The following is a 55810-nucleotide window of genomic DNA, read 5'->3' as shown; positions in this document are numbered from 1 at the left end:
GAACGTCGTCAAGCCGATCCTGGGCAGGATCCTCCGGCACGCGTTCACGGACATGATCGCCGCCGAGCGGATCGTGCGCGCGAGCGACCTCGACTGGACGATCGTGCGTCCGCCGCGTCTGCTGAACGGGCCGCACACCGGCGAGATCGCCGCCCGCACCGACGGCAACGTCCGCGGGAGCTACAGCATCAACCGCGCCGACGTCGCCGATTACCTGCTCCGCGCGGCCGCGGACGACTCTCTCGTCCGCCAGACGGTCTCGATCGCCCACGGCTGACCTCCCGCATTTAGTCCTCTCGATGCGGTTGTTGCGTGCGCAACGATCGCGTTCAGAGGACGAAACGCGGCAGTAAGGTCGCGAGGTGATCAGCCGTGCGGTGGTGCTCGCCCCGATCCTGCTCGCGCAAGCCGTCCGGGTGCGCCGTACGACACCAAGGCTGCCCGGTGCCGCGGGGCCGGTCACCGGCCTGGTGGCCGGCGACGGCGACCCGGTGCGGCTCGCGGTGCTCGGCGAGTCCACTGTGGACGGGGTCGGCGCGGCGACACACGCCGAGGCGCTGACTGGGCGGCTCGCGGAGGAACTCGCGCGGGACGGCCGCGCGGTCGCCTGGCAGGCACTCGGCCGGACCGGCGCCAACGCCCGTGTGGTGCGCGAGGACCTGCTGCCGCTGCTCGAACCCGCCGACCTCGTCGTGATCGCGCTCGGCGTCAACGACACGATCGAACTGCATTCGGCCACGCGCTACCGGCGTGACCTGCTCGACCTGATCGTCGCACTGCGACGTCGCGTGGGACGGGTCCCGGTGGTGCTGGCCGGTGTGCCGCCGATGGGCCGGTTCCCCTCGCTGCCGCGTCCGCTGCGGGACGTCCTCGGCGCGCGGTCGGCCGTCCTCGACGCCGCGGCCGCCCGGCTGGCCTTGCTGCCCGGCGTCGTCCACGTCCCGATGCCCGCCGCGATGCTGGACCCCGCGACCTTCGCCGAGGACCGTTTCCACCCCGGTCCCGAGGGCTATTGGCGCTGGGCCGGGCAACTCGCGGACGTGAGCCGTCGGCTACTCAGCGACACCTTTTCGGGCCAAAAGCGCTGATCAGGTCACTCGCTTGCCACAGATTAAGAAATTTCCATGAAAAAGCTGGCTCTGCGTGTATCTGGTGGCAGCCTCGTTGCGTCCTATGGAGCAGTCGAGGAAATGAGGGACACCCGATGACGACCGAGACCAACACCGCGCCCGTCGACGACGAGGCCACGGCCACCGAAGACCTCGAAGAGACGACCCCGAAGTCGAAGCCGATCACGGCGCCGGTCCCGCCCCGACCCGGCACGAGTCCGGACGGCAACTACGACCCGCACAGCACGAATCCGACGGTGAACTGACTCAACACAGACAGGTGATGTCCGGAGGCCGAGGGGGCCTCCGGGCATTGCCTCCGGGTGCTCCTTCGGGGGAGGGGGACGCCCGGACGCGGGCCCGTTGGGGAGCGGGCCCGGGGGGAGGGAAAAAAGGACCGGCCGGTGCGCAGTCCACACCTACTCGCGCCGGCCGGTGCCTTTGTCCTCCGCCCACGCCGAGGGGGACGACCGAAACTCGACAAAAAAGTTAGTGACTTGATGTATCCCAGAGCCTCTTGCACGCTCCTTCTCCCCGAAGGGCCCGCGATACTGCCAGCGCCGACACGAAGACACGTCCGAAGTGGGGCAGATACGGTGACCGACGTGCAAACGACCGAGGTAGACCCGCCATGGGAAGGACTGACCGGTGCCGACCTGCATGCCGCCTGCATGCGCGCGGCGCGGGCCGGTGACCGCCAGGCGATGGACAGACTTGTGCACGAGCTGACCCCGCTCGTGTGGCATGTCGCGCGCGCGAACGGGCTCGACCGCCTGACCGCCGAGGACGTGGTCCAAACGGTGTGGCTCGCGCTCTTCAGCCAGCTCGAAAAACTTCGTGACCCCAAAGCGCTCGCCGCCTGGTTGATCACCACCACCAGGCGCGAGGCACAGCATCCCTTCGGCCGCCGCGCTCAGCCCGTCCCGCTGACCGACGAGCTGGCCGAAAGCATGGAGAGCACCCATCCGGCCCCCGAAGAGGAAGCCGTCCGCGCCGACCGGGATCGCCGGGTCTGGCGCGCCTTCCTCCGCCTGCCGCACCGCTGTCAGCAGCTCCTTCGGCTGACCGTGCTCGCCGGGCGGGCCGAATACCAACTGGTCGCCGAAGCACTCCGGATGCCGCGCGGAAGTGTCGGCCCGACCAGGGGCCGTTGCCTCGAATCGATGCGCGACCTGCTGGCCCACGAAGGGGGAAGCCGATGAACGACCTCGGGACGCCGGGGGAGATGACCTCCCCGGGCGATGAGGAGTTGCTCGCCGATATCGGGCGCTTCATGGACGAACTGGACCCGCCGCCGGGAGACCTGGTGCAGCGGGTTCAATTCGCGCTCGCGCTCGAAAACCTCGACGTCGAGGTCGCCCGCTGGGAACGGATGGACGCCACGGCGGGCGTTCGCGGCAGCGACACCGGCACGATCACCTTCACCGTCAGCGATCTGACCGTGATGATCAACCTCACCAAGATCGGCAAGAAACACCGGATCGACGGCTGGCTCGTGCCCGCCGGCGAGTACGGAGTGGAGGTTCGCGTCGCCGAGCACGGGACGAGTTCCACCACCGCCGACGAGGGAGGCCGGTTCGTGCTGGACAACGTGCCCCAAGGGACGACCCAGATCGTGGTCCACCTCGGCGACGTGACCTGTCGCCGGACCGTCGTGACCCCGACAGTGGTGCTCTGACCGGACGGCTGTTCCGTTATGCGGCGTGGGTGTGCTCCCATAGTGCGTGTGCCCGCGTCGCTTCCTGCCGTCGATTCCGTAGCCGAGGAGGCGGCCGATCTGCACCGCCGGGCCCGGGCCGCGGCCTCCGATCACGGTCCCGGTGCGGCCATCCGGTTGTTGCAGCGCGGTCTGTCACGCCTGGGACCGGTGGAACCGGACAGGACCGAGCGGCTGGAGATCCGGGTCCGGATCCTCATCAGCCTCGCCGCCGCGGAAGCGGAGATCACGTCTCAAGAGGACGGCTTGGCCAGGCTGGACGAAGCGGAACGCGTCCGGCTTCTGTTGCCCCAGGGCGATATCCGCCGGGAGCTGAGCTACACGGTCGTGCTGCAGCGTGCCGTCGTGCTGATGCGTGCGGGACGGCTGGAGGAGTCGCTCGCCCTCAACAGCGCGGCATTGCCGGGACTGGCCGCGAGAGCGGACAAGTACAGCCTGGTGCTGACCAGATCGCTGGTGAACCGAGCCTGGCTGCACCTCGAGATGAGCAACCCGGACGCCGCCTACAAGGATTTGATCGACGCGCTGGACCTCGCCGTCGAGCACGGCCACCGGATGCTCGAAGGGAAGATCCGGCACAACCTGGGTGATCACGCCCAGTTGCTCGGCGACATCCCCGAGGCGCTCCGGCACTACGAGCAGGCCGCCTCGATCTTCGTCACCGACGGACCCGGCTCGTTGCCGCTCGTCCGGCTCGACCAGGCGAAGGCCCTGCTCACCGCCGGACTCGCCGAGGAGGCCGCGCGGCATCTCGATGAGGCCCTGCCGGAGTTGCGGCGCAACGGATCGGTCCAGCACGAGGCGGAGGCGGAGGTCGCCAGGGCGGGGGCCGCCATCCTCGAGCACGACTACGCGTTGGCGAAGAAGCTCGCGACGTCCGCGCGGCGGAGCTTCCTGCGGCGTGGCAAAGGACATTGGGCGGAGATCGCCGAACTGACCAGGCTCCGCGCGGACGCGGTGAAGGTCCTGGCGGACCGGGAGAAGAAACCGCCCGCGAAACTGCCGGAGCGGCTGGCCGAACTCGCCATCCGGTTGGCGGGCCTGGGGCTGCGCGACGAAGCGGGCGCGGCCCGGATGTTCGCGGTGCGGCTGCTGATCCGTCGCGGGGAGACGGCCGCCGCACAGACGCTGCTGGCGCAGGTGCCGAAACCGCGGCAGACCACGCCGATCGACCACCGGATGCAGCTGCGGTTGTGCCGGGCCGAACTCGCCGTGGCGTCCCACCGGCCGCGTTCGGCGCTCGCGCAGGCGCGGGCCGGGCTCGCGGAACTCGGGCAGATCCGCGACCGCATGGGCGGGCTCGACCTCGTCTGCGGGACGGCGGCGCACGGCGAAGAGCTGGGCAAACTCGCGCTGACGCTGGTGCTCAAGAAGGCGAGGCGCAGCGGCGCCGGCGCGAAGAGCCTGTTCGCGTGGCTGGAACGCACGCGCGCGCAGGTGTACCGCTACGAGCCGCTCCCGGTCATCGAGGATCCCGCGCTCGCCCGGCACATCAACGAAATGCGGCACGTGCAGGGGACGATCCAGGCGCGGCGGCTGTCCGGTGAACCGGTCGGGCAGCTCGAGGAGCGCTACGACCGTTTGCAGCGGGAGGCGACGCGGCTCGGGTGGTACACCAGCCAATGGGGTCGCCCGAGGCCCGTCTCGGCACCCGAAGAGGTGGTCGAGCGGCTCGGCGATCGCGTGCTGGTCAGCCTGATGGGGTATCGCGACACCTTGTACGCGGTGGTCGTCGACCGCGGCCGGTTCCGGCTCCTGAAGCTGGGGCCGCTCGGGGAGATCGTCGAGACCGCGCGGCAGTTGCACGCGGACCTCGACGCGCTGGCGCCGGACAACCTGCCCGCGCCGCTGGTCGAGGTCGTCACCGGTTCCGCGCGGCGCCGGGCGGACAAATTGGACCGGCTGATCTCCGCGTCGCTGGCGAAGACGCTGGAGAACCGTGAGCTGATCATCGTGCCGATCGGTTCGCTGTACGCGTTGCCTTGGGGTGCTTTGCCTTCACTGCACGGACATCCGGTGTCGATCGCGCCGTCGGCGACCGCCTGGGTGACCGCGTCCGGGCGGCGGAACTCCGGTCCGGTGCTGCTCGCCGGCGGGCCGGGGGTGCCGGGTTCGGTCGGTGAGGTGCGGAACCTCCGGGCCGTGTACCCGCAGGCCCGGCTCGTCGACGGGAAGGACGCGACCAGCGACGCCGTCCTGTCCGCTTTGGACGGTTCCGGCATGGCGCACCTGGTCGCGCACGGCGCGCACGAACCGGCGAACGCGTTGTTCTCGCGGCTGGAACTGGTCGACGGCCCGTTGTACGCGCACGAAACCGCCCGGCTCGCGAAGCCGCCGGAGCGGGTGGTGCTGGCCGCGTGCGAACTCGCGATGAGTCATATCCGGCCCGGCGAGGAGGCGCTCGGTTTCGCCGGGACGTTGCTCGCCAGCGGTTCGCGGACGGTCATCGGCGCGATCGCGCGGGTCGGCGACAAGGCGGCCGCGGCCGCGATGGCCGATCTGCACCGGCGGCTGGCGCTGGGGACCGCGCCCGCCCTGGCGCTCGCGGAAGCGACCGCGGCCGATCCGCTGCGCCGCCCTTTCCTGTGCCTGGGCGCGGGCTGAGGTTCTCTCTCACTTATGGGGCGAAGGCGTCCTTCGCCGCGTCCAATGTGGCTATGGCGTCCTTCGCCTACCCACAGGAGTTGTCCACAACCATCGTCGTCTGTGGACAACTCCGCCGATCGCCCGTTCCCGTCGCCTTCCGCCGGTAGACTGGACTCGGGGTCGCCCCCCTTGGGAAGGGCGGGGGGTGGGGTCAGGGGCGTTCGGCGTGTTTCACCAGGCGGGTGGCCAGGATCGAGATCACGGCGCGCAGGGCCGTGCGGATGCCGGCGCCGGTGCCGGGCAGCGGTTCGGTGAACCGGCCGGTCCATCGCAGATCCGTTCCGCCGGAAGCGTTCGGCGTGAACGACACTTCGGCGCGATAGTCCTTCAGCAGCGCGAGACCCGCGAAGCCGTAGACGTGCTTTCGGTCCTGTTCGTACTCCAGCGTCTCTTCGTGGAGATACACCGGCCACAGGCCGACGGCTCGCACGGCGCCGACGCAGTCCGCGCCCGGTTCCCGCGCCCAGCGCGAGTGGAACACCACCGGCTTCGCCCATTCCGACCACCGGGAACCGTCGGCCTCCAGCGCGAACAGCGAAGCGGGCGGGGCGCTGCTCGTCCGGTTGACCTCGAAGGAGTACGTCTTGCCCATGTGGCGACGATAACCGCTCCGAACGCCACGGATAAGTAAAGATAGGGGCGTGAGCACGCCGCGCCGCGAGATCGCCGCACCACATTGGCTGGTGCAGCTGCTCCGCAGCACACCGGTTCCCATTCCGTGGAACATGGTCGCCCGCGCCGTCCTCGCCCTCGCTGTCCCACTCGCCGTCGGCTACGCCTTGGGCGACATCGGAGTCGGCGCGCTCGTCTCCACCGGCGCCCTGCCGACCGTCCTTTCCGAATCCGCCGGCCCGTACCGCTACCGCGCCCGGCGGCTCGGCGGAGCCACCGCGGCGGCAGGTCTCGGCTACTTCGCCGGGTTGATCACCGGCGGCATCCCCGCCGCGTCCATCCCGGTCGTCGTCGGGGTCGCGGCGATCTCCGCGCTGATCAGCGCGGCGGGCAGCAACGCGTCGGTCGCCGGACTGCAGATGTTCGTCTTCTGCGTGCTCGGCACCGGCCAGCACGTCACCGGCCTGCGCGTCGAAGTCCTCCTCGGCTACTTCTGCGTCGGCGCCGCCTGGAGCCTGCTGATCGCGCTCGCCACCTGGACCTTCCGCGCCACCAGCCCCGAACGCGGCGCCGTCGCGCACGTCTACGTCGAACTCGCCGCGATGCTCTCCGCGACCGACGAGGCCACCTCCCGCGTCGCGCGGCACCAGCTCACCACCGCGATGAACACCGCGTACGACCGGCTGCTCACCGCCCGCTCCTGGCTGTCCGGCCGCGACGCCACCTACCGCCAGCTGCTCAACCTGCTCTCGGCCAGCACCCCCGCCGTCGAGGCGTCGGTCGCGATGGTCAACGCCGGCCGCCACGCCCCGGACGACGTGATCGATCACTTCATCGCGACCTCGGCCGCCGTCCTCGCGAACCAGGAACTGCCCGAGCCACCCGAAGCGCCCGAAGACGCCGACCCGGTCCTCGCCGCCCTCTACGCCGGGCTCGCCCGGATAGGCAAGGGCGACAACCGGAAACGACGCGAGGTCCAGCCGTGGCACAAACGCCTTCGCGGCTGGGCGGCTTCGCTGGTTTCCGGCCCCCTCACCTGGTTCGCCGCGCTCCGCCTCACGCTGTGCGTCGCGATCGCCGAAGTCGTCGCGCTGCTCGTCCCGTTCGAACGGTCCTATTGGATCACGCTCACCGTCGGCATCGTCCTCAAACCGGACTTCGGCTCGGTCTTCGGCCGCGCCGTGCTGCGCGGCATCGGCACGGTGATCGGCGTCGGCATCGGCGCGGCCGTGCTCGCCGCGGGCGGCGAAGGCTGGCTGCTGGTCCTGTTGATCGCCGTCTTCGCGGGCGGCGTCGCGGTCGGCAAGGTGCGCAACTACGGCATCCTCAGCGCCTTCGTGACGCCGCTGATCATCCTGCAGATGGACCTCGCCAGCACCGGAAGCTGGAACATCGTGCTCGCGAGGCTCGTCGACACCGTGCTCGGCTGCGCGATCGTGCTGATCTTCGGTTACCTGCTCTGGCCGGGTAGCCGACGCCCGCAGGTCGGCGGACGGCTCGCCGACAGCCTCGACAGCCTGGTGAAGTACGTCGACAAAGGACTCGTGCTCGCGCCGTCCGGCGAGGCACGCCTGGAACGGTCACGCGCCCGCCGCCGCGCCTACCGCGCGCTGGCGGACCTGCGGACCGCGTTTCAGCAGGTCGTCGTCGAACCCTCCGCCGCCGGACGGCAGGCCGTCGCCTGGTGGCCGGTGATCGCCGGGCTCGAACGCGTCGCCGACGCCGTCACCGAGGTCGGCGTCACCCTCGGGCGCGGCGCCCCCGCCCCCGACGAAGCCGACGTCGCGCTCCTGACGGCGGCCCTCGCCGAACTCGCGGCCGCCGTCCGCGAGGAACGGGACCCGGCGGAGATGCCGATGCCCGACAACGAGCAACTGTCCGGCGTCGTCGACCAGATCGGCGCGGCCTTCGACGCCGTGCGCGGTCCCGACCTCGTCGAACGCGCGCCGTTGCGGCTGGTCCGGCGCTTCCTGCCGTATCACCGCCGCGCCTGACCCACCCCACCCGGACGGGGGATGGGTGAGCATCATCTCGAACTAATGTTCGAGTTTTCACGCATAATCGACGCATGCTCGACACTGGTGACACGCTGCCGCCGGGGCCGCGTCACCTGCACATGGTCCGGCCCAATCAGCCCGTGTGGGTCGATCTCACGCTGGTGTACCCCGTCGGCGCGGTGAAGACCCGCCTGCCCGACGGCCTGGATCTCACCGCCACCGTCCCCGGACTGCTGGGGATGTGGCGGGCGACGACGACGGGGCACTGGGTCGGCTGGGTCACCTTCCAGCTCGGGCCGGTGGGCCGGGGCGGCACGACACATTCGCAGTGGGTGCTGGCCGAGGCACTGCGGCCACGCGAGCACCGGAACACGTGGTCGGGCAGCTTCCCGTCCGAACGGAGACGATGATCGTCCCGGCCCGTGGACGATGTTGACCGCATGCCAGAACGCGCCGACGATGGCCACGTGTCCGCCATCCTGGAGTCCTCGCCGATCCGTTCGGTGGGTGAAGGTGCCGTCGCGCTCTTCCTGCGCTATGGACGTTTGGGCTCTCCGCCCGCGTAGCTCCTCATCTCGCCAAGTCGTCCGACGGTGAATCCAGGGAGCCTCCATGTCCATCGAACTGCCCGACCGTGTCCGCCTCCGCCCCGCGACCGTCCCCGACGGCGGGATCCTCGAAGGGCCGCGCCTGCTGCGGCGCTTGCCGGAAGGCGTCGAGGAGCGTCCGTACGAGCTTTTCTCGCTACGCCCGTTGGGAAGGGTGATCGGTGCCGAGATCGGCGGCGTCGACCTCGCCCGTCCGCTGACACCCGAGCTCCACGCCGAGCTGAACCGCGCGCTGCTGGAGTGGAAGGTGCTGTTCTTCCGCGATCAGGACATCACTTCGGCGCACCAGCGCGCGTTCGCCGCCAACTGGGGTGAACTGGAGAAGAACCCGTTCATCCCGACGGGCGAGACCGAGGACACCACGCGGTTCGCCCGGTCCGCGACCATGCCCGCGTTCGAGAACATCTGGCACGTGGACGTCACGTTCCGGCCCGCGCCGGCGCTCGGTTCGGTCCTGCGGCTGATCGAGGTCCCGCCGGTGGGCGGCGACACGATGTGGGCCGACATGGCCGCCGCCTACGACAACCTGCCCGAAGACGTCCGCGAACGCATCGACGGGTTGACCGCGGTGCACGACTTCATCCCCGGCTTCGACCGCTTCTCCGACCCGGAACTCCTGCTGCGCCACCAAGACGCGTTCCCACCGGTCGAGCATCCGGTCGTCCGCACGCATCCGGAGACCGGACGCCGCACCCTCTTCGTGAACCAGGCCTTCACTACGCACATCGTCGGCATCGACCGAGACGAGAGCGACAGGCTCCTGCGGTACCTGTTCAGCCGGGCGCACATCCCGGAGTTCCAGGTGCGCTTCGCCTGGCGGCCGGGTTCGGTGGCCTTCTGGGACAACCGCGCCACCCAGCATTACGCCGTCAACGACTACCACCCGTACGCGCGGGTGGCCGAACGCGTCGCCATCGCGGGCGACCGGCCGTTCTGAGCGTCCCCATGACGGGTGATCGTCGAGGCGTGTTCACTCGTACCTGTGTGACGATGTGGCCATGGGCATCAACTTCGATGAATTGAAGAACAAGGCCACCGACGCTCTCCGCGAGCACAACGACAAGATCGAGGGCGGCCTGGACAAGGCGGCCGACTTCGCCAAGTCGAAGTTCTCCGGTCACGACTCCCAGATCGACTCGGGGGTCGAGAAGGCGAAGGGGTTCATCAACAAGTTCGACGACACCCCCGACAACCCCCAGCCCCAGAACCCGCCGCAGGGCCAGTAACCCCCCACCTCCCGCATTTCGTCCTCTGAATGCGGTACTTGCACACGCAAGGACCGCATTCAGAGGACGAAACGCGTCAGGAGACCTCGCCGATCGCGATGTCGCCCTCGATGGCCGTGATCCGGCCGCCGCGCTCCCCGAGTGCGATCAGGCCGTCGCGCGCGTCCGGGGCGCTCAGGCTGACCCGCACCCCAGCGCGTTCCGCGTCCTTGCTGGCCGCAAACGCTTGCGCGCCCTCGTGACCCGCGTTGACCGTCACCGCGAGACCACCCGTCGACGCCAGCGATCCCCGCGCGGCACCCAGCCGCCCGAGTGCCTCGTCGACGATCGGCAGCAGCGCGTCCCGGTTGCCCTCGGTCATCGCCCGCACCAGCGCCGGACTCGAACCGGCCACCCGCGTGCCGTCCGTATAGGACCCGGCGGCCAGCGACATCGCCAGCGGCCCGCCCTGCGCGCCGATCGTGGCCAGGATGGCCGCGAAGATATGCGGCAGATGCGAGATCCGCGCGACCGTCTCGTCGTGCGAATCCGCGGGCAGCGGTACGACGTGCGCGCCGACGTCCAGCACGAGCTGGGCGACCTCCGCCCACGCCGTCAGATCGGTGTCGTGTTCGACGCCCAGCACCCAGGCCGCGCCGCCGAACAACGCCGGGTTGCTTGCCTTCCAGCCCGAGTTCGCCGTCCCGGCCATCGGATGCCCGCCGACGAACTTCGCGTACGGCGCGCGGCGTCGCACCGAGTCGAGCACCGGCCCCTTCACGCTGGTCACGTCGGTGAGCACGCAGTGCCCGGCGACCCGCGAAACAGTGCGGAGCACCTCTTCGACCGCGGGCAGCGGCACCGCGAGCACGATCATCGCGTCCCGCTCCGCCGCCTTGCTCAGCGCCGCCTCGACCTGCGTGGTGACGTCGAAACCCGCTCTGCTGGCGGCGTCCGCGTCAGCTTCGGAGGTCGTCGCCCCGAACGTGGTGCGGCCGATCGAATGCGCCGCGCGCAGCAGCGAACCACCGATCAACCCGAGCCCGATCACGCATACGTCCCGCACAAGGGTTCATCCTGCCATCTAGTGCGCCACTCGTCAGAGCTTGTGGGCGGAGCTGGAGCCGCATGGCCAACGCGCACGACGCGTGAACCCGCCCTGGCCGAAGGCCTCGCTATCGCGGCGGCAGGGCGCCCTGTCCACCTTCGTGAGGTTGGTTGATCAGGGAGCGCCCTGTCGACGTCGATCGCGAACGCGGGTTCACCGCCGGAGATTCAGAGAACGGCGGCCAGGCGGGTTCCCTGATCGATGGCCCGTTTGGCGTCCAGTTCGGCCGCGACGTCGGCGCCGCCGATCAGGTGCACCGGCAGTCCGGCCGCCCGCAGGTCGTCGACGAGGTCGCGCACCGGCTCCTGTCCCGCGCAGACGACCACGGTGTCGACGTCGAGCACGCGTGGCTTGTCACCGACGGTGATGTGCAGGCCGTCGTCGTCGATCCGCTCGTAGGTGACCCCGGTGAGCTGCTCGACGCGTTTGGCCTTCAGCGCGGCACGGTGCACCCAGCCGCTGGTCTTGCCCAGTCCCGCGCCGATCCCGGACTTCTTGCGCTGCAGGAGGAACACCTGCCGTGGTGACGGCTCGACCTTCCGTTCGGTCAGCCCGCCCGCGGCCCGCTCGGGATCGGTGACGCCCCATTCGGCCATCCACGCGTCCAGGTCGAGCGCGGGGGAGGTGGTGTGCGTCAGGAACTCGCTGACGTCCACGCCGATCCCGCCGGCGCCGATCACGGCGACCTTGCCGCCCACCGGTTTCCCGTGCCGGACGACGTCCACATAGGACATAACCTTGGGATGGTCGATACCGGGGAGCGACGGCACCCGCGGCGTCACGCCGGTGGCCAGGACGACCTCGTCGAATCCGGCGTCGATCAGATCGGCCGCGGCCACGCGGGTGCCGAGGCGCACCTTGACACCGGTGACCTCCAGCCGCCGCGTGTAGTACCGGATGGTCTCCGCGAACTCCTCCTTGCCCGGGATCTTGCGCGCGATCCCGAACTGGCCGCCGATCTCGTCGTCGGCTTCGAAGAGTTCGACCGCGTGCCCGCGTTCGGCGAGGCCGGTCGCGGCCGCGAGCCCGGCGGGACCCGCGCCGACGACGGCGACGCGTTTGGTCTTCCGCGTCGGGGACAGGGTTAGCGTCGTCTCGTGGCCCGCGCGCGGATTCACCATGCAGGAAACCAGTTTCCGCTTGAAGGCGTGGTCGAGGCAGGCCTGGTTGCAGGCGATGCAGGTGTTGATCTCGTCCTCGCGCCCGGTCTCGGCCTTGCGGATCCACTCCGGGTCGGCGAGGAACGGCCGCGCCATCGAGACCAGGTCGGCGTCGCCGCCGGCCAGCGCCTGCTCGGCGACCTCGGGCATGTTGATCCGGTTCGACGTGACCACCGGGATCCCGACGTGCGGCTTGAGTTTCCCGGTCACCCAGGTGAAGGCCGCGCGCGGCACGGACGTCACGATCGTCGGCACCCGCGCCTCGTGCCAGCCGATGCCGGTGTTGATGATCGTCGCGCCCGCCTCTTCGACTTCCTTGGCCAGCGCGACGACGTCTTCCCAGCTTTGCCCGCCCTCGACGAGGTCCAACATGGACAGCCGGTAGATGATGATGAAGTCCTCGCCGACCGCTTCCCGCGTGCGGCGCACGATCTCGACGGCGATCCGCCGCCGGTTTTCCGCGCTGCCACCCCATTCGTCGGTGCGTTTGTTGGTCCGCTCGGCGAGGAACTGGTTGATGAAGTACCCCTCGGAGCCCATGATCTCGACGCCGTCGTAGCCCGCTTCCTTGGCCAGGAAGGCACAATCGGCGAAAGCGCGGATCTGGCGCAGCACGCCGTATCCGGAAAGGGCCCGCGGTTTGAAGGGGTTGATCGGCGCCTTGATACCCGACGCGGAAACACTCAGCGGGTGATAGGAATACCGGCCGGCGTGCAGGATCTGCAGCGCGATCTTGCCGCCCGCCTCGTGCACCGGATCGGTGAGTTGCTTGTGCGCCTTGGCTTCCGCGCGCGTCGAGAGCTTCGAGGCCAGCGGCAGGAGCCAGCCGGTCCGGTTCGGCGCGAAACCGCCGGTGACGATCAGCCCGACGCCGCCTCGGGCGCGTTCGGCGTAGTACTCGGCCAGTTGCGGGAAATGCGCTTCCTTGTCTTCGAGGCCGGTGTGCATCGAACCCATGATCACCCTGTTGCGCAGGGTGGTGAAGCCGAGATCGAGAGGGGACAGCAGGTTCGGGTACGGGCTCATCGCTGGTCCTTACGCATCGTGGTGGAATGCCCGGAGGACTTCTTCGAGCCACTCGACGTGGCCCTGTTCGGTTCTGATTCCTCCGCGCAGCACGAGGAACTGATGCAACGACTGTCCACTGAGGACGCTGGGGTCGGGGAAGTCGCGCTTCTCGATCAGCAGGTACGCGTCGAGCTGTGCCGCGTGCGCGTCGCGATGCCGGGTGACCTCGGCGGCGACGGCGGCCGGATCGCCGAGCGCCGCGCCGCGGATCTTCACGGCGAGCTCCCTGGCGGTGGCCGACGGATCGGGTTCGGCGAGCCAGCGGGCCAGTTCGGCCCGCCCCGCGTCGCCGACGGTGTACACCTTCTTGTCGGGTTTCCCGGACTGTGCGACCTGGTCGACGGTGATCCAGCCCGCGTCCTCCATCCGTTTGAGGACGCGGTAGATCTGCTGGTGGGTGGCGCTCCACCACAGCCCAATGGACTTCTCGAAGCGGCGCGTCAGCTCGTAGCCCGAGCCGGACCGCTCGGACAGGGAGACCAGGATCGCGTGCTCCAGCGCCATGCACCTAGTTTCATATGCGCCTAGTTGCACTGCAAGGCGACGCACGTCACAAGCGCGTGAAGGCCCCCTTCCCTCGGCTGAGTCGCGGGAAGGGGGCCTTCACGGGAAAAAGCTACGGCTTGCGGGCGATCCCGCCGATGACGCGCGACTCCGACGGCGAAGCGGCGAAGATCGTCTTCTCGTCCGGGTGCCACGCCGGCGCGTAGACCAGACCCGGCTCCAGTAGCGGCCAGCCGCCGAAGAAGCGCCGGAACTCGTCCATGGTGCGCAGGAAACCGGGGTTCGTCGTGGTCTCGTAGTACTCGAGGATGTCCAGCAGCGCCTGCCGTTCCTCCTCGTTGGCCGGGTTCTCGTTCGTCATCTGCGAGAGCACCAGCAGCGAACCCGGCGCGAGCCGGTCGCGGTAGAAGTCCAGCAGCCCGTCCGGGTCCTGCTCGTCCTTGATGAAGTGCATGACCGCGTTGACCACCAGCGCGATCGGTTCGCGGACGTCGATGATGCCGGAGTCCATCACCCGGTTCCAGAGGTCCTCGGGATCGAACAGATCCGCCGCGATCGCGTGGTGGCGGTCCGGGTCGGCGGTGTCGGCGAGCAGCAGCGTCGAATGCGCGAGCGCGATCGGCTCGTTGTCGATGTAGAGGACGTGCGTGTCCTCCTGCGGCCGCGCCTCGTCGGCGACCTCGTGCACGTTGCCCGCGGTCGGCAGCCCGGACCCGATGTCGACGAACTGCTTGATGCCCAGTTCCGCGCAGTGCCGCACGGCCCGGCCGAGGAACTGCCTGCTGGTCTTGCAGTAGTCGCCCATGAGTGGCAGGCGCTCGCGCACCTTCTCGGCGAAGTTGCGGTCGATGGCGTAGTGCGTGTCGCCGCCGATGAAGTAGTCGTAGACGCGGGCCGCGGACGGCCGGTCCAAGCTGTTCTCGACGGCCTTGAGCGCCGCGTCGTGATCGATCATCGTCATCCCTTTGTCCGCGCCGGAAATCCCATGCTAACCGGCCGGGACGTAGGCCTCGCGGTAGGCGTTCACGGATTCGGTCAAGCGATCGAGTTCCGCGCGGGTGCGGGCGAGACCGGCGGCGTCGAGCCCCATCGCGTCGCCGATGATCTTCGGGATCCCGCTCGCGCGTTCCCTGAGCGCGGCGCCGTCCCCGGTCAGGCTGATGCGCACGGACCGCTCGTCGTCGGCTTGCCGGACGCGCTGGACCAGCCCGGACTTCTCCAGTCGTTTGAGCAGCGGGGACAGCGTGCCGGAGTCGAGGTTCAGCACGGTGCCGAGCTCCTTGACCAGCCGCTCGTCCTCCTCCCAGAGCGCGAGCATCACCAGATATTGGGGATAGGTCAGGCCCAGATCGTCGAGCACCACGCGGTAAAGCGCGGTGACGGCCCGCGATGCCGCGTAGAGCCCGAAGCACAGCTGATCGTCCAGGCACAGCGACCCGGTGTTGTCCGTGGGCATCGGTCCTCCTTCTCCCCATGGTGCGCCGATCATGCCGCACCTCGCCATGAGAGTGGGGTAAATCTCCTTGGGTACATTTTAGTTGTGCACAACTGAGTTGAGAGCTACCTTTATCGCATCGACTTCGGAACCCAGGAGGCAGAAATGACCGCCAACCCGCACAACCTGGCCCTCGAACCGGCCGCGCAGGCCTTCGTCGAGGCCACCGCCACGCCGCCGTTCCTCTTCCAGCTGCCGCCGGAGGAAGGACGCAAGGCCGTCGACGAGGTCCAGGGCGGCGACGTCGAGCTGCCCGCCGCGGACGTGGAGACCACGCACGTGGACGGCGTCGAGGTCCGCATCGTGCGGCCGCAGGGCGTGACCGGGCCGCTGCCCGTGATCGTCTACATCCACGGCGCCGGCTGGGTCTTCGGTAACTTCCACACCCACGAGCGTCTGGTTCGCGAACTCGCCGTCGGCGCGGGCGCGGCCGTCGTCTTCCCCGAATACGACCGTTCGCCGGAGGCGCGCTACCCGGTCGCCATCGAGCAGAACTACGCCGTGGCGAAGTGGGTCGCCGAGCACGGCGCCGAAAACGGGCTCGACGGCACGAAGATCGCGATCGCCGGAGACTCCGTCGGCGGGAACATGACCGCGGCGCTCACCTTGCTCGCCAAGCAGCGCGGCGACGTCACCTTCCGTCAGCAGGTGCTCTTCTACCCGGTCACCGACGCGAGCTTCGAGACCGAGTCCTACCGGCGGTTCGCCGAGGGTTACTTCCTCGCGCTCGACGGTATGAAGTGGTTCTGGGACCAGTACACGACCGATCCGGCGCAGCGCGCGGAAATCACCGCGTCGCCGCTGCGGGCGAGCCTCGACGAGCTGGCCGGTCTCCCGCCGGCGCTGGTGATCACGGCCGAGGCCGACGTCCTGCGTGACGAAGGCGAGGCGTACGCCGCGAAGCTGCGTCAGGCCGGAGTACCGGTGACGGCCGTGCGCTACCAGGGCATCGTCCACGACTTCGTCATGCTCAACACGTTGCGCGAAACGCACGCCGCGGAGGCCGCGATAAAGCAGGCGATCGGCGTGCTGCGTGCCGCTCTCGCAGGCTGAGTAGTCCGGAACCCGGTTTGTCCAGGGTGACACGCGTCACCCTGGACAACACTTCCCGGTGGTCGCACGTCTCTTGATCCAGATGTGGGAAGTGCGGTGCGGGGGCGTGCCGCGGCCGGAGAGGGACACGATCGCCATGGGACTGGGACTGAGTGCCATCCGGCTCGATTCGACAGTGAACCTCGTCATCGTCCTGGTGCTGACGCTGCTCGCGATCATCGCCGTCCCGTTCCTCTGGGAACGCTGGCGCCGCAAGGTGCTCGGCCGCAGCGGCACGATCCTCGTCGCGGTCGTGCTGGTGGTGGTCAGCACCGGGATGGGCGGCAACATGATCGGCGGGTTCTTCCCGACGGTCGGCGCCCTGTTCGGCACCGGCGTGTACTCCGGGGAGAGCGTCGACGCCGTCGCCGGGCAGAACGGTTCGGATCTCGACAAACTGCGTGACGCCGGGGCGATGCGGGCCAAGGAGGGCAAGGGTTCCGTCGTGCACATGACGGTGACCGGCAAGCGCACCGGCCTCACGCGCGACGTCTCGGTGTACTTCCCGCCCCAGTACTACGATCCCGCGTTCCGGTCGCTCAAATTCCCGGTCATCGAATGGATCCCGAACTACCCGTCCGGGCCCGAAGTGGTCACCGGCCCCTACGAACTGCCCGCCAAACTCGACGCGGCCATCGCGAAGCACGTGCTCCCGCCGACCCTGGTGATCATCCCGGACCCGACCGGGAAACCGAAGGTCGGCCACGACACCGAATGCATCGACGAGGTCAACGGGACCGCCAACGACACCTACCTGACCGCCGACATCCGCGACTGGGCGATCGAGAAACTCGGCGCCAACCCGCAGCGGAAGGCGTGGACGATGGCGGGCTGGTCGTCGGGCGGATACTGCGCGATGAACCTGGTGACGCGGCATCCGCAGTGGTACGGCCAGGCGGCGAGCGTCAGCGGGTACTACAAGGCTTCGGTGGACGCCGAGACGGAGAACCTGTTCAAGGGCAGGCAGGACATCGTCGACGCGAACACGGTCACGGTGAACCTGCAGAAGCATCCGTCGCCCGTCGACATCCTCGCGATCGCGGGGGACAAGGAAAGCTTCGAGAGTTTCTCGATCGACCAGATCCAGGCGGCCGTCCGCGCGCCCGCGACGCTCTCGTCGTGGCGGATCCCGGACGCCGGGCACAACATGAACACCTTCAAGGCGCAGGTGCCCGACGTGCTGGCGTGGATCGGCGCGCGGACCGTGCCGCCGTGCGCGCCGCAGGACAAGAAGATCGTCACCAACGGCGGGGTCACGCCGTGGCCGCTGCCCAACACCGGCGCCAAGGGCGCGCTAGTGGACGTCGTCGAGTGACTTGGCTCGATAAGCCTTGGGGTACAAGCGGATCCGGTCGGGAACCCGTTTCCCGGCCGCTCGCGTGATCGCTCCGAGACGTCGGAGGCGGCGTTCGTCGGTGTCCGTCCACTTGAGACTCAAGCGCTCGCGAAGTGTTGGTGGCAGCAAGCCGATCGCGCACAGGGTCAGCACGTTCCCGCCCGCCGGCCGAACGGGGCGCCACAGGGCTTCCGGCAAGAACCACCACGGGGGCGGTGGTGTGTCGCGCATGGTGATCGAGCGGAGCAGTTCCCGGACCGTGTGGTTGTCTTCGAGCCGATTCGCGACGACCTCGTCGAAGTAGGCTTCGAACCCTTCGATGTCCTCCGGCATGTGGTGCTCACGGAGGCCGAGCAGCAGGCCGACGCGTCGCCATTCCGCGTAGAACCGGCGCTTTTCCGTGCCGGACAACGGATGGACGAAGACCTCGTGCATGCGGACGGTCGTCCAGAACGTCGAGCCGTGCACCCACCAGTACGCCTCGGGGTTCAGCGCGTGGTAGCGCTCGCCGTGGTGGTCGACGCCCTTGATCGCCTTGTGCAGCTCGCGGAGCCGCACCGCCTCCGCGACCGCCTCCCGGCCGCCGAAAACCTGGCTCAGCAAGGAATCGATGGTCCGATCGAGGCGGCCCCACGGGTCTTCGGTGTAGTTCGAATGGTCGTGGACACCGGCGCCGACCACCGGATGCGCGACCTGCAGCAGCAACGCCGTCCCCGCGCCGAGCAGCAGTCTCCGGTCGCCGACCACTTGCCAGGCAACGGAATCCGGGCCGAGCGGGGTCACGGTGGGCAGGCGGGCTTCGGCGCTCATGACGACCTCCCGAGAGAGCGGCGTCACGCCACTGTCCCACCTTGTTTACACCTCGTCAATAGCGGGGAGCAGTGCCTTGACCACCTCCGTCACCCGTCGGCCCGCACCGGTGTAGGTGGTCGACAACGGTTGCGAGGTCAGGACGACGACGATGTAGCGGTCGTCTTCGCCGACCGCGCCCGAGCTGTGCAGGATCCGCGAGTCGCGGCAGCACGCCCAGCCTTGTTTGATCGACCAGGGAAGGGAACCGACGGCGTCCGGGATGCCGAAGTACTGCCGGATCCCGTCGGAGCCGTTCTCCGTCGCGCCGCTCAACGCCCGCATGATCGTCGTGCGCGGCCCGGCGCCCGCCTGGTCCAGCAGGTAGCGGTAGACCTTCACGACGTCCGCGGCGGTGATCCGGGTGTCGCCCCAGCGGCCGGGATCCTCGGGTGGACGAGTACCGCCGAGGCCGATCTTCGCCGCCCAGCGGGTCACGATCTTGGGGCCGCCGAGAGCCGTCCACAGTCTGCTGGCGATGTCGTCGTCGCTGACCGACAGCATCCGCTGGACGGTGCCCGACGGTGTGCCGGCTTGAAGCGCTTCGAGTGCGATGAGGAGCTTCACGAGTGACGCCGAGGTGTAGGACCGTTCGGGCCTGAGCGAAACGGTGCTCTTCTTGGCGGTGCGGTCGTAGACGACCACGCTCACCTGCCCGCCGGGGACGAGGTCCGCGAGGGCTTGGCTGTCGACGGACTTCGGTGGCGGACCCGGCGCCGCCGAGGACGAGGGCGCCGGGGACGCGACCGGATCCTCCGGTTCGACCTCGACTTCGACGGACGGCGCCGTGGTGCCCGGCACCGCCTCCGCGGCCGCCACCGGACCGGGACGCGACGTCGGGATCAGGACCATCGCGAGGATGGCGCCCAGGCACAGCCCCACCAGGAGGAAGACTCCGCTCACCTTGCCCACATGACCTGTTGACCGCGTCACCCGTTCGTGTTCACGGGTAGCCCGTTCGGACGATGCTGTTTGTCCGCGAGGGCAGCGGGGTATCCGGGGGCCAGCGTGAATTCAGGTCGCCAACTCTGGGAGGCGGAGCAATGGCACGTGCACAACGCGCTCGTATCCGGACGGCGGGGCTCCAGCCCGCTCAGGTACTCGCCGGGCTGTCGAGCCTGGCCTTCCTGGTGTTCGGGATCGTGGGCTTCACCAGGACGGGATTCGCCGATTTCGCCGGGCGCAGCGACGCGACCGTGCTCGGCTTCTCGGTGAATCCCCTGTACAACCTCGGTTTCGTCCTGCTGGGCGCGATCGGGCTGCTGCTGACCTTCGGGTCGGGGCGGTCCCGGGTCTTCGGTTTCCTGACGTTCGTCGCCTTCGGGGTGCTGTTCGTCTGGGGTCTCATGATCACGGGGACCGTTTCGACGAACCCGGTCTCACAGGCAGGCAACCCGTTCAACCTCAACGGGCCGGACAACTGGCTGCACCTCGGCCTCGCCGCGCTCGGGCTGGTGATCGCGTTCCTGCCCGCACGGCACAAGGTGCTGCTGCCGGAGGACGAAGAAGAGACCGTGGTCACGGACCGTCGGGCGGACAGCGCCACGGTCGTCGAACCCCTTCCGGACGAATCGCGACGGCCGAAGCACGGAAAAGGCCCGACCGTCGCTCGGGAAGAGCGACCGCCGGGCCTGGCCCACTAGCGCTCAGTAGCCGGAGTCCTGGGCGGGAGCGTCTTCCTCCTTCTTGGGGGCGGCGTTCCCGCTCTGCGCTGCCTTGTCCTTCACCGGCGCGGTGCTCTTGCAGCCGGCGGGCTCGATGACGAACCAGGTGCCGCCGACGCCGTGACCGTTGGCCTCGCCGGCGTTCGCGTCCTTGGCGTAGCGGTAGACGGCCCATCCGCCGACGGTGACCTGCATGGTGCCGTCCGCGCGCTTCACCTTGCCGAGCAACTTCTGGTCGATGCCTTCGAGCTGGACGTCGCCCTCGGCGAGCACCGGCGGCCAGGCCTTCGCGCAGTCACCGTTGCAGGTCGGCTGCTTGTTCTTCTTGTCCTTGGTGAACATGTACAGGGTGAAGCCGTCCTGGTCCACAATGGCCGGTCCGATACCGTCGACGTTGCTCGCGACGAGCTTCGTGGCGCCGTCCTTCTGTTCGGCCGGAGCTTCCTTCGCCGCTTGGCCCGCCTTGCCGCCCTTGGCGTTCGCGGCGTACCAAGTGCTGCCGACGCCCTGCCCCTTCGTTTCGCCGGCCTTCGCATCCTTGGCGTAGCGGTAAAGCGCCCATCCGCCGACGGTGACCTGCTTGCGCCCGTCGGCACGGGTCACTTCGCCGACCAAGGCCTGATCCACACCTTCGATCTGGACGTCGCCCTCGGCCAGCACCGGCGGCCAGGCCTTCGCGCAGTCACCGTCGCAATTGGACTTCGGCGGCTTCGCGCTGTCCTTGTCGAAGCGGTACAAGGTGAAGCCGTCCTTGTCGACGAGGACCTGGCCGAGATTCCCGGCTTCGGCCACGGCCACCTTGGTCTCACCCTTGGCCGCGGGGGCGTTCCCGCCCGCCCCGGCCACCGCCGCGGCGGGAGCGACGGCGGGGGCCGCCGCCTCGGTGCCGCCGGAGCAGGCCGACAGCACCACCAGACCCGCGGCCGCGGACGCCGCTGCGACGACGAAACGCTTGCGAAGCATGGGATTTCTCCTTGTTCGTAGGGGTTCCGCGGCTTGGCGCGGTGAGCTTGTACCCCCTACACGGAGCCGGTTCGAGACCGGTTCAAGGAGTTTTCGGTTTTTCTTCGCGGCCCTCCAGCGCGGCATCGACGAGCACCCCGGCCGAGCCGGTGTAGTGCGCGGGATCCAGCAGGTCGGCCAGGGATTCTGCGGGAAGCACTCCGGTTATCTCCGGCAGGCCGGAAAGAACCTCGCCGAGGGCCTTGTCCTGTTCGAGGGCGAGCTTGGCCGCCTGCCCGAGGACCTCCTTGGCCCGCGCCTTGCCGAGCAGCGGGGCGAGCACGGTCGAAAGCCGCTCGGAGACGATCTGGCCGTGCGTGAGGCCGAGATTCTCACGCATGCGCTCGTCGTCGACGGCCAGGCCGCGGGCGAGCTCGGCCGCCGTATGCGTGGCGCCGCCGGTCAGGCGCAGGCACTCGCGCAGCAGCTGCCACTCGGCGTGCCACGCGCCCGCGGACCGTTCGTCCTCGGAGATCAGGGCCTGGGTGACGCCGGTGGCCAGCACCGGCACCTGGAGCGCGGCCGACCGGATCAGCGTCGCGAGCACCGGATTGCGTTTGTGCGGCATCGCCGAAGACCCGCCACGGCCCTCACCCGCCGGCTCGGCGACCTCCCCGACCTCGGTGCGCGTCAGGAACTGGACGTCGACCGCGATCTTCCCGAGCGCGGCGGCGGTGAAGGAGAGGGCGGCCGCGAGGTCGGCCGTCGGCGTGCGGAGCGTGTGCCAGGGGAGCGTGGTCTCGGCGAGCCCGGTCTCCTCGGCGAAGGCCGTTTGGAGGCGCTGCGGATAGCCCTCGGGCAGGTCCGCGAGGCGCGCGTACTCGGCGTACGCGGCCCTCGTGCCCGCTGCACCCCCGAGCGAGACCGGCAAAACGACCCGGTTCAGCCTGTCGAGCGCTTCGAGCGTCAGCTGACGCCAGCCCGCCGCCTTGAGCCCGAACGTCGTCGGCACCGCGTGCGCGGTGAGCGTGCGCCCGGCCATCGTCGTGTCGCGATGGGCGCGGGCGAGATCCGCCAGGGCCTCCGCCACCGACTCGAGGTCCGCGACGAGAAGCGCCCGCGTCCGCGCGGCGACCAGCATCATCGCCGTGTCGAAGATGTCCTGGCTGGTGGAGCCGCGATGGACGTACTCCGTCCCGGCGGCCTCGGTCAGCTCCTTGATCAGCCCGACGACCGGGTTCGCCGTCTCACGAGCCGCCCTCGCCAACGCGACCACATCGATGTCGGCGGACGCGGCCGCCTCGGTGATCGCCGCCGCGGCGTCCTGCGGGATCAGCCCGGTGCGGGCCTGCGCCCTGGCGAGCGCCGCCTCCGTGTCCAACAGGGCCCTCAACCAGGCGAGATCACCCGTCGCCGCCTCGGCGGGCGTGCCGGCGCGGACCGGGGACAGGAGGCCGGAATCGGGATCGGCGTTCATCGGCCCAGCATCGCATTTCAGAGTTTCAGTGGCCTGTCCTCCCGTCGATGCGCTCGCGAAGCAAGTCGGCGTGGCCGTCGTGGCGCGCGTACTCGGCTATGTGACGGGTTAGCAGCCACCGCAACGAGAACGGCTCCCCGTCACGATGGCGCTTGCCAGTGTCGTCGAGCGACGCGGCCGCCACGATCTCCCGCGACCGCGCACACTCCGCACGCCAAGCCGCCCACGCCTCCTCGACATCGCCGCCGAGATCCTCGAAGTCCTGCTCGGGCCACTCGTCGGAGTAATAGAGCAACGGGACGTCCTCGCCCGCGAACTGCACGCGGAACCACCAGCGCTCGACGCCCGTGAGGTGCCTGAGCAGCCCGTGCAGCGACAAACCCGACGGCTCGATCGGCCGCAGGGCCATCTGCTCCGGCGTCAGCCCCTGACACTTCAGCTCGAAGGTGCGGCGATGCCAGTCGAGCGTGGACGTCAGGATCTCGCGCTCGCTGGCCACGCGCGGAGGCTCCGGGCGGTCGCCCTCCCAGCTCGCCGCGTAGTTCTCCTCGGGGATCGTGTCCATGCCCACGACCATGGCAGAGACCCCCGACAATTCCGTGGCGCTCCCGCCGCCGCCCCGGCATCCTGGTGGTCGACGGCGGTCTACTAGACTCGGCCGCACGGGCCGTTAGCTCAATTGGTAGAGCTGCGGACTTTTAATCCGTAGGTTCTGGGTTCGAGCCCCAGGCGGCCCACCACCTCGACATCCCCGCTGATCAGCGGGGATGTTCTTGTCTGTGGATCTTGCGGTCGTCGGCGTGATCTCGGCTGGGCGGTGGGGGTTGGTTTGAAACGCTTGCGCAGACTTTGGCTGTTGCCGGTGATGTTGTGCTGCTCATGTTCGACCGAGTCAGGGAGCGTGGTGACGAATCCGGCTCCCTCTCCGAGTCGGGCTCCGGTGGTTTCGCCGGAAGTGGTTTCCGCGGCTTGCGGCTTCCTTGGCGCCGATGAGCTTCAAAGCGCCCTGGAGTCGAAGGCCGCCTACCGGTCGGTCGAGGAGAAGCCGGTGGAGGGGCAGCGGAGCGTTGCCTATGGTTGCGAGTTCAGTCGTGTTGATGACGGGTCTGGCGTCGGCAGCTTGATGGTGACCGCGATCAAGGGTGAGGCGGCGCCGGAGAGCGCGCTCGCCGTTGCCGAGCAGAACTGTCTGGGTGAGGGGCAGGCTCAGCCGCTGGCGGGCGCTGGGGAAGCGGCGATGTGGTGCCGGAACGAGGACCTCGACACCCTGGTCGTGACCGTGAAGCGGAGCCACGGCGAGGTCCGGATCGCGCACTTGACGCTTGCCGGTAGTCCCATGGCCGCCAATATCCCCGGTTATGCCTCGTTGGCGCGGCTTCTCGGCGGCAGGCTGTAGCGCCCTAAGAGCGGCCCCAGGCCCTGAGCGGCAAGCGGCAGTTTTGGCGAGAAGGGGTCACAACAGCGCCGCATTCTGTGACACTTTCACGGGCTGTGTCCCGTTGTGTCAGTGCGAGAAGGGAATCTGCTGTGTCCGGAATGCTCAACAGACGCAAGGCGCTCGCTCTCGGTGGAGGGGCCGCGCTCGGCGCCATGGTCGCCGGTGCCGGTACGGCTTCCGCCGCGACGGGATGGATCCGGCTGCCGATCGTCACCGCCAACATCGGCCGCGACAACCTCGGGGCGCGCGAGGCCGCGATCGACGCCGTCCGCAACTGTGACTCCCTGGTGCGGCCCCTGGTCGGCTGGCAGGAGATCAACGAGGGCGACACCGGTGAGCCCGCGATGATCGACCACTACTTCGGGCCCCTGTACAACAACGCGTTCCTGCGCCACAGCACGTCGTTCCGGATCCCGATCTCGATCCCGCAGCCGTGGGAGGTGGCGAGCGCGAAGACCACGTATGTGCACGGCGGTATCACCGGGGTGACCCCGCCACGCTGGATCAACGAGGTCGTGGTGCGTCATCAGAGCCACCCGACGCTCCAGTTCGCGCTGATCAACTCGCACTACATCGCGAACGCGTACAACGGCGACCAGCGCGCCGACCTGCGCGACGAGTGGAACGAGCACAAGAGGATCCACGCCAGTCGCGTGCTCGCGCACCACAACGTCGGACGCCTGGTCTTCTGGACCGCGGACACCAACAATCCGAACTACTACAAGGCCACCGGCCTGGACGCGGAGCGCCGGTGCTTCGGCACCGGGATCGACCGCATCAACTGGCTGGCGGGCAACGGCGTCGTCCAGGAGCAGTTCATCGACACCAAGACCGTCGACATGCGCGTGGACGGGCATGACGCCCGCGTCGCCGTCTTCCAGGTCCGCCTGGCCTGACGGTACGCACGGGCCGGGCGCTGCCCCGCCCGGTCCGTGCGGGTCAGGAAAGGAAGCCGGCGCGGAAGCCGATGGCGACCGCTTCGGCGCGATCGTGGACGCCCAGCTTGCGGAAGATCCGTTTGCAATGGGTTTTGACGCTGTCTTCGGAAAGCTCCAGATCGGCGCCGATCTGGACGTTCCGTTTCCCTTGCGCCATACCCCAGAGGATCTGGAGTTCGCGTTCGGACAGACGGAGGAGCTCGGCGTCGGGCGGTGCGGTGGCCGGCTCGGGGTCCAGACCGTCGTACTTCCGGAGGAAGCCGCCGATACCGGGCACCAGCGCCCCGGCGGTAGTACCGAACGATCCGAACATGATCACCGCGGCGTCGGGCGCCACCGACAGCAACGCCGCCGCGGCGGCGGGTCCGGTCGGCTCGTCCGGCCGGACCGCGACGAGCACCACGTCGGCTGGCGCGCGCGTGTAGCCGCGGACGAGTTCCTCGGCGGTCGCGGCGCATTCGACGCGCCCGATTCCCGGCGCGCCCCGCAGGGACCGTGCGATCCCGTGGCGTGTGCTCGGCCGGTCGGCGTAGACCACTATCGCCACCGCGACCGTCCTTTCCGGGGATCGATCGCGATCGCGTTCGTTTCGGGGATCGAACACGGCCTCCATGTCCCTGGAACGCCGGTGCGCACATTCTCTTACGCGGGATGATCAAAAATTTCCGGCACCCGATGCCGAGTTATCGAACTGTGACCGTCGATCCCGAGTCGGTATTTCGACAAGCAGTTGACCGCCGCCATTTCAATTCACCCGATCGTGGACATAAGGCCGAATTTTTCGCGTTACCGCTCCGACGGAGAGTGGTTCATTCGAGGTGGTGAAGACTGTAAGGAGTGGCGGCCGCGGGTCCCGTAAGTGGCAGTTCCCTATTGCCCGACGGGTCCTTACTGTCTGCTGTTGGGGCAAACCTTCGAGTAAGCCGGAAATGGTGGAGTGCGATGGTGCGGCTGCGAACGACCGACGGTGGAATGGGCACGGCGCCCGTTTCACGCGGTCGTCGCGTGCCCGCCTCGTGGCGGACGAGATGCTTCGCCGTGGTCTGCCGCGCGGTTCTGCTCGGCGCGTTCATCCTCGCCGGCTTCGCCGTGATGAACGCCTTCGAAACCGCTGTCGCCGCGGATACCGGATGCGATCCAGGTGACCCGGCCACGGCGCCGCCGGGCTGCGAACTCGCGACCGTCGACGTCCAGGAGACGGAGCCCGCCGCGCGGATCGAGACCTCGCCGATCACGACGAAGGCGATCTCCCTCGTGAACACGACCGCCGGGCGGGCCACGGCCTTGGTCGGCTCGGCCGCGCCGGCGCTGGCTCCGGCGATCGAGCAGGTCACCGCGATGACGACCGCGCTCACCCAGACCGTCGACACCGCGGTGAGCGAGACCGTCACCACGGTGAACCGCACGCTCGACAACCCGATCACGACCAAGCTCACCGGCACGGTGTCCGCGCTCGCGCCGGTCGTTTCCAGCACCGGCTTGCAGCCCCGGATCAGCGTGCCGGGCATCGTCACGATCACGGCGACGGAGGGCTCCCAGCCGGAGTCGCCCCGCCTGCGGCCCGTCCCGGAAACGCACCGTGAGCCGGTCCCGGCGGCGCCGCAGTCCTCGACGGCGGTGGACCTGCCGGTGGTCTCCGCTCCGGCGGCTCCGCTCGACGGCGACTGCGCGTTCTGCGTGAACGGGCCGCACGAGCCGTCCTCGTTCCAGTGGCCGACCGCGACGGCGGCGCCTGCCGACCTCGGCTCGCAGCGCCCGGTCGACCGCCTTCCCCTTGGTTTCCCGGCGGCGCCCATCGGCGCCGTCGGGCCCGGCGCCGGCACTTCGTCGGCGGGCTCGAGCGGTGGCCACGCGCAAGGCGCGATCGTGCTGCCCGGCAGGTCCGCCCACAACCAGCGGATCGCCTGCTGGAGTGTCGGCCCGGATCACATCGCTCCGCTGCGCAAGCGCGCGCAGCAACCTCCAGTGTCGCCTGACTGACGTGTCGGCCACCGAAGTGAATTCCTGATCGGTAGCGACAGCAGGACCGCCGAGGTGCAACTCGACGGCAGGCTCGCGAACTCATGGGCTGAAATCGCCAGTCTGTAGCTCCCGCTGCCACTACCTCCATCAAACGGTTTGGTGTCCAGGGCTGTCGGTGAACAAACCCCTTTTCTCAGCAGACACGTCAACCGCCATGCCGACTTTATCGGCAGGCGCTCATGAACTGGAGCGTTGAAAATGAAAATCACACGTCGGACTCGGCGCCATCGCGCCGATGTCCCCGGCGGACGGGCCTCCATCGGCCTTTCCCCGGCCAATCCGTTCTCCCGCCGATCGAACCGCGTACTGCGCGGGGCCGCGATATCGCTCACCGCGACGTTCGCGATCGTCGGCCTGGTCACGAACACCGCCGCTGCTTCCTTGCCGGGCCTCGATGGCCTCGGCCTTTCCGGAACGGACACCACCTCACTGCTCACGAGCTCTCAGCCCGGCTCGTCGGTGAGTGCTTCCGGAACGAGCGGCACCTCCAGCCCGGTCCCCACGGGGGACCTCCCGACAGCGCAGATCCCGACCGTCGGCAAGTTCCTCAGCGGCGACGTGCTCAGCGGCGGCGTCTTCACCGGCGGCCTTTTCGGTGGCGAGACGAAGCAGACGTCCGTCGACCCGAACCAGTCCGGCGGCCACTCGACCGGGGACACCACCCATGAGGGCGGCGGCGACGCGTGCGACTTCTTCCTGCAGCACATGTGGAAGAACGAGGACGGGATCCCGCTGCTGGGCAGCAACTCGCACGCCCTGACCTACCACACCGACCCGGCGTACAAGAACCTGATCCTGTCCATGGCCAGCGGTGCGATCGGCAACTCGCAGATGCCGGTCATCGACGCCTACGGCGGGCCGCTGGGCTGGATCCCGATCTTCAACCCCTCGCATGTGCGGGGCCACGGCACCGACTACCTCACGATGGCGACGGGATGCGGCGGCATGGGCCTGCCCATCGACACCAAGACCATGGCCGTCGACATGTCCCGGCTGCCGACGCCGGAGAAGGTGGTCAACTTCGTCCAGAAGGGGATGCCGAGCGTTCCCGACCCGGCGAGGGTCCTGGCACCGGACTACCTCTACAACACCCTCCAGGTCGCCGAGATGATGAACCGGCTCGGCCCGGACACCGTGTTCACCCCAGACGAGTACTTGTCCTTCGCGGGCAACAACTTCGACGCCATGCGCCTGCTGTGGCAGACCGCGTTGGAAAAGGTGAGCAGCGGCGACCCGGCCGCGGTCTTGGACGTCCTGAAGGTCACCGACAACATCAAGACGTTCGAGTCGCTCGGCATGCCGGGCCTGCCCGGCTCGGGTGGTGACACGGCGACCGGGAGCTTGCCGCTCGTCGGTCCCGCCTTGGGCGGCGTTCTCGGCGGTTCGCCGACCAAACCGGGCACCCCGGGATCGTCTCCGCTGCGACCGGGTGTCCCGGCCATCGGCGGCACGCCGATCTCGGGCGAGGGCCCGACCATCCCGGCCGGCTCGCCGGTCTCGGGTTCGGTCACCTTCACGAACACCGGCACCGAGACGCTCACCAACCTGAGCGGTTCGTTCCCCGGCGGCACCGTCACCCCGTCCGCGACCTCGGTGGCGCCGGGCGGCACCGTCACCTACACGTTCACGGCCCCGGCGAAGTCGGGTTCGCAGAGCGCGAAGCTGACGATCACCGGCACCAAGCCGAACGGTTCGACCGTCAGCTCGGAGATGACGATCCGTTACGTGGGCAAGCCCGCACCTGGCACTCCTGCTCCGGGTACGCCCGCTCCGGGTCTTCCTGGGCTGCCTCTTCCGGGGTTGCCGAGCCTGCCCCTGCCGGGTACTCCCAGCGGGCCCGGAACGCCGACCCAGCCCGGTCTTCCCGGACTGCCCGGTCTGCCGGCCCTCGGTGGGATCTTGGGCCCGGTGACCGGACTGCTGGGCAACCCGCAGCCGCAGCCGACCCCGGTCCCGCTGCCGACTCCGCAGCCGACCCCGGTTCCGGTTCCGACGCCGCAGCCGACTCCGCACCCGGTTCCGGTCCCGCAGCCGACCCCAGTTCCGCAGCCGACGCCGCAGCCGACCCCGGTCCCGCAGCCGCAGCCGCAGCCGACTCCGCAACCGACCCCGGTCCCGCAGCCGAAGCCGTCGGCGAGCATCTCCATCGGTACCCCGCTGGTGAACGGGAAGGCCGCGGGCAGCGCCCCCGGTCCGAACGTTCCGTCGGGTAGCCCGGTCACCATCACCATCCCGGTGACCAACAACGGCACCGTCCCGGTGTCCGGGCTCGGTGGCACCACCTCGCTCGGCAAGCTGAACTGCGGCTCGGCCCAGCTGGCGCCGGGCAGCACGGCCCGCTGCACGGTGACCACGACCGCGCGGCCGGGCTCGAACACCGCGCAGTTCAACTTCACCGTGTCGGGTCCGAACGGCACCCAGCAGAGCAAGAGCTGCCGGATCTTCTACACCGGTACGCAAGCGGGTGCGGGCAAGCTGTCGATCACCGGCAAGCCTTCGGTCAACGGCACCGTGGTCGGCTCGAACTCGACCGTCACCGTGCCCGCCGGCAGCACGTCCACCATCAAGGTGCAGATGACCAACACCGGCACCGCGCCGATCGCCAACCTACGGGGCACCTCGCAGAACGGCCGGGTCACCTGCAACGACGCGACGCTCGCCCCGGGTGCCAGCACCCAGTGCACGATCACGTTCACCGCGAGTCCCGGTGCCAAAGCGGTGAAGGCGTCCTTCACCGGTAAGGACGCCTCCGGCAACACCGCGACCGTCGGTTTCTCGCAGAGCTACACCACCACCGGTGTGTGCACCTGCGACCCGGCCTCGTCGACCAGCTCAGCCACGTCGTCGACCGGCTCGACCACGTCGACCGGGCACACCACGTCGACCGGGTCGGCGGTCACCTCGCCGCTGTCCATGATCACCGGCGCGGGCACGCACTGACAGACATCGGCTGACGACAGCCGGACACCGCCGAGACAACTGATCAGCTCAGCAGAGCGTGGAAAGGTTTCTCATGCGTACCTGGGTAAAACGGTCCATTCAGGCCGGGTTGCTCGCGGGTGGCTTGATGCTCCTCGGCGTGGGTGTGGCCCACGCCGAGGAGGACACCGGGCCTTCGCGAACAAGTGACCAGGCGACCGACACGACCGCGGGCACCAGCCCGCTGAACACCGTGACGTCGCTGGTGTCGGGACTCGTGCAGCCGCGGCAGGCGGCGACGACCACGACCTCGGCATCCGCGTCGACACCCACCACAACGACGACAACCAGCACCGGCTCGGCTACGTCGCCGGGCACCGCGTCGGCGACCCGGCTGGTGACCGCGGCAACCTCGGCGATCACCGGGGAACCCGCGGGAAGCGGAGCCACCAGCGTCGCCGGGACAGTACCGACGGCGGCGACAACCGCCGGCACCACCACGGGTGACGACACGGCCAGTGCCGCCACGACCACGTCGACTCCGGCGGACACCGGGTGTTCGTGCGACCTGACCGTGGGCACGCCCTCGGTCAACGGCACGGACGCCGGATCGCCGGACAACGCGGTACCGGTCACCGCCGGGCAGCCGGCGACGGTGACCGTGCCGGTGACGAACACCGGCACCGGCACGGTCGACAACGTCAGCGGAACCACCGCCGACGGTGCGTTGACCTGTTACGACAGCACGCTGACCGCCAGTGAAAGCACCGTGTGCACCGGGCCGTTCACGCCGACCGCGGACACCACCGCGGCACCGGTCACGGTCACCGGCACCACGGCGAACGGTGAGCAGGCCGGTGCCACCGGCACCGCTTACCTCGCGCCGGCCGTCAGCCCGGCACCCGCACCGGGTACCGGCGGCGACACCGGGTGTTCGTGCGACCTGACCGTGGGCACGCCCTCGGTCAACGGCACGGACGCCGGATCACCGGGCAACGCGGTACCGGTCACCGCCGGGCAGCCTGCGACGGTGAGCGTGCCGGTGACCAACAGCGGCACCGGCACGGTCAGCAACGTCGGGAGCACCACTCCCAATGGTGCCTTGACCTGCGATGACAGCACTCTGGCCGCCAAGGAAAGCACTGTGTGCACGGGAACGTTCACGCCGACCGCGGACACCACCGCGGCACCGGTCACGGTCACCGGCACCACGGCGAACGGTGAGCAGGCCGGCGCCACCGGCACCGCTTACCTAGCCCCCGCCGCGCCCGCACCGGCACCCGTTCCGGCGCCAGTGCCCGTTCCGGCACCGGCACCGATGCCGGTACCGGGCACCGGCGACCCGCACGGTGACCCCGGGACCCACCCGGGTTCGCCGTCCACCGGCGGCACCGGCGGGACGGCCGGTCACCAGACCGGTGGCTCCGGGCACGGCACCGTGGGTGCCGGTCAGGGAGTGGTCATGGTGGGGAACGGTCTCGTTTCCCACGCGGCCGGAATGCACAGCGGTTCGGCGGAAGCGGCTCTCCACGGCGCCTCCGGCGAGCACGTCGACGCCGGATACCCGGTGCCCGCCGGTGCCGTCGAGGCAGGTGGCGGCGGGACCGCTGACGATCAGTGGGCCGTCGGCGGCGGACTGGCGTTCCTGGTGATCGCCCTGCTCATGGTGACGGCGGTATCCGCGCGCCGTCGTCACCTCCGATAGGGGGAACGGTGTGGTGTGGCCTTGCCCCGGCCACACCACACCACCCCTCCCGGTTCGACGACTGGAGAGGCATGGCTGTCGAAACCATCCGGACCCGGTTGCTGCTGCTCGCCCTGGTCGGCCTGGCGTGGATGCTGGCGGCCGTCACGTTCTTGCCGGGCAACACCGGCTTCGCGGTGGTGAGCGCGTCGCTCGTGATCATCGTCGGCGTCGGCTGGGAGACACTCCAGGAGGCCGGCCGGCAGCTGCGCCGAGGCAAGGACCGGCCGGGTCCCGGATTCGGCGCGATCACCTCGGCCTTGGCCGCCGCGGCGGCATTGGGGCTGGTGATCAGCCTGACCACGGCCCCGATGCCGGCTCCGCCCGCGCCTGGCATGGCAGCCCCACGACCGTCCCCGCCGCCGGTGATGCCGGCCAGGACGGTCGTCGATCCCGCGGTCCGGGTGAACCCGATCGCGGTGCACATCCCCAAACTCGGCGCCGACTCGTCCCTGATCGAGCTCGGCCTCGACACGAACCGGCGTATGCGGACCCCGCCGGTGTCCACGCCGATGCAGGCGGGCTGGTACGAGCCGGGACCGGCGCCCGGCCAGACCGGGCCCGCGGTGATCGTCGGTCACGTCGACGGCGCGTCCCAGCCCGGCATCTTCTACCGGCTGCACGAACTCGCGCCGGGAGACCGCGTCACCGTCGAACGCGCGGACGGTTCCGTCGTCACCTTCGTGGTGCGCCGGACCATCCACGCCCCCAAAGATCGCTTTCCCACCAAGGAGGTCTACGGCCGCACCGCCGGCCCGGAACTACGGCTGATCACCTGCGGTGGTTCCTTCGACCGAGCCGCGCGCTCGTATCGCGACAACGTCATCGTTTTCGCTCGGCTCGAAGGAGACGACGGCCACGACCGGCATGGGTGAGCACAGAAGACCGTCATCATCCGTCATGGCGGTGAGCAGCGATCAGCCGTTCCATCACTTCGACCGGGAGTGACGGGTTGGCGGCCGCGCATCCGGCGAGGTTCGAGTCTTCCACGAGTTCGATCAGGACGTCGGCAGGCAGGTTCGGGTGCGCCGCGGCCCACCGTCGCGCGACATCGTCCCCGAGACAGAGCAGCAAGGTTTCCCCGCGCGTGTTCGGGTGTTCGGCGACCGCGCGGTAGGTCCGGCGTGCGGTGGCGTTGCGTGCCATGTGATGCAACAGATCCGGGTCGCAGTGGGGGTTCGTCGCGAGCCTGCGGAACAGGCTCGGCCCGTGCCGCTCGGCGAGTGCCCACAGCCGGTCCGCCGACAGCGCGGGATGTGGCGCGATTCCTTTGGCGACAAGGATGTCGTCGTCCGTCACGAGCAGTTCGAAGACATCCGCGGGCAGTGCGGTGCGCTGGGCGACCAGCACGCGGACCCGTGCGGACGGTGATGCCGCGAGAAGACGCAGTTCGTCGTCCGTCGCCGCCGTGACACGAGGCAACAGGCTCGGCCCGATCCGGATCGAGTCGGCCAAGTGGGCGAGCACGTCCAGCGGGACGGCCGGGTTGTGCGCCACGCTTCGCCGAACGTCCGCGTCTTCGTCGTTCGCCAGTCCGCGCAGGATCGGCTCCGACACCACGGCGGGATTGGCGGCGAGGTCCGCGCGGACACCGGGGATGGGATCGGCGGCCAGCCGTTCATGGATCTCGCCGGGAAGATCCGGACGACCGGCGAGTGTCCACCGGACCAGCGCGCCGTCGTGGTCCAGCAACGCGATCACCTCGTCCGAAGGTGTGGCCGGATCGGCTGCCCGCGCGACGTCCGGATCGGCGTCGTGCCAGGTCGTGTCCGATGGCGTTGCCACGGGTGGGGTGGGCAGGAGTGCGCGCAGAGGGCCGGGCAAAGCCGGGTTCGTCGCTAGACCGCACAGGATCTCTCGCGTTCGTTCGTCCACTCCGCACTCCGGTCGGATCATCGCGGTTCCGCTCAAGATACGGCCTGAAGCCGGGGCCGCGGCCGGTACCGCCGCGGCCCCGGACGTCACTTCAGGTGCCGGGCGAGGAACCGGCCCGCGGCTTCCCCGGCGAACGACGGGACGCCCGTGTGCCCGCCCATGTTGGCGTTCAACGTCTTCTCGTTGGAGCCGAAGGCGTCGAACAGATCCAGCGCCTGCTGCCGGTCGTTCCCTTCGTCGTCCCATTGGAGCAGGACGTGCAGCGGGATGGTGACCTGCCGCGCTTCTTCGAGGATGCTGCGCGGCACATAACTTCCGGCGAACAGGACGGCGGCTTCGACGCGGGGTTCGACCGACGCCAGTCGTGTGCCGATGGCGATCACCCCGCCTGAGAACCCGACCGGGCCGCCGATTTCAGGCAGTGCGAGGAGCGCGTCGAGGGTGGTTCGCCATTCGGGGACGGCCGTTTCGACCAGCGGGAGGACGAGCCGGTCGACGATGTCGTCGGTGACCGGCTCGCCGGCCTTCAGTGCGCGCTGAAGATCGGCGCGGGCCTCGTCGACGACGGGGAAACGCGGCCGGTCACCGGCTCCGGGGAGCTCGATGGTGGCCGTGGCGTAGCCCTCCGCCGCGCAAGCGAGGGCGCGGGCCACGAGCCGCGGGTGCATCCTGCCCAGCCCGCCGGGGTGGCCCATCAGGACCAGCGGGACCGGCGCCGCGGACTCCGGGGTCCACAGGATGCCGGGGATCTCGCCGAGGGTGAATCCGCGCTCGAGGACGCCGTCTTCGAGGTGTTTTTCGGAAGCGAAGTGCATGGTCGTGCCTTTCGGGAGTGCTCGTGAGACGGCGCTCCCGGACGACCTATCGCCCGACCGTGACCCCTGAGGGGAGCACCCATGTCGAAATGTCCACGGGTACCACCTCCTCGTTCGCTCGCACGGCCTCCGGCAAGGTAGCAGCGGCCGCGATCGGGTGCCAACGGTTTATTGAGAGGTAAGGCAAGGGTGTCGTGCTGGTGGCGCCACCTTGGCGAGTTGAGTGCGCCACCTTCGCCCTGCTGGTCGATAGAACCAACCGTGTCTCAGCTACCTGCAGCCGGGCGATTTCGCGTGACGGAACCGATCGCGCTCGTGTCGCGAAAGCCACTTTCGCGACGTCTGATGTCCCGAAAGTGGCTTTCGCGACATGCCACCTTTGGCTATCTCTCGATGAAACTGCCTAAATCACCCACAGCCTTCGCGCAAAGTGGCCAAATCGGGCTTTCGCCCCAAAGAGTGTCCCTTATGGACAGTCGAGGGCGGGTGCCAACGGTTTAACCCACCACCGAAAGGGCGTCCGCCACGACGACGCCGTCGTGCAGCACCGTGCGGTCCTTGCCCCGGTCCATCACCGCGCTCGTCGGGGTCTCGCCGTCCACCAGCACGAGGTCGGCGCGGTCGCCGACGGCCACCCCCGGCCGGTCGGCGATGCCCGCCAGCCGCGGGACGTCGTGGCTCATGATCGACGCGCCGCCCATCGTGGCGACGGCCAGCGCCATCTCGATCAGGTCGTCGCGGCGGAAGCCGTTCGTGAAGGCGAGTTGCCAGGTGCGGTCGAGCAGGTCGCAGTTGCCGTACGGGCTCCAGTAGTCCCGCTGGCCGTCTTCGCCGAGGCCGACGCGCACGCCCGCGGTCGTGAGGTCCGCGAGCGAGAGCTGGCCGTCGGTCGACGGCGCGACGGTCGCCATCGCGATGTCCAGTTCCGCGAACGTGTCGATCAGCCGGCGGCTCACCGATTCCGAGATCGAGCCCAGTTCGTACGCGTGCGACATGGTGACCTTGCCGCGCATGTCCAGCGCGCGGACCCGTTCGATCACCAGCTCGGTGGAGAACACGCCCAGATGGCCGGGTTCGTGCAGGTGGATGTCGACCTCGACGCCGTACTTCTCGGCGAGCCCGAACACGACGTCGAGATGCCCCTTGGGGTCCTTGTCCAGCGAGCACGGGTCGATCCCGCCGACGACCGTGGCGCCCGAGCGCAGCGAGGCCTCCAGCACGTCCACGGTGCCGGGTTCGCGCAGGATCCCGGCCTGCGGGAACGCCATGATCTCGACGTCGGCGTGCTTGGCGAAGCGCTCCTTCGCGGCGAGGACGGCGTCGAGCTTCTCGAGGCGGCAATCGACGTCCACCTGCGCGTAGGTGCGTACGCGGGTGGTGCCGTTGGCGATCATCCGCTCCAGTGTTCCGGCGACGCGCTCGGGCAGCGGGACCTCGGCGTTCCGCCAGTTCTCGCGGTCGTTCAGCATCATCGCCCATACGCCGGGCGCGCCGGTGTGCGGCCGGAACGGCAGGCCGATCCGCGTCGAGTCCAGGTGGACGTGCACGTCGCTGAACGACGGGAACAGCAGCCGCCCGCGTCCGTCGACGGTGTCCGGCGCCGTCGCGGCCGCGGGATCGTGCGGCCGTACCGCGGTGATCCGGCCATCGGCCACTTCGACGTCGCTGCGCTGTCCACCCCAGGGGCGGACGTCACGGATCAACAAGGGAGCACCTTTCTCGACAAGCTCCCTTTGGTATACCAAATCGCCCGGCCAGGGGCAACGTCACTTGGTGTGCCGGTACGGGCGCGTGTGCCCGGTTTCCGCGTTGTGCTTGGTGATTTCGTCGATCCCCATCTTTTCGAGCCGCGGGTACTCGGTCACGTCGAACACGTTGTCCTCGCGGCGATGCGGGTAGATGTCGTGCCCCTTGCCCGGCCAGTAGGGGAAGACCACGTGTGTGTCCTTGTTGGAGTTCTTGGCGAAGGTTTCGGAGACGTAGTCCCACTTCTCCTGGACGAGCGGCCTCCTCGGGTCCTTCGGATCGTTGATCCACCCGGGCATCTTGATGTTGTTGTCCTTGAGGGTGCCCTCGAGGGTGTTGCCGCCGTTCTGCTTCGCGATCTTGGTGGCCTTCTCCTCGATCGAGCCGAGGTACTCGTCCTCTTCGCCGCGTTTGCGCTTCTTGGTACCGCCGGACCAGAAGAAGTGCTTGTCCGCCTTCAGGATCTCGTCGAGCTTCGGCTTGAACTTCTCGAACTCCTCCTTCGACATCTTGTCGACGTTGACGGGAGGTTTCCGCGGGCTCCTCCGCAACGGCTGGGGTTGTCCGCCGGGGCCGACGGGCTGTGGCCGCGGCTGGTTGCCAGGACCGCTCCGCCCGCAGGGCGGGACGAGGCCGAGCGGGTCGCCGATGAGCAGCGGCTGATCGACGTAGCCGACGGGGTTCGGCGCGGCCGCGAGGCCGAGCGGATCCTGGCTGAGGTAGCGCGAGGTCCGCGGGTCGTAGTACCGGAAAACGTTGTAGTGCAGCCCGGTTTCCTCGTCGCGGTGCTGGCCGGGGAAGGCCAGCGGCATCGACGCGGTGTCCGCGCCGGGCAGTGGCACACCCCAGAAACTGCTGCGGTCCTGCCAGACCAGCGTGCCGCGTTCGTCGAGCAGCTCGGTCGGCGTGCCCGCCGGCGACGTGATCACGGCGCGGAACGTCACGTCATCCGCGGCGCCGGTGCGCTCGATCTGCGCGACCGGGCGGTCGTCGTCGTAGCGTTCCCAGGTGAAGAGCCGGTAGGACTCGTCGGCGGGGTCGTAGTCCATCCGCTCGACCACGTTCATCCCGCTCCACAGGAAGCGGACGTCGTGCGTGAGTTCGGCCCCGCCGTCCTGATCGATCAGCCACCGGCGTTTGGCGAACCGCCGCCCGAGCGGGTCGTAGTGATACGTCCAGAACGCGCCGTCGGGAGTGCGCACCGAACGCAGCCGGTCGAGGTGATCCCACTCGTAGGCGCAGGACCGGTCGCCGGTGACGCGGCCCCGCTCGTCGGAGTCGTAGACACCCTCGTCGTGGGTGAGGTTTCCCGCCGCGTCGTGGGTGAATCGCTCGACCCCGGCGGGTCCGCGTGCCTCGCTGACCCGGCCCGCGGCGTCGAAGGCGAGCCGCCACGGCCGGATCGCGTCGTCGACGGCGGCGAGCCTGCCGTCCGGGCGGTAGCCGTACACGCGCTTCCCGACCCCCGCGATCTCCTCTTCGGCGAGCCGGTCTTCCGCGTCGAAGCGCCGCTGGAGCACCACGGTGCCGTCGATGCTGCGCGTGATCTCGCGTTCGGCGTCGTCGTAGCCGAATTCGATCTCGTGCCCGGCGATCTTCAGCGACCGCGGCAGTCCCGATTCGGTGAACCGCCACTCACTGTCCACACCGGACGATGTCCGGCGCAGGAGCACGTCGCCCTCGCGGCGCCAGCACACCCCGAGTCCGTTGATCGTGTCGACGACGACCTGATCCCCGTCGTCGTGCGTCATCTCGACCCGCGACTCGATGTTCTCGGCGACGATCAACCTGCCGAGCGCGTCGTATTCATAGCGCGTGACGTCGTCCGGCGTGCGCCGCGCCACGACGTTGCCCTGGAGGTCGTAGAAGTACTCGGTCACGTCGCCCGTGCTGCTGGTCATGCGAAGCAGCTGTCCGGCGGCGTCGTAGGTGTAGCCGATCCGGCGGCCGTCGTAGTCGGTCTCCTCGACGAGCCGTCCCGCGGCGTCGCGGACGTAGCGCCAGGTGAGGCCGTTCGGATTCGTCACCGAGGTGAGCCGCAGTTCGCCGTCGTAGGTGAACAGCGTGCGCGCGCCCGCCGCGTCGGTCTCCTCCAGGACGAGGCCGAACGGGCCGTACTTGCGGCGCCGCGCGGCACCGGTCGCGTCGCGGTGCTCGACGACGTGGCCTTCCGCGTCGTGCACCCACGTCTCGCGGCCACCGTCCGGGCCGAGCCGCCACGCGCGGCGGCCGTCGGCCGTCCAGCCGAGCTTCGCCGCGCCACCGGATGCCGTGTACGCGAGCCGCGGGCGGCCGAACAGGTCGCGATCGCCGGGGCGATCCGTCACGGGGGCGTCGGTGAGCGGGTCAGGCGCGTTCGGGATCTCCATCGGCAGCCCGGTACCGATGAGGGTGGTGGCCGGATCGAAGGCGGGGACCGTCCGCCGGACGCCTCCCGCCGACAGCCGGACCTCGCCCTCGGCGTGCGCCAGCGACACCGTTTCCCCGCCGGGACGGTGGACGGCCACCAGCTCGCCGTGTTCGTCGTATTCGTAGCCGGTCTCGCGACCGAGTTCGTCCACTGTGGACAGGAGCTCGTCGCGCCGGTTCCAGTTGTAGCGCTGGGAATTGCCCAGTGGGTCGATGCGTTCAATCAGTTGCTTGGCGTCGTTGAGGCGGTACGTCCACGTGTGGCCGACGGCGTCGGTGTGCCGGGTCGTGCCGGGCTCGTAGGCGAACGTCGCGTTGTAGTAGCCACTCGCGCCCACGGCGCGGACGCAGCGACCGGCGTCGTCGTAGACGTAGCGGTACCAGGTGCCCGTGCGGTCCTTCCAGCCGACGAGCCGGTGCCCGAAGTCGTAATCGAGGGTCATCGGGCGGCCGGCGTAGTCCGTGACGGTGCTCAGCTGGCCGTGCCGGTTGTAGGCGAAGCGCACGAGCGGCGGCTGACCCGGAGCGCCGAGCGCGACGATGCGCCCGTTCGCCGTGCCGATCGCGATTTCGACGCCGTCGTCGCGGCGGAGTCCGATGGGAGAGCCGTCGGCCGCGTACGCGAACTCCGTGCGCCCGCCGTTCTGCTCGATGGCCACGAGCGGCAGGATCCGGCCCGCACCGGCGAAACGCAGTTCGCGATCGCCCATCGACAGCCGGTATCCGTCCGCCGCGCGGCGCAGCCGGTGCCGCGGGCCCTGCACGGGCAGCACGGGCGTCGCCGTCGGAACGGGATAGGTGAGCACCATGCCGTCTTCGGCGTAGAACAGGATCCGATCACCCGTGAACGCCAATCGTTGGTCCATTGTGGACGTCCAAGAAGGACCGAACCAGCGTCCGGCGGTGTAGGAAGACAGATGCGTGCGTGAGAGTTCCAGCTCCGCCGCGTCGCCGGGCAGCGTCACGTCGACCTGCTTCATGACGACCTCGCCGGTCGCGACGTCGACGGGGTCACCGCAGTAGTTCTTGGAATCCGAAGACGTCGAACGATCCCCGTTGCCGTCCTTCTTGGTGGTGTCGGTGTTGCCACCCCGGTCCCGGTCGCCTCCACCGCCGGCGCCGCTGCTGTTCGTCTGGTCGTTGTCGGACTTGGTATTGGTGCCCTTGTCGTTGGAGCTGCCGCCACCGTTGTTGTTGCCACCGTCGGGTTTGCCGTCGGCGCTGGAGCTGGTGGTGCCCTCGTCGGGATCCTTGTCCTTCTTGGTGTCGAGCCCGCGATCGTTGCCGCCCTTGGTCTTGGGCGGCGGCGGGGCGTCGACCTTCCCGCCCTTCAGTTTGCGCAGGGCCTTGGCGGCGTCGTCGAAAAGCGAGTCGGCCCGTTTGAGCAGCGGCATCAAGCCCTTGAGCGCCTTGACGAGTTTGGTGGTGATGTCGGCGATCTTCGCGGCGGTCTTGGCGACCGCGGTCACCACCTGCGGCACCACCCAGGTCAGCCCGATGCCGAGGGTGAACAGCACCTGCAGCGCCCAGCTGATGAGGTGGCCGACGAGTTCGGCGATGATGTCGCGGACGAGGGTGCGGACGGCGGCGACGACCTCGCCCGCGGTCTTGACGCCGCTGGAGGCTCCTTCGCAGCCCTTCTGCGCGGCGGTGAGCACGTTGACGGTGTCCGCCGAGCGCTCGCGATAGCGGTCCGCCGCGTCGCCCGCCCAGGTCTGCAGGTCGGCCTTGACCAGGTCGGTCAGCTCCGTGCCGACGGCGCCGAGTTCCTTGGCGATGTTGGCCCAGGTTTCGGCCTGCGCCTTGATCTGGTCGGCGTCGCCGGTCAGGGCGTCGAGCGCGTCGGAGAGCGGGCCGACGTGTTCGAGCAGCCAGCCGACGCCCGCGGCGAGGATCGAACCGAACGGATCCATGGCCATCGACAGCGCGTCGAGAGCCGTCCCGACGGCACCCATCGCGACGGCGGCCCAGTCGCCCTTCTCGATGCCTTCTTTGAGGTCGTTCGCCGATTCCAGCAGCGGCACACCGGAATGCCCCTTGGTGGAGTCCTCACGTTCAGCGACCAGCGGATTCGCCATGGTGTGCCGTCTTCCTGCCTTCGGGAGCTCGCCGACTGGGCCAGGCGTTTCTACCATCGCCGCGCCCCGGCTTCCTGTGCGGGAAAGGATCTTTGTCCGCTCGCCGGAAGGACGACCCGTACGGGCAGGGTCTTGCGAGTTCTGCCATGCGGAAGTTAACCTCCGCAGATTGAAATTGCCCGGCATCGCTCGCTTCTACCGAGAGGCGGATCCATGGTGAAGAGGACGCAGGCCGAAACGGCCGCGAGCGGCAGGCCCGAGGACGAACGGCTCGGGATCGGCAAGAGTTTCACTTACGGCATCCAGCACGTCCTGACGATGTACGGCGGGATCATCGCGCCGCCCCTGATCATCGGCGGTGCCGCGGGCGTTTCGACGGCGGAGATCGGGCTGCTCGTCGCGTCGTGCCTGTTCATCGGCGGGCTGGCGACGATCCTGCAGTCGTTCGGCATCCCGTTCTTCGGCTCCCGGTTGCCGCTGGTGCAGGGCACTTCCTTCGCGGGTGTGGCGACGATGACCGCGATCGTCGCGGACGGCGGGCTGCCCGCCGTCTTCGGCTCGGTGATCGCGTCCGCGGCGCTCGGCCTGCTCATCACGCCGGTGTTCTCGCGGCTGGTGAAGTACTTCCCGCCGGTCGTCACCGGGACGGTCATCACGGTGATCGGGCTGAGCCTGATGCCGGTCGCGGCCCAATGGGCGATGGGCAACAACACCAAATCGCCGGAATTCGGTTCGGTCTCCAACGTCGGGCTGGCCGCGATGACGCTGGCGATCGTGCTGCTGCTCAGCAAGGTCGCCGTCCCGGCGATCTCCCGGCTCTCGATCCTGCTGTCGATCGTGGTGGGCACCGTACTGGCCGCCGTGCTGGGCAAGGCCGATTTCTCCAAGGTCTGGGACGGCCCGATCTTCGCGGTACCGACGCCGTTCGCCTTCGGCATGCCGACCTTCGACGTCGCCGCGATCGTGTCGATGTTCATCGTCGTACTGGTGACTCTCACGGAGACCACGGCGGACATCCTCGCGGTCGGCGAGATCGTCGACACGCGCGTCGGCAAACGCCGGATCGGCGACGGGCTGCGCGCCGACATGGCGTCCTCGGCGATCGCGCCGGTGTTCAACGGTTTCATGCAGAGCGCGTTCGCCCAGAACGTCGGCCTCGTCGCGATCACCGGGATCCGGAGCCGGTTCGTGGTGACCGCCGGCGGCGTGATCCTGCTGATCCTCGGCATGCTCCCGGTGCTGGGCCGCGTGGTGGCCGCGATCCCGTATCCGGTACTGGGCGGTGCCGGTCTCGTGCTGTTCGGCACGGTCGCGGCGTCCGGTATCAAGACATTGTCCAAAGTGGACTACAACGGGAACATGAACCTGGTGGTCGTCGCGGCGTCGGTCGGGATGGGCATGATCCCGATCGCGGCGCCGGAGTTCTACCACCACTTCCCGGCGTGGGTCGGCACGATCTTCCATTCGGGGATCAGCTCCGCCGCGCTCACGGCCGTCGTGCTGAACCTGTTGTTCAACCACCTCAAGCCCGCCAAGGCGGGCGGCGATCCGTCGGTGTTCGCGACGGCGACCAGGGTGATCGACTACTCGGATCTGAAAGCCTTCTCCCGGCTCGAAAACGGCGACAAGATCGTCGACGGCAAGATCGTGGACGCCGAGGGCAAACCGGTCGAGATGCGCGACGAGGAAGGCAGGCCGGTGTCCTACCGGATCGGCTCGGAGCCCGACGGACACGGGTGACCGAGGCCGGGCCTGGGACTCCGGACTATCCGCGCTCGGCGCGGCGCCGGGCGAGCTCGCCGACAACGCGTCGCCACGCCGGGGAAGCCTCGGAGACACGGGAAACCACCAGCTCGCCGTACCCCGGACGGCCGCCCCGCCGTTCGTGTTCGACCGCCCAGGCGTCCAGGTCGTCGATGAGCGCGTCCAGGCGCGGATCGCGCGGGTCCCATTCGACAGCCTGATCGCACGCGAGGTACGCGCGGAGCGTCTCGGGATCGTCGAAGGCGGCGTTCTTCTCCCGCACCCGTTCCGGCACGGCGCGGGGATCCAGCGCCCGCATCAGGATCCACGCGTCGCGTTCGAGCAGCACCCGCCGCTCGCTGACGCCGAGACCGCGCATCCGCTCCAGGAGGGCGACCACGTCGGGCGGCAGGACGAGCCGCTCGCCGCCGGTCAGTTCGGCGATCCGGAGGCGGTTTTCGGCGAGCCGGTCGATCTTGCGCCGGAGTTCGGCGTCGATGTCGGAAACGGCGGCGGCGAACTCGGCGGGTTCCGCGTGCAGCAGCGCGTCGACGCGGGCCAGCGGCACCCCGGCGTCGGCGAGGGTCCTGATCCGGATGAGGTCCACGGCCGCTTGCGCGTTGTAGCGGCGATAACCGGAGGCGTCCCGCTCGGGCTCGGGCAGGAGGCCGATGTGGTGGTAGTGGCGGACGGTGCGCACGGTCACGCCCGCGGTCGCCGCGAGCTGGCCGATCGTGAGCACCCGTCCTCCTCTTCCCGAGCCTAAAGGCCTTCGACGACGTCGCGGATCGCCTGGACCACCGCGTCAGGGCGATCGAAGCAGAGTCGATGATGCAGTGTGTCGTCGAGGACGCGTTGCTCCCCTCGGGAGAACCCGCCGACGCGGGCCGCGTCCATCTTCAGCTTGGCCTCGTCGACCTCCTGCGGTGGAGACGCGACGACGGTGAGCGCGATCGCCGGGACGTCGGGCAGCTCCGGCCCGGCTCGCAGTTCGCCGGCGAGCGCGACCAGGCCGGTGCGCTCCGCGGCGCCGATGCGCAGCCACTCGTCGCTCACCTTGGCGTCGACGAGCGCCTCGCGGACGTCTTCCGGATAGGCCTCGCGCAGCTCGGCGTACATCGCGCGAAGGGCCGCGCGATCCGGACCGGGTGACGGCCGCCCGGCCGCGGACAGGCTCGCCTCGGGCGGCATGAAGTCGTCCCAGTCCGGATGGAGGGCGTCCAGGAAGACCAGCCCGGCCACGTCGCGCGGGTAGAGCTGCGCGAACCGGTGCGCGTAGAGGCCGCCGAGCGAGTGCGCCGCCAGCACGTACGGGGCGGGGATCTCCAGGGCGACCAGCAGCTCGCGCAGTTCCGAGGCGACCGCGGTGGCGGTGCGGGGCAGGGGGAGGGCGTCGCTGTGGCCCGTCCCGCCGCGGTCGTACACCACGGCGGTGGTGAACCGCGCGACCTCCTGCTGGACGCCGAAGTAGTCGAGGCCGACCGCACCGGCGCCCGGCAAGAACACGACGGCGGGCCCACCTTCACCCGATCGGTGCACGAAAAGGTGGTGGTCGTCTATCTCCTGGAGTCCTCCGACAGGGGGTGTGTTCGTCATGGGGCAAGGCTCCGACCCTGACGCAGGGTCAAGGTCAAGCGGACGAGAAGGTCGATGCTGACCTGGGGAAATGACCCGGTTCGGGACGGCAGCGTGTGCGAACGGGCAAGACCTGCGACAATGGACGGCGAGATCGGGGCATCGAATGGGCTCAGACTCGCTATGAAGAGCAGGTAAAAAAGTATGGCTCAGGGCAGCGTTAAGTGGTTCAACGGCGAAAAGGGCTTCGGCTTCATCGCTCAGGACGACGGCGGACCGGACGTTTTCGTGCACTACTCGGAGATCCAGGGCAGCGGCTTCAAGTCCCTGGACGAGGGGCAGCGCGTCGAGTTCGAGATCGGCCAAGGTCAGAAGGGCCCGCAGGCCCAGCGCGTCGTCGCCATCTGACTTTCTTCACGCCGAAGGCCTCCATCCGAACCGGGTGGGGGCCTTCGGGCGTTTCGGCTACCGATATCGTCGATGCATGCTTGTGATCGTTCGTGAGCACCCGTGCGGCCGGACGCGGTGAGCCGCTCCGCCCTGGAGCCCGAGCAGGTCGGGCGGAAGGTGCGGTTGCGCGAGGTCGGCCTCCGGGACCGCCGGGTCCTGATGGGCTTCGACCGTGACATGGCCCGCGAGGCGACGCCGCTGATCGGCGGCGGGCACCGGCACTGGGCTTCGCACCGTTCGGGGTCCGCCGGCGACGACATCCACTTCGGCATCGAGACCGTGCGCGGCCGGATGCTGGTCGGCTCGGTCTGCACCATCGGCGCCGACCCGGCGACCGGCAAGTTCGGCTACGGCATCGGGATCGCCCCGCGTCACCAGCGCTGCGGCTACGCCACGGACGCCATCACCGTCCTGCTGGCGCATATGTTCGGGCAGCGCGGCTTCCGCAAATGCGAGGTCAGCGTGTACGGCGGCAACGTCGCGTCGCTCTCGCTGCACGGCTGCCTCGGCTTCCGCGAGGAAGGCAGGCTGGCCGACACCGAGGTGGTGCGCGGCGAGATCAAGTACCTGGTGCGGATGGGCATCACGGCCGAGGAATTCGCCGCACGGCCTCTGGACGCTCTCGGCGACCTCGGCAGGCGTGGCCAGCACCGGCGGCCCCGCCGCGGCAAGCACTGGCGCACGCCCGCCGCGGTCAGCGGCTGATCAGCCCGGATTCGTAGGCGAACACGACCGCCTGGACGCGGTCGCGGAGGCCGAGCTTCGTGAGGATGCGGCCGACGTGTGTCTTCACCGTGCCCGGTGACAGGAACAGCAGTTCGGCGATCTCGGCGTTGGACAGGCCCCTGGCCAGCTGCCGCAGCACCTCGTTCTCACGTCCGGTGAGCAGGGCGAGCCGGTCGTCCGGCGGCGCCGCGGGCAGGCCGGTGACGACGCGGTCGAGCAGCCGCCGGGTGACGGTGGGCGCGAGGGTGGCCTCGCCGGAGGCGACCACGCGGACGCCGGCGAGCAGATCCGGCGCCAGCGCGTCCTTGAGCAGGAAGCCGCTGGCCCCGGCCCGGAGCGCGGCGTAGACGTATTCATCCAGGTCGAACGTGGTCAGTACCAGGACGCGGGCGCGGTGGGCGGCGGCGATCGCGGCGGTGGCCTCGACGCCGTCCACCTCGGGCATCCGGATGTCCATCAGCACCACGTCCGGATCGAGGTCCGCCACCAGCGCGACGGCCTCCGCCCCGTCACCCGCCTCGCCGACGACTTCGATGTCGTCCGCGTTGTCCAGGATCATCCGCAGGCCGGTGCGCACGAGCGACTGGTCGTCGGCGATGACCACCCGGATCGTCATGAGGGCAGGGTCGCGCGGACGGCGAAGCCGCGCTCCGGACGCGGCCCCGCGTCGAAGGTGCCGCCCAGGACGTTCACCCGTTCCCGCATGCCCTCGAGGCCGTGCCCGGAGCCGGACGGCTCTTCCGCCGCGATGCCGTCGTCGGTCACTTCGATCTCCAGCGTCTCGGGCCCATACCGCATCACGATAGTCACCGACGCCGCCGGACCGGCGTGTTTCAGGACGTTCGTCAGCGCTTCCTGCACGATCCGGTACGCCGCCAAGTCCACTGTGGACGGAAGCGGACGGAGTTCCCCGTCCACCAGGAACTCGACCGGCGTGCCCGCGGAACGGATGTCGGCGACCAGCCGCGGCAGGCGTTCCGCGCCCGGCTGGGGTTCCCACTCCGGCTCGTCCTGGCCGAGCGCGCCGAGCAGGCGCCGGATCTCGCCCAGCGCGGTCCGTCCGGTGCCGACGATGGCGTCCAGCGCTTCCCGCGTTCGCTCCGGCCGTCGCTCCAGTTCGGCTTGGGCGCCCTGCGCCTGCAGCACCACCACGGAAAGCGCGTGCGCGACGACGTCGTGCAGCTCGCGGCTGATGCGGCCGCGTTCGGCGGCCACGGCCAGCGCGGCCTGGGTGTCCCGCTCGCGTTCGAGGTCGGCGGCCCGCTGTTCCAGCACCGAAAGGCGGATCCGGCGCTGCCGCGTGTTCAGCCCGGCGAGCCACGCCACCGCGAGCGACAACCCGACACCGGCGAAACCGCCCCAGTCCTGCACTTGGTCGTCCTCGGGCTCGGGAGGCGCCAGCGGATCGATGATGATGATCCGCGGCGGTACCGGCGCCGGTTCCCGCGTGTTCGCGTCGGCGGCGTGGATCATCCAGGCTCCGGTGACCAGCAGGCTCCCCGCGAGCAGGGCGAACGAAAGCCGTCGTGATCCCCAAGCCGCGACGGAGAAGAGGCCGATCAACGCCACGACATCGACCGGGCGAAGATCGTTGCCCATGGCCAGATGGAGGAGTGAGACGACCGCGCCGGTCGCGAAGGTGATCGTGGGATTGCGGTGCCGGACGAGCAGGGAAGCCAAGGACACCAAGGAGGTAAGCCACCAGTCGAAGCCCTCCGGATCGTCGGCCGAGACCACAGTGGACAGTCCGATGAGCACGGTCAGCCCGATGTCCACGGCTTTCGGGTGGTTCCTGAGGAAGGAGAGCACCGGCCGAGCGTAATCCCGGATCGGGGCCTCGCGGATCCCTCTCGCGGCAGACATCGGGATACGACCTGCGGCAGACGCGCGAATACGACGGCGGGTCCCAGGCTGGACGCAGGAAGATCCCCGACAGAAACGGAAACCTCATGAAAAGGCTTCTCGTCGCGCTGGTCGCCCTCGCCGGCATGGTGTCCCTGGCGAGTCCGGCCGCGGCGGCTCCACGACTGAAGTTGCCGCCGCCGACCGGCTCGCATCCCGTGGGCTCCAGCGATCTGCACCTGATCGACTCTTCGCGCACGGACCCCTGGGTGCCGACCGGGCCGCGCGAGCTGATGGTGTCGATGTTCTACCCCGCGCTGGTGCCGTTCGGCCCGAAACGGCCCTACCTCACCTCGGCCGAGGCCAAGGCGTTCCTGACCGAATCGGGCGTCCCCGACGTCGACCCCGCGCTGCTCTCCGGGCTCCGGACCAGCGCCAGGGTCGACGCCCCGCCACTGCCGGGGAGGCACGCGCTCGTCGTCCTGTCGCCGGGATTCGGCAAACCGCGCACCACGCTCACCGGCCTGGCGGAAGAGCTGGCGAGCAAGGGTTTCGTGGTCGCGCTGATCGGCCACAACTACGAGTCCCACGGCACCGCGTTCCCCGACGGGCACGTCACCGAATGCGCCGCCTGCGGATCCGACTCCACGTTGCTCCCGCCGATCCGCTCCGCGGACGTCTCCTTCGTCCTCGACACCCTGACCAAGCCTTCCTCGCGCTGGTCCCGGCTGATCGACCGGACGCGGATCGGGATGGCGGGCCATTCCATCGGCGGGTACAGCGCGCCGACCGCGATGGTCGACGACCAGCGGATCCGGGCGGGCGTCGATATGGACGGCAGGCTGTGGTCGCCGATCCCCGCGTCCGGTATCGGCCGGCCGTTCCTGCTGCTCGGCCGCGAAAGCGAGTACACCCCGGCCGGCCCGGACACGACCTGGGCGGGCAGCTGGCCGAACCTCACCGGCTGGAAGCGCTGGATCAGCGTCGCGACGGCCGGGCACGCGTCCTTCACCGACGTCGGCGTCCTCGGTGAACAGCTCGGCCTGACCAAGCCCGGCCTGCTCGGTGGCGAGCGCGGGATGCAGCTGACCAGGGCGTATGTGTCGGCGTTCTTCGACGCGAACCTGCGCGGAGGGCACCAGCCGCTGCTCGACGGGCCGGTGGCGGACAACCCGGAGATCAAGTTCTGGAACTAGCCGCGTTTCTCAAGTCCGTGAAGGCCTCCTTGAGGGACCCAGAGTCCCTCAAGGAGGCCTTCACGGACTGCTCAACCCGGTGAGGCCGGCGGAGAACTTCCACAGCCGCTCGGCCTCACCGGCGTCGATCGCGTACGGACGCACGCCGACCCACTCGCCCTCTTCGGCGGCGACCTCGGCGATGTCGCAGTCTTCGCAGTAGAGCCCGCCCATCCCGTCGAGCCGTGGCGACGTCGCCGCCCAGACCTGGGTGGCCGCCCCCTGCTCCGGCGATTTGAAGTCCGGGTCGGCCTGGTTCCCGTGCTCGTCGATCCAGCCGCGTTCGACCATCTCCTCCGGCCGCAGATGCCGCTGCAGGGGAGTGAGGATGGCGCCCGGATGCAGGCTGAACGCGCGGATCCCGTGTTCGGCGCCGAGCTTGTCCAGGTGCACCGCGAACAGCACGTTCGCCGTCTTGGCCTGGCCGTAGGCGAGCCAGCGGTCGTAGCCGCGCTCGAACTGGACGTCGTCCCAGCGCATCGGCGACGAGTGATGGCCGGAGGAGGCCACCGTGACGACGCGGGCGCCGCCGGCCTTCAGCGCGGGCCAAAGCCGGTTCACCAGGGCGTGGTGACCGAGGTGGCAGATCGCGAAATGCGACTCCCAGCCGGGGCCGACCCGCCGTTCCGGCGCGGCCATGATCCCGGCGCTCGCGATCAGGATGTCGATCGGGCGGCCGGTGCCGAGGAAGCGGCCGGCGAAGGCCTCGACGCTCGCCAGGTCGGCCAGGTCGAGCTCGCCGACCTCGGTGCGGGGGATCCCGGCGAGGGCGGCCTCGGCGTCGGCCGGACGGCGCGCGGGGACGACCACGTGCGCGCCGGCGTTCGCCAGTGCCCTCGTGGTTTCCAGGCCCAGTCCCGAGTAGCCGCCGGTGACGAGGGCGAGCCTGCCGGAGAGGTCGATGCCGTTCAGTACTTCTTCGGCCGTACTGCGCGCGCCGAAGCCGGAGCCGATCTTGTGTTGTGCGGTGGTCATGAGGCGGACGCTAAGAGCTAGAGGGCTCTCTAGGTCAAGGCGCTATCGTCGGTCCGGTGACGGAACTCGCGATCGGCCAGGTCACCGCGCGGACGGGCCTCAGCGTCCACGCGCTTCGCTTCTACGAGAAGGAAGGGCTGCTCGCGGCACCGGTGAAACGGGACGCGAACGGGCGCCGCGTGTACACCGAACACGACGTCGACTGGCTGCTGAACTGCACGAAGTTCCGAGCGTCCGGAATGCCGCTCGCCGTCATCCGGGAATTCGCCGAACTCGTCCGTCAAGGACCGGGAAACGAGGAAAAGCGGCTTGAACTGCTGCGGGAACACCAGAACACCGTCCGCGACCGGATCGCCGAGCTGGCCGACTGCCTGGAACTGATCAGCCGGAAGGTCGAGATCTACGAGGAGCACGTCGCGCGGGGGACCGCGAACGAGCTCTGGCGGTAGCCTGTCACGTTTCGCGCGGCGGCTTCGTCCCAGTGGCATGACTAAGCAGCTCACCGAATTCACCGCCCAGAAGACGATCTTGCTGAAGACCTTCAAACGGGACGGGACACCCATCGGGACGCCGATCAACATCGCCGTCGAAGGCGATCACGCGTACATCCGGACGTATGACGCGGCGTGGAAGGCCAAGCGGATGCGCAACGATCCGCGGGTCGAGATCGCCCCGTCGACGTTCCGCGGCGTCCCGACAGGGGAGCCCGTGAACGCGCGGGTCCGCCTGCTCGACGGCGCCGAGGCGCGGCACGCGGCCACCCTTCTGGCGAGGAAACATCGGCTCTTGCACGGCTTCCTCGTTCCGCTCTTCCACCGGCTGAAGAAGTACAAGACGCTCCATTACGAAGTCCGGCTTGACGTCCCCTAAAGTCCACAGTGGACAGACGTTGCCACCCGATCGGTGCAACGTTTCGCCTGGCGATGGGCAAGGGCGGCCCCTAAGCTTTGCCGCTCGTGACCTGCGAGGTGAGACGATGAGGTCCTTCGGCGCGGTGGATCCGGTCAAGGTGGCGCTCGCCGGGCTCACCACGATGGCCCTCGGCATGGCGGCGGCCCTGAACGCCGACGCCTTGCCGGTGATCGGCGGCGGCACCACCTATTCCGCCGAATTCTCCGACGCCGGCGGATTGCGCGCCGACAACGACGTCCGGATCGCCGGGGTGAAGGTCGGCAAGGTTTCCGAAATCGACCTCGAAGGCGATCGCGTGCTCGTCTCCTTCCGGGTGAAGGACGCCTGGGTCGGCGACGCCACGAGCGCGTCCATCCAGATCAAGAACGTCCTGGGGCAGAAGTATTTGGCGCTCGACCCGCGTGGTGAAACGATCCTCGACCCCGGAGACCCGATCCCGCTGCGGCGGACCACCGCGCCGTATGACGTCCTTGAAGCGTTTCGGGATTTGTCGAAAACCGTCGACGCCATCGACGTCGGCCAACTGGCGAAAAGCTTCGATGCGATTTCGGCGACTTTCGCCGATACGCCCGCCGACGTCCGCTCCGCGCTCGACGGGATCACGAAGCTCTCCGGCACCATCGCTTCCCGGGATCGGCAGCTCCGGGCGCTCGTCGCGAACACGCGGCAGGTCTCGCAGACCCTCGTCGACCGCGACACCGAGGCCCAACGGCTGATCCAGGACGGCAACGCGCTGCTGCGCGCGATCTCCACCCGGCAGCAGGCGATCAAGGACCTGCTCGACGGCTCGAAACGGCTCGCGGCCGCGCTCGACGGCATCATCGCCGACAACGACGGGCAACTGGGGCCGGTGCTCGAACAACTCGACCGGCTGACGTCGATGCTCCAGCGCAATCAGGATTCGCTGGCCAAGGGGATCGCCGCGTTCGCGCCGGCGATCCGGGTGCTCACCAACGTCGCGGGCAACGGCCGCTGGATCGACGGCTACCTGTGCGGGCTGGTCCTGCCGACGTTCGGCCCGCTCAACGAAAAGGGCTGCTTCGAGAAGTGAGCGGCCCGCTTTCGGTCAGGGTTTCGTCTGCCGCAACCAGAACAACCCGATCACCGGCAGCACCAGTGGGATGAAGAGGTAGCCCTGCCCGTACACCGACCAGACGGTGGCGTGGGGGAAGGCCTCGCGGTCGAAGAGGCTGAACGTGCCGACCGTCAGCACGCCGAGCAGTTCGACGCCGCACGCGATCAGCGCGATCCGCCACCAGCCCGCGCCGCGGCGGGCCAGCGCCACGGTGGCCAGCAGGTAGACGACGGCCGCGAACGCGGAAAGGGCGTAGGCCAGCGGGGCTTCGTGGAACTTGGTGCTGATCTGCACGGCGGCGCGCGAGGTCGCCGCCAGCGCGAAGATCGCGTACACCGCGACCAGGATCCGTCCCGGGCCGGAGGCCTTGTCCGTCGCGGTGTCCACCGTCTTCTCCTCGGTTTCTTCAGGCACTGGCGCCCGCCCACACCTCGTGCAGCCGGAGCACCATCACCGGGATGGCGAGGCACGCGATGCCGAGGATCGCGGTGCTCGCCCGGGTGCGCTCGGCCAGCGCCCAGAACGTCCCGAGCGGGAGCACGACCAGGCAGCCGATCAGGTAGGCGAGATAGGTGGCCATGCTGCCGGGGCGGCCGCCGCCGATCAGCAGGACGACACCGATCACGAGCTGGGCCACCAGGAGTACTTCGATCACGGCGAGGCCGGCGAGCAGTGCGTTGTCCGGCAGCTTCTTGCGCGCCGCCTGGACGAAACTCCACACCGCGACCAGCGTCGCGCAGATCGCGACGGTCACCGCGAACCCTGTGATCACGTCGGCCTCCTTACCCGCTCCACCGGCGACAACGTACCTCCGGGCCGATCATCGCCGACGGGCGACCGGTGGGCCGCGTGGCGGGCGCCACGAGCCGGGCAGTGGTCCAGACCTCGGGTGAATAGATCACGAAACGCGGCCGGTTGACGCACTGCCAATTTCCTGGCGCATTATTGCTTTCGGTGCCTCGACCTGGGATTACGGCACCGGCGCGTTCCTGTTACACACCGACCGGGTGGTTGGAATCCGAGTTGATCTCACGCTGGGTACCCCTACCATTCGGTAGTTTTCGAATTCACGTCCCTGAACAGCCCATCCGAACCCCCGATATGGCGGATTGGCCGTTCGGGGTCCGGCGGGTGGAATATTCTGCATCGCGATGGTGCACATGGCCCATCCGATTGGTGCCAAGGAGGGGGCGCTCGATGGACGTCCGGTACGAAGCGTATTGCTTCGCCGATCCACTGTTCTTCGATGAGCAGCGGGAAACCGGGGACGTCGCCGACGATTTCGCCTCCCTGTTGCCCGCTCCCGGAGACGGCTGGCGCACCGGGGTGCGCGGAGTGTGGCGGTTGCTGCACCCTGTTGCTCGAAACCTTCCCTTGCAGGGCTGGAAAATCCACGTTTCGGCAGGTTTGGACAACGCCGAACGGGTGCTCGTGAAGGTGCACGAGCATTGTGTCGAGCACGCCGTGTCCTACAAGCATCTGCGTTCGCGGACGACCCTGCTGGCCAGGAATTCCAAATACGCTCCGCGTGACGGAAGCGGTAAGTTACTGACTCTTTATCCGGCTGACAACAACGAGCTGGAGCGTGTTCTCACGGCGTTGTCGGCGAAGCTCGACGGCGAACCAGGGGCGTACATTCTCAGTGATCTTCGGTATGGTGCCGGCCCGCTCTACGTCCGCTACGGCGGATTCGCCGAGCAATGGGTCGAACTCGACGGCAAGCGGGTCCTCGCGATACGCAAACCGGACGGGACGCTGGTCCCGGACAAGCGCGAACCGACCTTCTCCGTACCCGACTGGGTGACGATTCCGGAGTTCCTCGCACCTCATCTCGCAGCTCGCAAGAGCGGCGGAGCGGATCAGTTCCCCTATCAGGTGAAAAGTTCTCTGCACTTCTCCAACGGCGGCGGCGTGTACCTCGCCGACCGGAAGACCGACGGCGAACGCGTGGTCCTCAAGGAGGCCAGGCCGTTCGCCGGTCTGGACCGGGACGAGGTCGACGCCGTCGAACGCCTCCGCCGTGAGCACGAGGTGCTGGAGCGGCTGAAGGGCATCGACGGCATCCCCACCGCCTACGACCGCTTCACCGTCTGGGAGCACCACTTCCTGGCGATGGAGTACATGCCCGGCGTCTCGCTCGGCAACTGGCTCGCCCGCAACTACCCGCTCACCCGGCGCGACACCACCGAGGCCGACATCGCCGCGTACACCGAACGCGCGCTGGCGCTGGTCCGGCGGGTGGAGGCGATGGTCGGCGAGGTGCACGAACGCGGGATCGTCTTCGGCGACCTGCACTCGCTGAACATCCTCGTGGACGGGGACGACGACGCGGTCTCCCTGATCGACTTCGAGATGGCCTCGGACATCGAAAGCGGCACCAGGCCCGCGCTCGGCGCGCCCGGCTTCCGCGCCCCGAGGGACCGGAACGGGTTCGAGGTCGACGAGTACGCTCTCGCCGTCCTGAAGCTGTGGATCTTCCTGCCGCTCACGACGCTCCTCGAACTCGCCCCGGCGAAGCTGCGCGGGCTCGCGGACTTCGTCCAGCAGCGTTTCGACGTCCCGGAGGGCTACGCCGACTCGATCGTCGCGGAGCTCGCCCCTCGGAACCTGCCACCGCTCACGAGCGCCACCGAGCTGGACCAGGAGCGACCGGACTGGGCGCTGGTCCGCAAGCAGATCACCGAAGCGATCCTCGCCAGCGCGACCCCCGAGCGCACCGACCGGCTCTTCCCCGGTGACATCGAGCAGTTCCGCGTCGGCGGAGCGTGTTTCGGCTACGGCGCGGCCGGCGTCCTCCACGCACTGAAGACGGTCGGCGGCGAGCGGCATCCCCAGCACGAACGCTGGCTGCTGGACTCGATCCGCCGCGATCCGCCCGGACGACCGGGGTTCTACGACGGCTCGTACGGGATCGCGTACGTCCTCGAAGAGCTCGGTTACCGCGAAGAGGCCACCAAACTCTTGGCGGCGTCGTCGACGCTGGTCGAGCAGACCACCGACCACGGGCTGGAAGGCGGCCTGTCCGGGATCGGGCTCACCCAGCTGCATTTCGCGGTGGCCCGCAAGGACAACGAGTTCGGCAGGCAGGCGCTCGCCACCGCCGTCCGGCTCGCCGAAGCGCTGGAGATCGCCGACCCGCCCGGCGACTTCGGCCGCGCCGGGCTGCTCAACGGCTGGTCCGGTCCGGCGCTGCTGTTCGTGCGGCTGTTCGAACGCACCCGCGAAGAAGGCTGGCTGTCCTTCGCCGACCAGGCGCTGGAGCGGGACATCGAGGAATGCGTCGAGTCCGACGACGGTTCGCTGCAGGTCCGCGACGGCGAGACCCGGACGTTGCCCTACGTGGGGGTCGGCAGCGCCGGGATCCTCATGGTCGCTGAGGAGCTGGCGAAGCACCGTCCGGACGCGAAGGCGTTGAAGAGCCTTCCCGGCCTGCGTGAAGCGTGCCGCGGCGAGTTCGTCATCCACCCCGGGCTGCTGTTCGGCAGGGGCGGGCTGATGACCGCGCTGGCCATGGGCGCCGAACCGGACCAGCGCGTCCGCGACGCCATCGACCTGCATCTTTCCCGGCTGGCCTGGTACGCGGTGCCGTACAAGGGCGGCCTGGCGTTCCCCGGCAACCAGCTGCTGCGGCTGTCGATGGACGTCGTCACCGGCGGCGCGGGCGTCCTGCTCGCCTTGGCCGCCACCCTGGACGGGAAGGCCGCGCTGCCTTTCCTGTCCTCCCGAACTGCCGTCCGATGAGGACGGCGGACCAAGAGGTAACTAGTGAAAGGGAACACCATGGAACTGGTTCTCGACCTGCAGGCCCTGGAAGCCCCCGAGGTTCTCGAAGGTGGCGGCGGTGGCAGCCACGGCGGCGCGAGCAACCTCAGCCTGCTGGCCTCCTGCGCGAACAGCACCGTCAGCCTGCTGACCTGCCACTGAGTCACGGCTGAGCACTGAAGGCGCGGGAGCGGCACAGGCCAAGTGCGCCGCTCCCGCGCCTTCATTTTGCCTTCCGGTTCATCTCGTTGGGATCACGGTGTGAGGAGAGGGATGGCGGGTTCCGCCGATCGGTTGCTGGTCAAGGTGACCGCGCTGGATCGCCCCCGCCTGATCGCGCTGATCCTCAGCGCGCTCGCCGGGACGGCGGCGGGGCTGCTCCTGCCCGGCGCGCTCGCCGCCGCGGTCGACGCCGTGGTCGCCGGACGGCCCAGCCTGCCCGAGGTCTCCTGGCTGATCGTCCTCGGCGTCACCGAGATCGCCGTCGGCCTGATCGGCGGCATCCTCACCGCGCGGATGACCGCGTCCGCGACCGCATGGCTGCGTCGCAAACTCGCCGACCGCTACCTCGCGCTCGGCACCCGATCGACCTTCGCCGACGGCGACGCGATCAGCAGGCTCACCGGTGACTGCACCGGCGCGGGACTGGTCGCCTCCGTCGTCGTCCAGCTCGGGTCGACCACCCTCATCTCCGGCGGAGCCGTCGTCCTGCTCGCGCTGATGGACTGGCGGCTCGCGCTCGTCTTCCTCGGCAGCATCCCGTTCGGGCTGATGCTCGCGCGCACCCATCTGAAGAACACCGCCGACGACGTCCTCACCTATCAAGAGGTGTCCGGCGAGCTCGCGGCGAGGATGGTCGACGCCGTCGCCGGGCTCCGCACGATCGCCGCGTCCGGCACCGCCGACCGCGAAGCCGACCGTGTGCTGCGGCCGCTGCCGAAA

The 55810-nt window shown here is 69.2% G+C and carries 53 protein-coding genes and 1 tRNA gene (2 of these 54 cut by a window edge); 30 read left to right on the top strand and 24 right to left on the bottom strand.

Going from position 1 to position 55810, the window contains the following annotated elements; translation table 11 throughout:
• The 6 genes from ED92_RS04520 to ED92_RS04500 form a co-directional block, all read left to right on the top strand.
• Nucleotides 1–277, top strand: the end of a protein-coding gene (locus tag ED92_RS04520) for an NAD(P)-dependent oxidoreductase (RefSeq protein ID WP_037333255.1). 356 nt of this gene lie to the left of the window's left edge; the window shows 277 of its 633 coding nt (coding positions 357–633); its start codon lies beyond the left edge, outside the window; it ends in the stop codon at nucleotides 275–277.
• Nucleotides 278–362: 85 nt separating this feature from the next.
• Complete coding sequence (locus ED92_RS04515) at nucleotides 363–1088, top strand: SGNH/GDSL hydrolase family protein (RefSeq protein WP_037333253.1); 726 nt, start codon at nucleotides 363–365, stop codon at nucleotides 1086–1088.
• 116 nt (nucleotides 1089–1204) lie between these two features.
• Nucleotides 1205–1375 carry a hypothetical protein gene (locus tag ED92_RS42965; protein WP_162836882.1) on the top strand — a complete coding sequence of 57 codons (171 nt, stop codon included), beginning with the start codon at nucleotides 1205–1207 and terminating at the stop codon, nucleotides 1373–1375.
• Nucleotides 1376–1705: 330 nt separating this feature from the next.
• Complete coding sequence (locus ED92_RS04510) at nucleotides 1706–2311, top strand: RNA polymerase sigma factor (protein ID WP_007030724.1); 606 nt, start codon at nucleotides 1706–1708, stop codon at nucleotides 2309–2311.
• Entirely contained in the window at nucleotides 2308–2787 is a 480-nt protein-coding gene (locus ED92_RS04505; protein WP_037333250.1) for a hypothetical protein, read from the top strand. Before ED92_RS04510 ends, ED92_RS04505 begins: the two co-directional genes overlap by 4 nt.
• Before the next feature lie 42 nt (nucleotides 2788–2829).
• Nucleotides 2830–5430 (top strand): CHAT domain-containing protein, encoded by a 2601-nt coding sequence (locus ED92_RS04500; protein WP_081975696.1) that lies wholly within the window; start codon nucleotides 2830–2832, stop codon nucleotides 5428–5430.
• A 193-nt stretch (nucleotides 5431–5623) separates the two neighbouring features.
• Here ED92_RS04500 and ED92_RS04495 read toward each other — a convergent pair whose 3' ends face one another.
• Nucleotides 5624–6064: an SRPBCC family protein gene (locus tag ED92_RS04495; protein ID WP_037333247.1), complete on the bottom strand. Its 441-nt coding sequence runs from the start codon at nucleotides 6062–6064 to the stop codon at nucleotides 5624–5626.
• Between the two features lie 49 nt (nucleotides 6065–6113).
• Here ED92_RS04495 and ED92_RS04490 point away from each other — a divergent pair, with 49 nt between their 5' ends.
• The 4 genes from ED92_RS04490 to ED92_RS04475 all read left to right on the top strand — a co-directional run bounded on the left by ED92_RS04490 (nucleotide 6114) and on the right by ED92_RS04475 (nucleotide 9915).
• Nucleotides 6114–8078: an FUSC family protein gene (locus ED92_RS04490; protein WP_037333243.1), complete on the top strand. Its 1965-nt coding sequence runs from the start codon at nucleotides 6114–6116 to the stop codon at nucleotides 8076–8078.
• A 74-nt stretch (nucleotides 8079–8152) separates the two neighbouring features.
• Nucleotides 8153–8491 (top strand): hypothetical protein, encoded by a 339-nt coding sequence (locus ED92_RS04485; protein ID WP_037333240.1) that lies wholly within the window; start codon nucleotides 8153–8155, stop codon nucleotides 8489–8491.
• 202 nt (nucleotides 8492–8693) lie between these two features.
• A complete protein-coding gene (locus ED92_RS04480) occupies nucleotides 8694–9626 on the top strand; it encodes a TauD/TfdA family dioxygenase (protein WP_037333238.1) in 933 nt (310 codons plus the stop codon).
• A gap of 61 nt (nucleotides 9627–9687) precedes the next feature.
• Entirely contained in the window at nucleotides 9688–9915 is a 228-nt protein-coding gene (locus tag ED92_RS04475; RefSeq protein ID WP_016330787.1) for an antitoxin, read from the top strand.
• A 76-nt stretch (nucleotides 9916–9991) separates the two neighbouring features.
• Here the strand turns inward: ED92_RS04475 and ED92_RS04470 are convergent, their stop codons facing one another.
• From ED92_RS04470 to ED92_RS04450, 5 genes are all read right to left on the bottom strand, one after another.
• Complete coding sequence (locus tag ED92_RS04470) at nucleotides 9992–10945, bottom strand: prephenate dehydrogenase (RefSeq protein WP_037333234.1); 954 nt, start codon at nucleotides 10943–10945, stop codon at nucleotides 9992–9994.
• Between the two features lie 224 nt (nucleotides 10946–11169).
• Nucleotides 11170–13188 carry an NADPH-dependent 2,4-dienoyl-CoA reductase gene (locus ED92_RS04465; protein ID WP_037333232.1) on the bottom strand — a complete coding sequence of 673 codons (2019 nt, stop codon included), beginning with the start codon at nucleotides 13186–13188 and terminating at the stop codon, nucleotides 11170–11172.
• Nucleotides 13189–13197: 9 nt separating this feature from the next.
• Nucleotides 13198–13734, bottom strand: coding sequence for a PadR family transcriptional regulator (locus ED92_RS04460; RefSeq protein ID WP_037333229.1), 537 nt, complete (start codon nucleotides 13732–13734; stop codon nucleotides 13198–13200).
• A 112-nt stretch (nucleotides 13735–13846) separates the two neighbouring features.
• Entirely contained in the window at nucleotides 13847–14695 is an 849-nt protein-coding gene (locus tag ED92_RS04455; RefSeq protein WP_200882669.1) for an SAM-dependent methyltransferase, read from the bottom strand.
• A gap of 27 nt (nucleotides 14696–14722) precedes the next feature.
• Nucleotides 14723–15190, bottom strand: coding sequence for a MarR family winged helix-turn-helix transcriptional regulator (locus ED92_RS04450; protein WP_037333227.1), 468 nt, complete (start codon nucleotides 15188–15190; stop codon nucleotides 14723–14725).
• Between the two features lie 144 nt (nucleotides 15191–15334).
• Here ED92_RS04450 and ED92_RS04445 point away from each other — a divergent pair, with 144 nt between their 5' ends.
• Nucleotides 15335–16282 carry an alpha/beta hydrolase gene (locus ED92_RS04445; RefSeq protein WP_037333225.1) on the top strand — a complete coding sequence of 316 codons (948 nt, stop codon included), beginning with the start codon at nucleotides 15335–15337 and terminating at the stop codon, nucleotides 16280–16282.
• A 136-nt stretch (nucleotides 16283–16418) separates the two neighbouring features.
• Nucleotides 16419–17636, top strand: a complete 1218-nt coding sequence (locus tag ED92_RS04440; RefSeq protein ID WP_037333223.1) for an esterase family protein — start codon at nucleotides 16419–16421, stop codon at nucleotides 17634–17636.
• Here ED92_RS04440 and ED92_RS04435 read toward each other — a convergent pair.
• The gene (locus ED92_RS04435) at nucleotides 17616–18467 is read right to left on the bottom strand and encodes an oxygenase MpaB family protein (protein WP_037333221.1); all 852 of its coding nucleotides are present in this window, start codon (nucleotides 18465–18467) and stop codon (nucleotides 17616–17618) included. The genes ED92_RS04440 and ED92_RS04435 overlap by 21 nt on opposite strands.
• 45 nt (nucleotides 18468–18512) lie before the next feature.
• On the bottom strand, nucleotides 18513–19418 hold the full coding sequence (locus ED92_RS04430) for a serine hydrolase (RefSeq protein WP_037333220.1): 906 nt from the start codon (nucleotides 19416–19418) through the stop codon (nucleotides 18513–18515).
• 131 nt (nucleotides 19419–19549) lie between these two features.
• Between ED92_RS04430 and ED92_RS04425 the strand changes: the two genes are divergently transcribed.
• Nucleotides 19550–20149, top strand: a complete 600-nt coding sequence (locus ED92_RS04425) for a DUF4383 domain-containing protein (RefSeq protein ID WP_037333218.1) — start codon at nucleotides 19550–19552, stop codon at nucleotides 20147–20149.
• Between the two features lie 3 nt (nucleotides 20150–20152).
• Here ED92_RS04425 and ED92_RS04420 read toward each other — a convergent pair whose 3' ends face one another.
• From ED92_RS04420 to ED92_RS04410, 3 genes are all read right to left on the bottom strand, one after another.
• Complete coding sequence (locus tag ED92_RS04420; RefSeq protein WP_037333217.1) at nucleotides 20153–21133, bottom strand: lipoprotein; 981 nt, start codon at nucleotides 21131–21133, stop codon at nucleotides 20153–20155.
• A gap of 82 nt (nucleotides 21134–21215) precedes the next feature.
• Nucleotides 21216–22589, bottom strand: coding sequence for a 3-carboxy-cis,cis-muconate cycloisomerase (gene pcaB / locus ED92_RS04415; RefSeq protein ID WP_037333216.1), 1374 nt, complete (start codon nucleotides 22587–22589; stop codon nucleotides 21216–21218).
• Nucleotides 22590–22614: 25 nt separating this feature from the next.
• The gene (locus ED92_RS04410; RefSeq protein ID WP_037335989.1) at nucleotides 22615–23154 is read right to left on the bottom strand and encodes a DinB family protein; all 540 of its coding nucleotides are present in this window, start codon (nucleotides 23152–23154) and stop codon (nucleotides 22615–22617) included.
• Nucleotides 23155–23253: 99 nt separating this feature from the next.
• On the opposite strand from ED92_RS04410, the gene ED92_RS04405 reads away from it, so the two are divergent.
• From ED92_RS04405 to ED92_RS04395, 3 genes are all read left to right on the top strand, one after another.
• A tRNA-Lys gene (locus ED92_RS04405) sits at nucleotides 23254–23329 on the top strand.
• Between the two features lie 200 nt (nucleotides 23330–23529).
• Entirely contained in the window at nucleotides 23530–23985 is a 456-nt protein-coding gene (locus tag ED92_RS04400) for a hypothetical protein (RefSeq protein ID WP_037333215.1), read from the top strand.
• 140 nt (nucleotides 23986–24125) lie between these two features.
• Entirely contained in the window at nucleotides 24126–24923 is a 798-nt protein-coding gene (locus ED92_RS04395) for a hypothetical protein (protein ID WP_037333214.1), read from the top strand.
• Nucleotides 24924–24966: 43 nt separating this feature from the next.
• On the opposite strand, the gene ED92_RS04390 is transcribed toward ED92_RS04395, so the two are convergent.
• Nucleotides 24967–25512: a response regulator transcription factor gene (locus ED92_RS04390; protein WP_037335986.1), complete on the bottom strand. Its 546-nt coding sequence runs from the start codon at nucleotides 25510–25512 to the stop codon at nucleotides 24967–24969.
• Nucleotides 25513–25907: 395 nt separating this feature from the next.
• Here ED92_RS04390 and ED92_RS04385 point away from each other — a divergent pair, with 395 nt between their 5' ends.
• On the top strand, nucleotides 25908–26945 hold the full coding sequence (locus ED92_RS04385) for a hypothetical protein (protein WP_152610827.1): 1038 nt from the start codon (nucleotides 25908–25910) through the stop codon (nucleotides 26943–26945).
• A 240-nt stretch (nucleotides 26946–27185) separates the two neighbouring features.
• A complete protein-coding gene (locus tag ED92_RS41260) occupies nucleotides 27186–29927 on the top strand; it encodes a hypothetical protein (RefSeq protein ID WP_052120259.1) in 2742 nt (913 codons plus the stop codon).
• A 99-nt stretch (nucleotides 29928–30026) separates the two neighbouring features.
• On the opposite strand, the gene ED92_RS04375 is transcribed toward ED92_RS41260, so the two are convergent.
• Nucleotides 30027–30596: a hypothetical protein gene (locus ED92_RS04375; RefSeq protein WP_037333212.1), complete on the bottom strand. Its 570-nt coding sequence runs from the start codon at nucleotides 30594–30596 to the stop codon at nucleotides 30027–30029.
• On the opposite strand from ED92_RS04375, the gene ED92_RS42710 reads away from it, so the two are divergent.
• Both ED92_RS42710 and ED92_RS43265 read left to right on the top strand, forming a co-directional pair.
• Nucleotides 30574–31611, top strand: a complete 1038-nt coding sequence (locus ED92_RS42710; RefSeq protein ID WP_037333211.1) for a hypothetical protein — start codon at nucleotides 30574–30576, stop codon at nucleotides 31609–31611. The two genes, ED92_RS04375 and ED92_RS42710, sit on opposite strands and share 23 nt — an antisense overlap.
• A 71-nt stretch (nucleotides 31612–31682) precedes the next feature.
• The gene (locus ED92_RS43265; protein WP_235213189.1) at nucleotides 31683–32525 is read left to right on the top strand and encodes a class F sortase; all 843 of its coding nucleotides are present in this window, start codon (nucleotides 31683–31685) and stop codon (nucleotides 32523–32525) included.
• Between the two features lie 16 nt (nucleotides 32526–32541).
• Here ED92_RS43265 and ED92_RS04360 read toward each other — a convergent pair whose 3' ends face one another.
• The 4 genes from ED92_RS04360 to ED92_RS04340 form a co-directional block, all read right to left on the bottom strand.
• Complete coding sequence (locus ED92_RS04360) at nucleotides 32542–33435, bottom strand: hypothetical protein (RefSeq protein ID WP_152610823.1); 894 nt, start codon at nucleotides 33433–33435, stop codon at nucleotides 32542–32544.
• 176 nt (nucleotides 33436–33611) lie between these two features.
• Nucleotides 33612–34340: a dienelactone hydrolase family protein gene (locus ED92_RS04355; RefSeq protein ID WP_037333210.1), complete on the bottom strand. Its 729-nt coding sequence runs from the start codon at nucleotides 34338–34340 to the stop codon at nucleotides 33612–33614.
• A 497-nt stretch (nucleotides 34341–34837) separates the two neighbouring features.
• On the bottom strand, nucleotides 34838–36046 hold the full coding sequence (locus tag ED92_RS04350; RefSeq protein ID WP_037333209.1) for an amidohydrolase family protein: 1209 nt from the start codon (nucleotides 36044–36046) through the stop codon (nucleotides 34838–34840).
• A 60-nt stretch (nucleotides 36047–36106) separates the two neighbouring features.
• The gene (locus tag ED92_RS04340) at nucleotides 36107–40573 is read right to left on the bottom strand and encodes a DUF6531 domain-containing protein (protein WP_052120254.1); all 4467 of its coding nucleotides are present in this window, start codon (nucleotides 40571–40573) and stop codon (nucleotides 36107–36109) included.
• 213 nt (nucleotides 40574–40786) lie between these two features.
• On the opposite strand from ED92_RS04340, the gene ED92_RS04335 reads away from it, so the two are divergent.
• Complete coding sequence (locus ED92_RS04335; RefSeq protein ID WP_037333207.1) at nucleotides 40787–42313, top strand: nucleobase:cation symporter-2 family protein; 1527 nt, start codon at nucleotides 40787–40789, stop codon at nucleotides 42311–42313.
• 25 nt (nucleotides 42314–42338) lie between these two features.
• Here the strand turns inward: ED92_RS04335 and ED92_RS04330 are convergent, their stop codons facing one another.
• Together ED92_RS04330 and ED92_RS04325 are read right to left on the bottom strand one after the other, a co-directional pair.
• Nucleotides 42339–43058, bottom strand: coding sequence for a MerR family transcriptional regulator (locus ED92_RS04330; RefSeq protein WP_037333206.1), 720 nt, complete (start codon nucleotides 43056–43058; stop codon nucleotides 42339–42341).
• A gap of 20 nt (nucleotides 43059–43078) precedes the next feature.
• The gene (locus ED92_RS04325; protein ID WP_037333204.1) at nucleotides 43079–43912 is read right to left on the bottom strand and encodes an alpha/beta fold hydrolase; all 834 of its coding nucleotides are present in this window, start codon (nucleotides 43910–43912) and stop codon (nucleotides 43079–43081) included.
• A 183-nt stretch (nucleotides 43913–44095) separates the two neighbouring features.
• Here ED92_RS04325 and ED92_RS04320 point away from each other — a divergent pair, with 183 nt between their 5' ends.
• A complete protein-coding gene (locus ED92_RS04320) occupies nucleotides 44096–44299 on the top strand; it encodes a cold-shock protein (RefSeq protein ID WP_005149851.1) in 204 nt (67 codons plus the stop codon).
• A gap of 102 nt (nucleotides 44300–44401) precedes the next feature.
• Entirely contained in the window at nucleotides 44402–45046 is a 645-nt protein-coding gene (locus tag ED92_RS04315; RefSeq protein ID WP_037333202.1) for a GNAT family N-acetyltransferase, read from the top strand.
• Here ED92_RS04315 and ED92_RS04310 read toward each other — a convergent pair.
• Both ED92_RS04310 and ED92_RS04305 read right to left on the bottom strand, forming a co-directional pair.
• A complete protein-coding gene (locus tag ED92_RS04310; RefSeq protein ID WP_037333200.1) occupies nucleotides 45036–45683 on the bottom strand; it encodes a response regulator transcription factor in 648 nt (215 codons plus the stop codon). The two genes, ED92_RS04315 and ED92_RS04310, sit on opposite strands and share 11 nt — an antisense overlap.
• Nucleotides 45680–46876, bottom strand: a complete 1197-nt coding sequence (locus ED92_RS04305) for a sensor histidine kinase (RefSeq protein WP_037333198.1) — start codon at nucleotides 46874–46876, stop codon at nucleotides 45680–45682. Before ED92_RS04305 ends, ED92_RS04310 begins: the two co-directional genes overlap by 4 nt.
• 140 nt (nucleotides 46877–47016) lie before the next feature.
• Here ED92_RS04305 and ED92_RS04300 point away from each other — a divergent pair, with 140 nt between their 5' ends.
• Nucleotides 47017–48105: an acetylhydrolase gene (locus ED92_RS04300; protein WP_037333196.1), complete on the top strand. Its 1089-nt coding sequence runs from the start codon at nucleotides 47017–47019 to the stop codon at nucleotides 48103–48105.
• 60 nt (nucleotides 48106–48165) lie between these two features.
• Here ED92_RS04300 and ED92_RS04295 read toward each other — a convergent pair whose 3' ends face one another.
• Nucleotides 48166–49119, bottom strand: coding sequence for an SDR family NAD(P)-dependent oxidoreductase (locus tag ED92_RS04295; protein ID WP_037333194.1), 954 nt, complete (start codon nucleotides 49117–49119; stop codon nucleotides 48166–48168).
• Between the two features lie 56 nt (nucleotides 49120–49175).
• Here ED92_RS04295 and ED92_RS04290 point away from each other — a divergent pair, with 56 nt between their 5' ends.
• From ED92_RS04290 to ED92_RS04280, 3 genes are all read left to right on the top strand, one after another.
• Nucleotides 49176–49568, top strand: a complete 393-nt coding sequence (locus ED92_RS04290) for a MerR family transcriptional regulator (RefSeq protein WP_037333191.1) — start codon at nucleotides 49176–49178, stop codon at nucleotides 49566–49568.
• A gap of 37 nt (nucleotides 49569–49605) precedes the next feature.
• Nucleotides 49606–49989, top strand: a complete 384-nt coding sequence (locus ED92_RS04285; protein ID WP_037333189.1) for a PPOX class F420-dependent oxidoreductase — start codon at nucleotides 49606–49608, stop codon at nucleotides 49987–49989.
• Nucleotides 49990–50095: 106 nt separating this feature from the next.
• Nucleotides 50096–51082 (top strand): MCE family protein, encoded by a 987-nt coding sequence (locus ED92_RS04280; RefSeq protein ID WP_037333187.1) that lies wholly within the window; start codon nucleotides 50096–50098, stop codon nucleotides 51080–51082.
• Between the two features lie 15 nt (nucleotides 51083–51097).
• Here ED92_RS04280 and ED92_RS04275 read toward each other — a convergent pair whose 3' ends face one another.
• Together ED92_RS04275 and ED92_RS04270 are read right to left on the bottom strand one after the other, a co-directional pair.
• The gene (locus ED92_RS04275; protein ID WP_200882668.1) at nucleotides 51098–51520 is read right to left on the bottom strand and encodes a hypothetical protein; all 423 of its coding nucleotides are present in this window, start codon (nucleotides 51518–51520) and stop codon (nucleotides 51098–51100) included.
• Nucleotides 51513–51878 carry a hypothetical protein gene (locus tag ED92_RS04270; RefSeq protein WP_037333184.1) on the bottom strand — a complete coding sequence of 122 codons (366 nt, stop codon included), beginning with the start codon at nucleotides 51876–51878 and terminating at the stop codon, nucleotides 51513–51515. Before ED92_RS04270 ends, ED92_RS04275 begins: the two co-directional genes overlap by 8 nt.
• 425 nt (nucleotides 51879–52303) lie before the next feature.
• Here ED92_RS04270 and lanKC point away from each other — a divergent pair, with 425 nt between their 5' ends.
• From lanKC to ED92_RS04260, 3 genes are all read left to right on the top strand, one after another.
• On the top strand, nucleotides 52304–54847 hold the full coding sequence (lanKC, locus tag ED92_RS04265; protein WP_037333182.1) for a class III lanthionine synthetase LanKC: 2544 nt from the start codon (nucleotides 52304–52306) through the stop codon (nucleotides 54845–54847).
• A gap of 39 nt (nucleotides 54848–54886) precedes the next feature.
• Nucleotides 54887–55030, top strand: coding sequence for a SapB/AmfS family lanthipeptide (locus tag ED92_RS42365; RefSeq protein WP_123798255.1), 144 nt, complete (start codon nucleotides 54887–54889; stop codon nucleotides 55028–55030).
• A gap of 111 nt (nucleotides 55031–55141) precedes the next feature.
• Nucleotides 55142–55810, top strand: partial view of an ABC transporter ATP-binding protein gene (locus ED92_RS04260; protein WP_037333180.1) — the 5' portion only. The gene runs 999 nt beyond the window's last position; the window shows 669 of its 1668 coding nt (coding positions 1–669); it begins with the start codon at nucleotides 55142–55144; the stop codon falls past the right edge of the window.

Origin of the sequence: Amycolatopsis sp. MJM2582 (assembly GCF_000754115.1) — a bacterium.
Taxonomy (GTDB): domain Bacteria; phylum Actinomycetota; class Actinomycetes; order Mycobacteriales; family Pseudonocardiaceae; genus Amycolatopsis; species Amycolatopsis japonica.
The sequence above is the reverse complement of the archived record's forward strand: the minus strand, read 5'-3'. Positions and strand labels throughout refer to the sequence as shown.

What these genes read in the sequence shown, in the direction of transcription:
- ED92_RS04310 (WP_037333200.1), bottom strand. Translation starts at nt 45,683, where the DNA reads ATGACGATCCGGGTGGTCATCGCCGACGACCAGTCGCTCGTGCGCACC.
- ED92_RS42365 (WP_123798255.1), top strand. Translation starts at nt 54,887, where the DNA reads ATGGAACTGGTTCTCGACCTGCAGGCCCTGGAAGCCCCCGAGGTTCTC.
- ED92_RS04325 (WP_037333204.1), bottom strand. Translation starts at nt 43,912, where the DNA reads ATGACGAACACACCCCCTGTCGGAGGACTCCAGGAGATAGACGACCAC.
- ED92_RS04465 (WP_037333232.1), bottom strand. Translation starts at nt 13,188, where the DNA reads ATGAGCCCGTACCCGAACCTGCTGTCCCCTCTCGATCTCGGCTTCACC.
- ED92_RS04395 (WP_037333214.1), top strand. Translation starts at nt 24,126, where the DNA reads ATGCTCAACAGACGCAAGGCGCTCGCTCTCGGTGGAGGGGCCGCGCTC.
- ED92_RS04335 (WP_037333207.1), top strand. Translation starts at nt 40,787, where the DNA reads ATGGTGAAGAGGACGCAGGCCGAAACGGCCGCGAGCGGCAGGCCCGAG.
- pcaB (WP_037333216.1), bottom strand. Translation starts at nt 22,589, where the DNA reads ATGAACGCCGATCCCGATTCCGGCCTCCTGTCCCCGGTCCGCGCCGGC.
- ED92_RS04455 (WP_200882669.1), bottom strand. Translation starts at nt 14,695, where the DNA reads ATGACGATGATCGATCACGACGCGGCGCTCAAGGCCGTCGAGAACAGC.
- ED92_RS04505 (WP_037333250.1), top strand. Translation starts at nt 2,308, where the DNA reads ATGAACGACCTCGGGACGCCGGGGGAGATGACCTCCCCGGGCGATGAG.
- ED92_RS04475 (WP_016330787.1), top strand. Translation starts at nt 9,688, where the DNA reads ATGGGCATCAACTTCGATGAATTGAAGAACAAGGCCACCGACGCTCTC.
- ED92_RS04410 (WP_037335989.1), bottom strand. Translation starts at nt 23,154, where the DNA reads ATGGACACGATCCCCGAGGAGAACTACGCGGCGAGCTGGGAGGGCGAC.
- ED92_RS04285 (WP_037333189.1), top strand. Translation starts at nt 49,606, where the DNA reads ATGACTAAGCAGCTCACCGAATTCACCGCCCAGAAGACGATCTTGCTG.
- ED92_RS41260 (WP_052120259.1), top strand. Translation starts at nt 27,186, where the DNA reads ATGAAAATCACACGTCGGACTCGGCGCCATCGCGCCGATGTCCCCGGC.
- ED92_RS43265 (WP_235213189.1), top strand. Translation starts at nt 31,683, where the DNA reads ATGGCTGTCGAAACCATCCGGACCCGGTTGCTGCTGCTCGCCCTGGTC.
- ED92_RS42965 (WP_162836882.1), top strand. Translation starts at nt 1,205, where the DNA reads ATGACGACCGAGACCAACACCGCGCCCGTCGACGACGAGGCCACGGCC.
- ED92_RS04355 (WP_037333210.1), bottom strand. Translation starts at nt 34,340, where the DNA reads ATGCACTTCGCTTCCGAAAAACACCTCGAAGACGGCGTCCTCGAGCGC.
- lanKC (WP_037333182.1), top strand. Translation starts at nt 52,304, where the DNA reads ATGGACGTCCGGTACGAAGCGTATTGCTTCGCCGATCCACTGTTCTTC.
- ED92_RS04425 (WP_037333218.1), top strand. Translation starts at nt 19,550, where the DNA reads ATGGCACGTGCACAACGCGCTCGTATCCGGACGGCGGGGCTCCAGCCC.
- ED92_RS04495 (WP_037333247.1), bottom strand. Translation starts at nt 6,064, where the DNA reads ATGGGCAAGACGTACTCCTTCGAGGTCAACCGGACGAGCAGCGCCCCG.
- ED92_RS04485 (WP_037333240.1), top strand. Translation starts at nt 8,153, where the DNA reads ATGCTCGACACTGGTGACACGCTGCCGCCGGGGCCGCGTCACCTGCAC.
- ED92_RS04480 (WP_037333238.1), top strand. Translation starts at nt 8,694, where the DNA reads ATGTCCATCGAACTGCCCGACCGTGTCCGCCTCCGCCCCGCGACCGTC.
- ED92_RS04460 (WP_037333229.1), bottom strand. Translation starts at nt 13,734, where the DNA reads ATGGCGCTGGAGCACGCGATCCTGGTCTCCCTGTCCGAGCGGTCCGGC.
- ED92_RS04420 (WP_037333217.1), bottom strand. Translation starts at nt 21,133, where the DNA reads ATGCTTCGCAAGCGTTTCGTCGTCGCAGCGGCGTCCGCGGCCGCGGGT.
- ED92_RS04445 (WP_037333225.1), top strand. Translation starts at nt 15,335, where the DNA reads ATGACCGCCAACCCGCACAACCTGGCCCTCGAACCGGCCGCGCAGGCC.
- ED92_RS04320 (WP_005149851.1), top strand. Translation starts at nt 44,096, where the DNA reads ATGGCTCAGGGCAGCGTTAAGTGGTTCAACGGCGAAAAGGGCTTCGGC.
- ED92_RS04300 (WP_037333196.1), top strand. Translation starts at nt 47,017, where the DNA reads ATGAAAAGGCTTCTCGTCGCGCTGGTCGCCCTCGCCGGCATGGTGTCC.
- ED92_RS04385 (WP_152610827.1), top strand. Translation starts at nt 25,908, where the DNA reads ATGGTGCGGCTGCGAACGACCGACGGTGGAATGGGCACGGCGCCCGTT.
- ED92_RS04440 (WP_037333223.1), top strand. Translation starts at nt 16,419, where the DNA reads ATGGGACTGGGACTGAGTGCCATCCGGCTCGATTCGACAGTGAACCTC.
- ED92_RS04295 (WP_037333194.1), bottom strand. Translation starts at nt 49,119, where the DNA reads ATGACCACCGCACAACACAAGATCGGCTCCGGCTTCGGCGCGCGCAGT.
- ED92_RS04340 (WP_052120254.1), bottom strand. Translation starts at nt 40,573, where the DNA reads ATGGCGAATCCGCTGGTCGCTGAACGTGAGGACTCCACCAAGGGGCAT.
- ED92_RS04450 (WP_037333227.1), bottom strand. Translation starts at nt 15,190, where the DNA reads ATGCCCACGGACAACACCGGGTCGCTGTGCCTGGACGATCAGCTGTGC.
- ED92_RS04435 (WP_037333221.1), bottom strand. Translation starts at nt 18,467, where the DNA reads ATGAGCGCCGAAGCCCGCCTGCCCACCGTGACCCCGCTCGGCCCGGAT.
- ED92_RS04280 (WP_037333187.1), top strand. Translation starts at nt 50,096, where the DNA reads ATGAGGTCCTTCGGCGCGGTGGATCCGGTCAAGGTGGCGCTCGCCGGG.